47 protein-coding genes (1 of these 47 running past the window's edge) are annotated in these 57,671 nt (G+C 62.7%); 23 read left to right on the top strand and 24 right to left on the bottom strand.

The window, feature by feature from the left end; all coding sequences use genetic code 11:
* The 6 genes from GKC30_RS10010 to GKC30_RS09985 form a co-directional block, all read left to right on the top strand.
* Positions 1-619 carry the 3' portion of a PAS domain S-box protein gene (locus GKC30_RS10010; RefSeq protein WP_155934591.1) on the top strand. Its footprint begins 2,663 nt before the window's first position, so 619 of the gene's 3,282 nt are visible here — the last part of the coding sequence; its start codon lies off the left edge, out of view; the stop codon is at positions 617-619.
* 158 nt (positions 620-777) lie between these two features.
* Positions 778-1,887, top strand: a complete 1,110-nt coding sequence (locus tag GKC30_RS10005; protein ID WP_231117126.1) for an AbrB family transcriptional regulator — start codon at positions 778-780, stop codon at positions 1,885-1,887.
* A gap of 173 nt (positions 1,888-2,060) precedes the next feature.
* Complete coding sequence (locus tag GKC30_RS10000; protein WP_155934590.1) at positions 2,061-2,726, top strand: site-2 protease family protein; 666 nt, start codon at positions 2,061-2,063, stop codon at positions 2,724-2,726.
* 18 nt (positions 2,727-2,744) lie between these two features.
* Positions 2,745-3,728 carry a tryptophan--tRNA ligase gene (gene trpS / locus GKC30_RS09995; RefSeq protein WP_155934589.1) on the top strand — a complete coding sequence of 328 codons (984 nt, stop codon included), beginning with the start codon at positions 2,745-2,747 and terminating at the stop codon, positions 3,726-3,728.
* A gap of 76 nt (positions 3,729-3,804) precedes the next feature.
* Complete coding sequence (locus GKC30_RS09990; protein WP_155934588.1) at positions 3,805-4,233, top strand: FKBP-type peptidyl-prolyl cis-trans isomerase; 429 nt, start codon at positions 3,805-3,807, stop codon at positions 4,231-4,233.
* Positions 4,234-4,353: 120 nt separating this feature from the next.
* On the top strand, positions 4,354-5,538 hold the full coding sequence (locus GKC30_RS09985; RefSeq protein WP_155934587.1) for a pyridoxal phosphate-dependent aminotransferase: 1,185 nt from the start codon (positions 4,354-4,356) through the stop codon (positions 5,536-5,538).
* A 110-nt stretch (positions 5,539-5,648) separates the two neighbouring features.
* Here the strand turns inward: GKC30_RS09985 and GKC30_RS09980 are convergent, their stop codons facing one another.
* The 5 genes from GKC30_RS09980 to GKC30_RS09960 form a co-directional block, all read right to left on the bottom strand.
* Positions 5,649-6,428: an MlaA family lipoprotein gene (locus tag GKC30_RS09980; protein ID WP_196772856.1), complete on the bottom strand. Its 780-nt coding sequence runs from the start codon at positions 6,426-6,428 to the stop codon at positions 5,649-5,651.
* Positions 6,429-6,457: 29 nt separating this feature from the next.
* Complete coding sequence (locus GKC30_RS09975) at positions 6,458-7,789, bottom strand: alpha/beta fold hydrolase family protein (protein ID WP_231117125.1); 1,332 nt, start codon at positions 7,787-7,789, stop codon at positions 6,458-6,460.
* Positions 7,790-7,896: 107 nt separating this feature from the next.
* Positions 7,897-8,262, bottom strand: a complete 366-nt coding sequence (locus GKC30_RS09970) for a NirD/YgiW/YdeI family stress tolerance protein (RefSeq protein WP_155934585.1) — start codon at positions 8,260-8,262, stop codon at positions 7,897-7,899.
* Between the two features lie 205 nt (positions 8,263-8,467).
* Positions 8,468-9,649 (bottom strand): peptide-methionine (R)-S-oxide reductase MsrB, encoded by a 1,182-nt coding sequence (msrB, locus tag GKC30_RS09965; RefSeq protein ID WP_231117124.1) that lies wholly within the window; start codon positions 9,647-9,649, stop codon positions 8,468-8,470.
* Between the two features lie 183 nt (positions 9,650-9,832).
* A complete protein-coding gene (locus GKC30_RS09960) occupies positions 9,833-10,459 on the bottom strand; it encodes a hypothetical protein (protein ID WP_196772855.1) in 627 nt (208 codons plus the stop codon).
* Between the two features lie 152 nt (positions 10,460-10,611).
* Here GKC30_RS09960 and GKC30_RS09955 point away from each other — a divergent pair, with 152 nt between their 5' ends.
* Positions 10,612-10,905 carry a late competence development ComFB family protein gene (locus GKC30_RS09955; RefSeq protein WP_155934583.1) on the top strand — a complete coding sequence of 98 codons (294 nt, stop codon included), beginning with the start codon at positions 10,612-10,614 and terminating at the stop codon, positions 10,903-10,905.
* 168 nt (positions 10,906-11,073) lie between these two features.
* On the top strand, positions 11,074-11,640 hold the full coding sequence (locus GKC30_RS09950; RefSeq protein WP_196772854.1) for a class I SAM-dependent methyltransferase: 567 nt from the start codon (positions 11,074-11,076) through the stop codon (positions 11,638-11,640).
* Positions 11,641-11,889: 249 nt separating this feature from the next.
* Here the strand turns inward: GKC30_RS09950 and GKC30_RS09945 are convergent, their stop codons facing one another.
* The 4 genes from GKC30_RS09945 to GKC30_RS09930 are packed head-to-tail and all read right to left on the bottom strand — an operon-like array spanning position 11,890 to position 17,085.
* Positions 11,890-15,036, bottom strand: a complete 3,147-nt coding sequence (locus GKC30_RS09945) for an efflux RND transporter permease subunit (protein ID WP_367614079.1) — start codon at positions 15,034-15,036, stop codon at positions 11,890-11,892.
* 12 nt (positions 15,037-15,048) lie between these two features.
* Entirely contained in the window at positions 15,049-16,104 is a 1,056-nt protein-coding gene (locus GKC30_RS09940) for an efflux RND transporter periplasmic adaptor subunit (protein ID WP_155934582.1), read from the bottom strand.
* Between the two features lie 7 nt (positions 16,105-16,111).
* Positions 16,112-16,612 (bottom strand): DUF2269 family protein, encoded by a 501-nt coding sequence (locus GKC30_RS09935; RefSeq protein WP_155934581.1) that lies wholly within the window; start codon positions 16,610-16,612, stop codon positions 16,112-16,114.
* A complete protein-coding gene (locus GKC30_RS09930) occupies positions 16,609-17,085 on the bottom strand; it encodes a MarR family winged helix-turn-helix transcriptional regulator (RefSeq protein ID WP_155934580.1) in 477 nt (158 codons plus the stop codon). The genes GKC30_RS09935 and GKC30_RS09930 overlap by 4 nt, the downstream gene beginning before the upstream one ends.
* Positions 17,086-17,179: 94 nt before the next feature.
* Between GKC30_RS09930 and GKC30_RS09925 the strand changes: the two genes are divergently transcribed.
* From GKC30_RS09925 to polA, 5 genes are all read left to right on the top strand, one after another.
* The gene (locus tag GKC30_RS09925; protein ID WP_155934579.1) at positions 17,180-20,350 is read left to right on the top strand and encodes a UvrD-helicase domain-containing protein; all 3,171 of its coding nucleotides are present in this window, start codon (positions 17,180-17,182) and stop codon (positions 20,348-20,350) included.
* A 307-nt stretch (positions 20,351-20,657) separates the two neighbouring features.
* On the top strand, positions 20,658-21,461 hold the full coding sequence (gene cbiR, locus GKC30_RS09920) for a cobamide remodeling phosphodiesterase CbiR (protein WP_155934578.1): 804 nt from the start codon (positions 20,658-20,660) through the stop codon (positions 21,459-21,461).
* Positions 21,458-21,967, top strand: a complete 510-nt coding sequence (locus GKC30_RS09915; RefSeq protein WP_155934577.1) for a bifunctional adenosylcobinamide kinase/adenosylcobinamide-phosphate guanylyltransferase — start codon at positions 21,458-21,460, stop codon at positions 21,965-21,967. The genes cbiR and GKC30_RS09915 overlap by 4 nt, the downstream gene beginning before the upstream one ends.
* Before the next feature lie 3 nt (positions 21,968-21,970).
* Complete coding sequence (locus GKC30_RS09910) at positions 21,971-22,966, top strand: DHH family phosphoesterase (RefSeq protein ID WP_367614078.1); 996 nt, start codon at positions 21,971-21,973, stop codon at positions 22,964-22,966.
* Positions 22,967-23,047: 81 nt separating this feature from the next.
* The gene (polA, locus tag GKC30_RS09905; protein WP_155934576.1) at positions 23,048-25,681 is read left to right on the top strand and encodes a DNA polymerase I; all 2,634 of its coding nucleotides are present in this window, start codon (positions 23,048-23,050) and stop codon (positions 25,679-25,681) included.
* Between the two features lie 82 nt (positions 25,682-25,763).
* Here polA and GKC30_RS09900 read toward each other — a convergent pair whose 3' ends face one another.
* From GKC30_RS09900 to GKC30_RS09885, 4 genes are all read right to left on the bottom strand, one after another.
* Entirely contained in the window at positions 25,764-26,564 is an 801-nt protein-coding gene (locus GKC30_RS09900; RefSeq protein ID WP_155934575.1) for a sulfite exporter TauE/SafE family protein, read from the bottom strand.
* Between the two features lie 50 nt (positions 26,565-26,614).
* Positions 26,615-27,637 (bottom strand): alpha-hydroxy-acid oxidizing protein, encoded by a 1,023-nt coding sequence (locus GKC30_RS09895; RefSeq protein ID WP_155934574.1) that lies wholly within the window; start codon positions 27,635-27,637, stop codon positions 26,615-26,617.
* Between the two features lie 166 nt (positions 27,638-27,803).
* Positions 27,804-28,523 carry a FadR/GntR family transcriptional regulator gene (locus GKC30_RS09890; RefSeq protein WP_231117123.1) on the bottom strand — a complete coding sequence of 240 codons (720 nt, stop codon included), beginning with the start codon at positions 28,521-28,523 and terminating at the stop codon, positions 27,804-27,806.
* A 211-nt stretch (positions 28,524-28,734) separates the two neighbouring features.
* Positions 28,735-29,949 carry a metallophosphoesterase gene (locus GKC30_RS09885; RefSeq protein ID WP_155934573.1) on the bottom strand — a complete coding sequence of 405 codons (1,215 nt, stop codon included), beginning with the start codon at positions 29,947-29,949 and terminating at the stop codon, positions 28,735-28,737.
* A gap of 145 nt (positions 29,950-30,094) precedes the next feature.
* Here GKC30_RS09885 and GKC30_RS09880 point away from each other — a divergent pair, with 145 nt between their 5' ends.
* From GKC30_RS09880 to GKC30_RS09865, 4 genes are all read left to right on the top strand, one after another.
* Complete coding sequence (locus tag GKC30_RS09880) at positions 30,095-31,312, top strand: mechanosensitive ion channel family protein (RefSeq protein WP_155934572.1); 1,218 nt, start codon at positions 30,095-30,097, stop codon at positions 31,310-31,312.
* Between the two features lie 591 nt (positions 31,313-31,903).
* A complete protein-coding gene (locus GKC30_RS09875; protein ID WP_155934571.1) occupies positions 31,904-32,611 on the top strand; it encodes an anaerobic ribonucleoside-triphosphate reductase activating protein in 708 nt (235 codons plus the stop codon).
* A complete protein-coding gene (locus GKC30_RS09870) occupies positions 32,559-34,616 on the top strand; it encodes a ribonucleoside triphosphate reductase (RefSeq protein WP_155934570.1) in 2,058 nt (685 codons plus the stop codon). The genes GKC30_RS09875 and GKC30_RS09870 overlap by 53 nt, the downstream gene beginning before the upstream one ends.
* A gap of 173 nt (positions 34,617-34,789) precedes the next feature.
* Positions 34,790-35,041 carry a hypothetical protein gene (locus GKC30_RS09865; protein WP_155934569.1) on the top strand — a complete coding sequence of 84 codons (252 nt, stop codon included), beginning with the start codon at positions 34,790-34,792 and terminating at the stop codon, positions 35,039-35,041.
* Between the two features lie 42 nt (positions 35,042-35,083).
* Here GKC30_RS09865 and GKC30_RS09860 read toward each other — a convergent pair whose 3' ends face one another.
* The 6 genes from GKC30_RS09860 to GKC30_RS09835 form a co-directional block, all read right to left on the bottom strand.
* The gene (locus GKC30_RS09860; protein ID WP_155934568.1) at positions 35,084-35,281 is read right to left on the bottom strand and encodes a YgaP family membrane protein; all 198 of its coding nucleotides are present in this window, start codon (positions 35,279-35,281) and stop codon (positions 35,084-35,086) included.
* Between the two features lie 221 nt (positions 35,282-35,502).
* Entirely contained in the window at positions 35,503-36,207 is a 705-nt protein-coding gene (locus tag GKC30_RS09855; protein ID WP_155934567.1) for a hypothetical protein, read from the bottom strand.
* Complete coding sequence (locus GKC30_RS09850; protein WP_155934566.1) at positions 36,204-37,460, bottom strand: L,D-transpeptidase family protein; 1,257 nt, start codon at positions 37,458-37,460, stop codon at positions 36,204-36,206. Before GKC30_RS09850 ends, GKC30_RS09855 begins: the two co-directional genes overlap by 4 nt.
* A gap of 66 nt (positions 37,461-37,526) precedes the next feature.
* Positions 37,527-38,087, bottom strand: a complete 561-nt coding sequence (gene pyrE, locus GKC30_RS09845; protein WP_155934565.1) for an orotate phosphoribosyltransferase — start codon at positions 38,085-38,087, stop codon at positions 37,527-37,529.
* Between the two features lie 6 nt (positions 38,088-38,093).
* Positions 38,094-39,389 carry an adenylosuccinate lyase gene (purB, locus tag GKC30_RS09840; protein WP_155934564.1) on the bottom strand — a complete coding sequence of 432 codons (1,296 nt, stop codon included), beginning with the start codon at positions 39,387-39,389 and terminating at the stop codon, positions 38,094-38,096.
* A gap of 79 nt (positions 39,390-39,468) precedes the next feature.
* The gene (locus tag GKC30_RS09835; RefSeq protein ID WP_155934563.1) at positions 39,469-39,807 is read right to left on the bottom strand and encodes an FmdB family zinc ribbon protein; all 339 of its coding nucleotides are present in this window, start codon (positions 39,805-39,807) and stop codon (positions 39,469-39,471) included.
* A 588-nt stretch (positions 39,808-40,395) separates the two neighbouring features.
* Here GKC30_RS09835 and GKC30_RS09830 point away from each other — a divergent pair.
* The 4 genes from GKC30_RS09830 to GKC30_RS09815 all read left to right on the top strand — a co-directional run bounded on the left by GKC30_RS09830 (position 40,396) and on the right by GKC30_RS09815 (position 44,239).
* Complete coding sequence (locus tag GKC30_RS09830; RefSeq protein ID WP_155934562.1) at positions 40,396-40,899, top strand: hypothetical protein; 504 nt, start codon at positions 40,396-40,398, stop codon at positions 40,897-40,899.
* A gap of 250 nt (positions 40,900-41,149) precedes the next feature.
* Positions 41,150-41,422 carry an acylphosphatase gene (locus GKC30_RS09825; RefSeq protein ID WP_155934561.1) on the top strand — a complete coding sequence of 91 codons (273 nt, stop codon included), beginning with the start codon at positions 41,150-41,152 and terminating at the stop codon, positions 41,420-41,422.
* A gap of 253 nt (positions 41,423-41,675) precedes the next feature.
* A complete protein-coding gene (locus GKC30_RS09820) occupies positions 41,676-42,659 on the top strand; it encodes a chemotaxis protein (RefSeq protein WP_155934560.1) in 984 nt (327 codons plus the stop codon).
* Entirely contained in the window at positions 42,656-44,239 is a 1,584-nt protein-coding gene (locus GKC30_RS09815) for a DUF885 family protein (RefSeq protein WP_155934559.1), read from the top strand. Before GKC30_RS09820 ends, GKC30_RS09815 begins: the two co-directional genes overlap by 4 nt.
* 57 nt (positions 44,240-44,296) lie before the next feature.
* Here the strand turns inward: GKC30_RS09815 and GKC30_RS09810 are convergent, their stop codons facing one another.
* The 5 genes from GKC30_RS09810 to GKC30_RS09790 all read right to left on the bottom strand — a co-directional run bounded on the left by GKC30_RS09810 (position 44,297) and on the right by GKC30_RS09790 (position 53,154).
* Positions 44,297-46,036: an HD domain-containing phosphohydrolase gene (locus GKC30_RS09810; RefSeq protein WP_155934558.1), complete on the bottom strand. Its 1,740-nt coding sequence runs from the start codon at positions 46,034-46,036 to the stop codon at positions 44,297-44,299.
* A 15-nt stretch (positions 46,037-46,051) separates the two neighbouring features.
* Positions 46,052-46,432 carry a response regulator transcription factor gene (locus tag GKC30_RS09805; protein ID WP_155934557.1) on the bottom strand — a complete coding sequence of 127 codons (381 nt, stop codon included), beginning with the start codon at positions 46,430-46,432 and terminating at the stop codon, positions 46,052-46,054.
* 105 nt (positions 46,433-46,537) lie between these two features.
* The gene (locus tag GKC30_RS09800; RefSeq protein WP_155934556.1) at positions 46,538-49,060 is read right to left on the bottom strand and encodes an ATP-binding protein; all 2,523 of its coding nucleotides are present in this window, start codon (positions 49,058-49,060) and stop codon (positions 46,538-46,540) included.
* Complete coding sequence (locus tag GKC30_RS09795; RefSeq protein WP_231117122.1) at positions 49,057-50,199, bottom strand: ABC transporter substrate-binding protein; 1,143 nt, start codon at positions 50,197-50,199, stop codon at positions 49,057-49,059. Before GKC30_RS09795 ends, GKC30_RS09800 begins: the two co-directional genes overlap by 4 nt.
* Before the next feature lie 273 nt (positions 50,200-50,472).
* Entirely contained in the window at positions 50,473-53,154 is a 2,682-nt protein-coding gene (locus GKC30_RS09790; protein ID WP_155934554.1) for an ATP-binding protein, read from the bottom strand.
* A gap of 326 nt (positions 53,155-53,480) precedes the next feature.
* Between GKC30_RS09790 and GKC30_RS09785 the strand changes: the two genes are divergently transcribed.
* Both GKC30_RS09785 and GKC30_RS09780 read left to right on the top strand, forming a co-directional pair.
* Positions 53,481-56,306 (top strand): SIS domain-containing protein, encoded by a 2,826-nt coding sequence (locus tag GKC30_RS09785; protein WP_155934553.1) that lies wholly within the window; start codon positions 53,481-53,483, stop codon positions 56,304-56,306.
* A 51-nt stretch (positions 56,307-56,357) separates the two neighbouring features.
* On the top strand, positions 56,358-57,476 hold the full coding sequence (locus tag GKC30_RS09780; protein ID WP_155934552.1) for an AAA family ATPase: 1,119 nt from the start codon (positions 56,358-56,360) through the stop codon (positions 57,474-57,476).
* Positions 57,477-57,671 lie beyond the last annotated feature (195 nt).

Below are 57,671 nucleotides of genomic sequence, written 5' to 3'. Positions count from 1 at the left end.
CCTCTTTCAACCTTTTACCCAAATGGACGGCGGATGGAACCGACCTTATCAGGGGGCGGGCCTCGGACTCTCCATCACCAAACATCTGATCGAACTCATGGGCGGCTCCATGTGCATGGAAAGCCGCGTGGGCGTCGGCACCACTGTCCATATCAGCCTTTCCTTCGACGTGGCCGACCGGCTTGACAAGACGCATTTCACCCCGGACCTGGACGATGCGCCTTCCCTGGCGGGGCTCCGGGTGCTGCTGGCCGAGGACGACCGGGTCAGCGGCATCGCCGCCCGCCGCCACCTCGAAAAGGCGGGCTGCCATGTCACCCTGTGCACCGATGGTCACCAAACCTTGGAGGCTCTGCGCACAGGCCGGTTCGACGCGGTACTCATGGACGTGCACATGCCGGTCATGGACGGCGTGGACGCCACCCGATCCATCCGGCACGGCCAAGCAGGCGAGGCCAACAGACAGATACCCATCATCGCCCTGACCGCCTACGCCATGTCCGGCGACCGCGCCCGGCTCCTGGCCGAGGGCATGGACGGTTACGTGGCCAAGCCCGTGGAAGCCAGGGCACTTCAGGACGAGCTGGCCCGCGTCACCGGCACGGCACGGGAGGGGTAGCCCCGTTGCACAGCCCGGCATCAACCCCGCTTCCCGACGCCGCCCGTCTGGACAACCACCCGCTTCACGGATAGATTGGCCCCGTTTGCAAGTCGGCTCCGACGAGCCGTCTCTCCTTCCGGTCCGCAAAGACCCGCACGGCAGGCCTTGACCGCTCCATGGACCGTCTTTTCGCTGGAGATTCCATGATCAGCTTCCGTCTCCTTGGCAAATGGACTTCGCTGGTTCTGATTTCGGCGGCCCTTGCCGCTCTGCTGCGTCTTGGCGGACTTCCCGCCGCCGAGCTGCTGGGCCCCATGATCGCGGGCATGTTCTTCGCCCTTCGGGGCGTTGTGCTGCATGTTCCCCGTAGCGTCTTCAGCGGAGCCCAGGCTGTTGTGGGCTGCATGGTGGCCTTGACCCTGACCCCCTCCATTCTGACCTCGCTGGGCCGGGACTGGCCGATCATGGTCGTGGTGGTCTGCATGACCATCGCCGCCGGAGGAGTCGTGGGATTCCTGCTGATGCGTCTCGGTTCGCTCCCTGGAAACACCGCGGCCTGGGGAATGTCGCCGGGCGGCGCTGCGGCCATGACGGCCATGGCCGAATCCTTTGGCGCCGATGTCCGCATGGTGGCCTTCATGCAATATCTGCGGATGTTTGTGGTGGTCCTGACCGCCTCGGGGGTCTCGCGGATTCTCCTCGGCCATGCGGCCGATCTGCCTGGGGCATACTCCTGGTCGCCGGATTTCGACGCTCCCCTCGTCCCTCTGCTCCAGACGCTGGCCCTGGTCGCCGGGGGAGTTCTCCTGAGCGGGAGGCTGCGCATCCCCGCCGCGGCAATGCTGCTGCCCATGCTGGCGGGCGCTGCCCTCAATTCCATGGGGATTGTCACCCTTGTCCTGCCCCACTGGCTTCTTTGGACCGCATATGCCAGCCTCGGCTGGTACGTCGGCATGCGCTTTGACCGCGAAACCGTGCTCCATGTCCTGCGCACCATCCCCCAGATGCTTCTGGCCACCTTCCTGCTCATCGGGCTGTGCTGCGTTTCGGCCTGGCTGCTGACCGTCTGGCCGGGCCTGGACCCCCTGAGCGCCTATCTGGCCACCAGCCCCGGCGGTCTCGACTCCGTTGCCATCATCGCCATGGGCAGCGGCTGCGATGTCGGCTTTATCCTTGCCCTGCAAACCCTGCGGCTCTTCGCAGTGGTCGCGGCAGGCCCCTTTGTGGCCCGACTGGTCTGCCGAATCAGCGGCGTGAGCGCCAGGGGTTCAGGAATCGCGCCCTGAGGCGCCCCGGAGAATCCGCCGTCCCGTTCGGGGCCGGGCCGCCGCGGGCCGTGCATTGCCCCCCTCCAGCCTGATACCCGTTGCACCGGGGAGAGTGCGGTCAGTGTCCAGCCCCCGGTTCGACTCCATCAAACACCTTGCCCCGAATGCCCCTTACATGGTAGCCGCTTCCCATGCTTGATCTCTTTTCGCCGGAACGGCTGCAACAATACGCCATCCTCGCGCCCGGGCTGCTCGTGGCGCTGGTCTGCCACGAGGTGGCCCACGGGTATGTGGCCTATCTGCTGGGCGACCCCACGGCCAAATCCCAGGGAAGGCTCTCCCTCAACCCCATGAAGCATCTCGACCCTCTGGGAACGCTGGCCTTCTTCTTCGTCCATTTCGGCTGGGCCAAGCCCGTGCCCGTCAACTCCGGGTATTTCAAGAACCCCCGCCAGGGGATGCTGCTCACGGCCATCGCCGGGCCGATGACCAACTTCATCCTGGCCGCCGCCTTTGCCACGGTCATCCACATCCTGATGACCGTGGAGTTCAGCCCCGGCGGTCTGGCCGAGAAGATCATCCTGCCCACCTATCTCATCGCCCAGGCAGGGGTGTTCGTGAACCTGATCCTGGGCATCTTCAACCTGCTGCCCATCCCGCCCCTGGACGGCAGCAACGTGGTGGCCTACTTCCTGCCTCCGCAAATGGCCGAATCCTACATGGCCCTCGGCCGCTACGGTTTCATCATCCTCATCGGCATCATCCTGCTGGGGAGGTTTTCCGGCTACAGTCTGGTGGGAGGGGTCATCCTGCCCATGGTCTACGCCGGAATCCGGCTTCTTGGCATCCCCATGTAACCCCAACCCCCAGGCACCATGAGCGAAAGACAACGCATTCTCTCCGGCATGCGGCCCACCGGCCCCCTCCACCTCGGCCACTACTTCGGCGTCATCGCCAACTGGCTCAAACTCCAGGAGGAGTACGACTGTTTCTTCTTTGTGGCCGACTGGCATGCCCTGACCAGCGAGTATGCCGACGCCAGAAGGGTCAAGGGATTCATCCCCGGACTGGTCAAGGACTGGATCGCGGCAGGACTCGACCCGGAAAAATGCGTCATCTTCCAGCAGTCGAAGATCAAGGAACACGCCGAGCTGTATCTGTATCTGTCCATGTTCACCCCCCTCGGCTGGCTGGAACGCAATCCGACCTACAAGGAGATCAGGGCCGAGCTGACGCACAAGGATCTGAATACCCACGGATTCCTTGGCTACCCCGTGCTCATGGCCTCGGACATTCTGATGTACAAGCCGTGCGCCGTGCCCGTGGGCAAGGACCAGCTGCCTCACCTGGAGCTGGCCCGCGAGATCGCCCGCCGCTTCAACCACCTGACCGGCACCGAGGCCCTGCCAGAGCCCGCCGACATGCTGACCGAGGAGGCCAAGCTGCCCGGTCTGGACGGCCGCAAGATGTCCAAGAGCTACGGCAACTCCATCATGCTCTCCGAGCCCATTGAGGAGATCGCGCCCAAAGTCCGCGGCATGAAGACCGACGAACGCAGGCTGCGCAAGTCCGACCCCGGCGACCCGGACGTATGCAACCTCTATCCCTACCACAAACTGATGACCGATCCGGCCCGCCTGCCGGAAATCCGCGAAGGCTGCCGCAACGCCACCTGGGGCTGCGTGGACTGCAAGAAGGTGCTCATGGACTCCCTGGAGCGTTTCCTGACGCCGCTGCAGGAGCGCCGCGCCGCCTGTACCGACGAACGGGCGGCAGAGATACTGGCCCTGGGCAACGAGCGGGCCCGCGCCTTTGCCGCCGCGACCATGGACGAGTTGCGCTCCATACTCAACTACTGACCAGCCGCCTTGCAATCCGCACGGATTGCGTTAGGCTCGGGCTTTGTTCCATCCTCAAGCGACAAGGAGATTGCGCATGACCGCCACCAAAGGCAGCACCGTCAAGGTCCACTACACCGGCACCCTCAAGGAGGACGGCAGCCAGTTCGATTCCAGCCAGGGACGCGACCCGCTCCAGTTCACCCTGGGCGAGGGCATGGTCATCGCCGGGTTCGAGAAGGCGGTCATCGGCAAGTCGGTGGGCGACACCGTGACCGTGGAGATTCCGCCCGAGGAGGGATACGGCGAGTCCGACGACCAGCTGGTTTTCCAGGTGCGCCGCGAGCAATTGCCGCCGCATGTGGAGCTTGAGGAAGGCATCATGCTGGAAATCCGTACTGAGGACGGCACCCCGGCCTATGTACGAGTGACCAACTTTGACGACGCCCTGGTCACGCTGGACGGCAACCATCCCCTGGCCGGACAGACCCTGATGTTTGATATTGAAGTCGTGGAAGTTGCCTGATTCATTAACCATCGATTCATTTGACACCTTCCCCGCCCCGCGCCCGGCCGGCATGGGGCGGGGTTGTCCATTGATACGGATGCCGGGGCGCTCCCCGGCTTCCGGCACAGGATGCGCAAGATGAGCATATCAAAGCGATGCTGCGCCATGACCCCGTTTCTGGTCATGGAAATACTGGAGGCCGCCCAGGCCATGGAGCGGGAGGGCCGCTCCATCGTCCACCTGGAGGTGGGAGAGCCGGACTTCGACACGCCCGACTGCGTCAAACGGGCCGCCTGCCGCGCCCTGGATGACGGGCACACCCACTACACCCACTCCCTTGGACTCTTCGAATTGCGCGAGGCCATCAGCGAGGACTACCGCAGCCGCTACGGCGTATGCGTGGACCCGGCCAACATCGCCATCACCCAGGGCACCAGCCCGGCAATGCTGGCGGTCTTCTCGACCATCCTTGAGGCGGGCGACAAGGTCGTGACCTCGGACCCCTGCTATGCCTGCTATGACAACTTCATCACCTTTGCCGGAGCCGAGCCGGTCAAGGTGGCCACCAGCGAGGACGACGCCTTTCAGTACCGCGTCCCGGCCATTCGCCAAGTTCTGGATCCCAAGGTCCGCGCCATCCTCATCAACTCCCCGGCAAATCCGACCGGCACCCTGCTCCCGGCAGAGCACATGCGCGCCATCGCGCAACTGGCCGAAGAGAAGGAGCTGTGGATTCTCTCGGACGAGATATACCACGGACTCGTCTACGAAGGCCGCGAACACTCCATCCTCGAGTTCACGGACCGGGCTTTCGTCTTCAACGGATTCTCCAAGCTCTACGCCATGACCGGCTGGCGGCTGGGTTACGTCATCGCCCCTGCGGCCTTCATCCGCACCTTGCAGACCGTCTGCCAGAATTTCTTCATCTCTGCCAACGCCATGGCCCAGTGGGCCGGGCTTGCGGCCCTCAAGGAGGCCGGGCCCGACGTGGCCCGCATGGTGGCCATCTACGACACGCGCCGCCAGGCCATGCTCAATCGCCTCAAAGGCATGGGGTTCGACATCAGACACGACCCGACCGGCGCCTTTTACGTCCTGGTCAACATGCGCCATCTGGCAGCCCGGTTCGACGGATCGTCCCTCAGACTGGCCTATGACATCCTTGAGAAAGCAGGCGTGGGCGTCACCCCGGGCATTGATTTCGGCGAGAGCACCGAGGGGTTCATCCGCTTCTCCTACGCCAATTCCCTTGAAAACATCATGGAAGGCATGGACCGCCTGGAGCGGTATCTCAAGGAACACCACCCCATTGCAGCGCGGTGAAAGACCAGATTTGCAGGGAAAGGAATGCCCCTCGGCGGGCAGTGCAGGGGATTGGCAAGGATGCTCTTCGACAATGACAGGGCGAGCTTTCCATATACGATGACACCTCGCTAGCGCTGGATGTCCAACTCTCGCTTCTTGGTATAGATATAGCGGACCAGCTCGTACTCAAAGGGAGACCCGGTCTGGTGATAGCGGAAGGGGACATTGGCCCGCCGATTGATCGTACGCACCACCATCTCGGCCACGGCCGTGTCCCAGGTGTTGCGGACTCCGGCCAGCCGGTACACCTGCATCATCTCCAGGTACAAAAGCAGGGAATCGCCGCCAAAACCCACGGTATCGCGCAGATTCGACGGTCCGAAGCCGGGCATGACGAAATACGGCCCGTTGCCCACTCCCCAGAAACCGAGGGTCTGGCCCACATCCTCGTCCTGACGCTGCAGGCGGGGCGCATCGGAGGCCAAGTCCATGACGCCGAGCAGTCCGAAGGTGGAATTGATGAGAAAACGGGAGGTGGTGATGGCCCCCTTGCGTACCTTGCCCTGAAGTACGCAGTTGACCAGCACAGGTAACTCGTTGAGATTGTTGATGACGTTGGAGACGCCTTTTCTGGCCGGGGCGGGAAGCACGGTTCGATACACGCCCACGGCCGGGAGCAGCACATAGGTGTCGAGCCCGGCGTTAAAATCGTAGATATGCCGGTTCATCGGCTCCCAGGGGTCGTAGACCTCCATGAAATCCAAGTCGTTACCCCCTGCTTGGGGCCAGTGGTTGACCTCGGTGCGAAACCCGGTGGGTTCCAGGTTCAGGGCGGGGTCCGCCCGCTTGGTCACAGCCGCGCCGCAGCCGCCCAGGACCAGAACGAGGGCCAGGGGTACGCACGCCAAAACGGCCGAAAGTGGCCACGACCGCGCCCTCACAGCTTCACCATGGCCAGCATGGCCTCCACAAAGGGTCCGTACATCATGTTGCCGCAGTGCCCGCCCGTGGGGTAAAGCCTGGCCCGTTCGCCGAACACGCTTTTGATGAAGGCGAGGTCGTTGTCGTTGAGAATGACATCGTCGGTATTGCCGATGAGCACGACCTTGTCGCTTTCCATGAGATAGGAGCGGATGTCGTACAGGCTGGACTGACGCATCAGGGTATAGCGGTCCATGGACGGGTCCAGGTGCTGCAGATAGGGCAGCAGGAATTCATCCATGTAGTTCTCGAAGCTGATGTCAAAGGCGGCTTCGGCGTAAGGCATCAGCGGCTTGCTCTTGGTCAGGGGGTAATCGGCCGGCGGCACCAGATACCCGGCCCGCAGGCAGACATCGGTGGCAAAGATCATGGACGAGGCCGAAAGGCGGAAGTCCACCCCGATGAGAGTGCGCAGGTCCACGTCGTCCATGTTCACTCGCGTGACCATCTCATAGAGGAAGTTGTCGTCCAGGTCGGTGATGTCCGCATCGCGATAGTAGTCGGAAAACCGGGCGATGAGGCTTGCGATCTGCTCGCGCACCGTGACCTCGCCGAGGTTCTCGGCCGTCAGCCAGGAATCGAGCCGCTTGACAGAGTGGTACAGGCTTACCGGCGGATTGATCATCAGCGCCCTGCGGAAGCCGAAGTCCCCTTTTTCCGAGTCGCGGTGGGCCAGAAAGGCCGCGTGCATCGCGCCCAGGCTGTAGCCGGTGATGTAATACTCAGAAACCGGCTGTTCCGCCTCGACCACTTCCTTGATCCAGAGCATGACCCGATACAGGTCGTCCACATCGTGGGGCACATAGCCCGGTGCGCCGTGGCGCGAGGCGCTGATGACGAAATTCATGTGCGTGGGCGAGGACAGGGCCACGACGTGAAAACCGGCGCCATAAAAGACCTGGGTGAGAAACTCCATCTTGATGGCGTTGTGTTCGGCTCCGGTTCCCGCGATGATGAAAATGAGCGGGGCCTCCCCTTTTTGCAGGGCCGTGCTGTAAAACATGTCGGCGCTGTAGGAAAAAATGTCCGGGACTTTGCGGCCCTCGATGCGAATGGCCCGCAGCTTCGGGCTGACAGCAGGCCCGGGCCGGTGGATCTGATCCGGCGGCGTACCGTAAACCGTAGCCTGATAGGGGTCGGTGTAGGGATAACGGTAATCGGCCGCCCCCTCGGCGGCGACGCAGAGCACGGCGGCGAGAAGAGCGCCGACAAACAGAACAGTGGCCGAAGAAGTCATGAACCGAGCCGGGTTGATTGTTACCTCAAAGTGCCTGGATGCAATCGCCATACCTACGCATATTGCCCTGCCAAGGCAAGAACGGCGAAACATTCGTGTCGAAAGGAAAAGGGGAACCACGCCCGTGGCTCCCCCGCAAAACCGCCGACAGCCCCAGGCTACGGAATGATCCTGACCGACTCGGCCTGAATCTCTGTGTACATGAAGTTCTGATCAATGCGGCCGATGACCTCCACGACGGAACCAGCCGCGTCAAGCCCCTCAAGGGCGCCCTTTGGGGTGAAGACAAGCAGTTCGCCCGTGTCGTCGGCCATCAGAAACTCATCGGCCTTGATCACCTTGACCACCCTGCCGGTGAGGACAACACGGGTGTCCACCCCGGCGGCCTTGGCCTGGGCAACGGTTCTGGCCACAAAGGGCCCTGCCGTCGCAGGTTCGGAACCCACGGACTGGGACAGCTCGGCCGAAATGGCCACAGTGGCCACCAGCAGCGACAGAGCAAGAACCATACTTACGCGCAACATGACGATACCCTCGGTTAGAACGGATTTTCTGCATACGGGCCGCGCCCCTTTGCTCCACTCTTATCACATGCAATTGGAAAATCCACACTTTTGAATGTAGGCAACTCGCTGAGAATCAAGACTTTTTAAAATTATAACGGGCCTTGATTGATCGCTCAGTCAAAACTTATCCGATTCAGGCCGCTCCCATGATCGCGGAAAAGCGCTACCGGAACAGTCCGGCGAACTCGCCGTATCCTTCCTCTTCCAGTGATTCCCTGGGCACAAAACGCAGGGCCGCCGAGTTGATGCAGTAGCGCAAGCCTGTGGGCGGCGGACCATCATCGAACACATGGCCCAGGTGAGAATCGGCCATCCGGCTGCGCACCTCGGTACGAGGTGCAAGAAGCCTTCCGTCCCGCCGTCGGGTGACGGCGTCTTCAAACAGGGGGCGAGTGAAGCTCGGCCAGCCGGTACCCGAGTCGAACTTGTCCGTGGACGAAAACAGCGGCTCACCGGAAACCACATCCACATAGATGCCTGGGCGGCGGTTATCCCAGAATTCGTTGGCAAAGGGAGGTTCGGTTCCGTCGCGCCGCACCACCTCGAATTGAAGCGGGGTCAGCGAGCCCTGCAAGCTGGCATCATCCGGCCTGGTGTACTTTGGCCCGGCGGCTTCCCTCCCCTCGGCCACCTGGCCGACGGCAGAAGAGTCCCGGTCCCAGACATCGCGAAGGAACCTGTCGCGCCCTGAAAAGGTCCGGTAGGTCTTGTAGCGCACGGCATTGTTGACGGCGAAATCCTGGTGGTATGCCTCGGCTTCAAAGAAGGTCGTCAACGGCAGTACCGACGTGACCACCGGCCTGTCGAAACGACCCGAAGCCTCCAGCGCGGCCCGCGATGCCTCGGCAATTTCCCGTTGCGCGTCGTCGTGATAATAAATGGCGGAAGTATAGTGCTCCCCCCTGTCGCCAAAGGAGCCTCCTGCGTCCGTGGGATCGAAATGCCGCCAAAAATGGGCGAGGATTTCCGAATAACTCACCCGCTCGGGGTCAAAATACACCTGCACCGCCTCGCGATGCCCGGTCCGACCCCCGGCAACGTCCTCGTAGGAAGGCTCAACCTCCTGGCCGCCTGCATAGCCCGAGACCACCCGGACCACGCCGGGAAGCCGGGCCATGTCCGCCTCGACGCACCAAAAGCATCCGCCCGCGAGTGTCGCCACCTCGGTCCTTGCGTTCATGCCCATTTCCGCCTCCTTATCCCCGTCTGTTTCGGCTACCCCAACGCGCACATTCCCTGTGGGCATGATGTCGGGCAGGGTCCAGGCAGCAATGGCCGCGGTGAGCAGAACCGCAACCACCGCCAGACTGGCCGCTCCATATCCCCCGGCTATGCGTGGACTCATACCCGCCTCGTTGTTGTGAGAATAGAAACTATTCGCGCCTTATTCAGGTAGGCATGCACAGACCCGTTGTCAACGGCATCATCCGCCATGCCCTCGAAAAAACGGCAGGGCCGGACCGCCACCGCGATCCGGCCCTGACAATGGCGAACACCGTCATCTGACCCGTTGTTCTGTCAACGCAGATCAGACAGTCAAGTTCAGCCCGGTGTAAGCCGAGACGCCTTCCTGCCCCAGAACCATCCCCCCGCCAGAGAACAGGGAAGAAGCCGACGTGTTGCTCTCAAACCAGATGGACATGCTCGTCAGGCTCAACTGCTGGCGGAGCTCGGAGCTGGTGAGCTTGCGTTCGGTCAATCCGGTCAGCTTGCTCAGTTGCACCCCTTCCTCGAATTTCTCGGCCATTTCCGGGTTGTCGACAAAATACTTGTCGATGACCGCCTTATCGGGATGCCCATTTTGGGCCGTCACCGTCCCTTTGGCCCCATTCAGGCTCAACTTGATTTCAATGGAGGTGTCCACGCCCAGCTTCTGCATGTCTTCCTCGAAGCGCTCGGACCATTCCTTCTTGTGGCTGTCGCGGTAGTCGTACACGTCCTGAAAGGTGAGTTTGTTCCCATTGGATTTGGGGATGTTGGCCAGGAGAGACTCGACATACTCTCTCACCTGGGACATGGACGTGCCGGAAGAATAGCTCGTGCTCCCGGAGAGCTGCGCCTGCGCCTTTTCGGCTGCTTCGGCCTCCTGCCGCGCCTTGAGCAATTGCTGGTAACTGTATCCATACCCGTTGGAATCAATGGATTGCGTGGACATCATGCCTCCTTGGTTTTCGGATTGGCCCACGGGAAAAATCTGCATGTTCCCGGACTGCAAGCATGAATCATACCAGTGAAACGATTGCGCAAGATCGGGCAGCCGTGCTATCACTCGCCAAACCACCGCCAAGCCGCACCAGGGGGGAGGACATGCCAGACCAGGAATTGAACGTCAGCGGTTTCGACCTGAGCCGGATACGCAATCGCAACGAAAAACGAGTCGCCAAGCTTATGCCGGAAATCCTTGACCAATATTACGAGGACTATGCTTTCGAGCAGCTCGACATTGAGGATATTTACGCCCTGGCCCTCAATCTGCTGCCCGCCCGGTATGTGCAGCGGGGTTCCATCATTATCTCGGACCGCATCTCGGACTTTGTCATCAAAAGCAAAATCCGCGAAGCCACGGAAAGGGTGCTGAAACACCCCACCCGCTCCGACTAGCCTTCTGCCCGCAGCGGTCAGAGAGGGTGCGCTTGCCCTCCCGGACTTGAGCGAGATACGGGCGCAGCCCCACGCTCCTTTGGGAGTTTACGGTTCGAGGAATTCTGTTTATGACGACCCAATGCCAGGGCACCCCGCATCACATCCTGTAAAACCGGACGCATTGCAGTGAAATACCTTCTTCATGTCGGCTCCGGGCCCAAGAACCCCGACAAGATTCCCGGACCGTACAAGGGGGATGGGTGGCGGGAGATACGACTGGATCTCAACCCTGACACCCGGCCGGACATTGTCGGCGATATACGGAACATGCCGGAAGTGGAATCCGCACGCTTCGATGCGGTCTATTCCTCCCACAACCTGGAGCATCTGTATCCTCACGAAGTGCCCCTCGCCCTGGCAGAGTTCCACAGGGTTCTTATGCCCGGCGGCCATGCCCTTGTGACCTGCCCGGACATTCAGACCATCGCCGCCTTCATTGCCAAAGGCAATCTGCTTGACCCGATATACTCCTCGCCAGCCGGTCCGATAGCGCCGCTGGACATCCTCTATGGACACCGGCCCTCCCTTGAACGCGGCAATCTATTCATGGCCCACCACACCGCATTCACCTCCCAAACCCTGGCCCAGGCCATGAGCGCAGTCGGCTTTGTCGATATCCGCGTCCAAAGGCGGGGCGCACCATATTTCGACCTTTGGGCGCAAGGCTTCCGAACTCCCGCCACAGAAGCGTAAATCCTGCGACACTTCACGGCCCGGCCCTCGGCAAGGCAACATCAAGCCGGGGGCGCTTCTTTTCGCAACGAAGCACTCATGCCGGGGAAGAACACCCCCTGACGGGTCAGGGACTCCACGTTCCGCGCACCGCTTCGGCCGGGAAGCGAGAAAGGTTCGAGGGCAAGGCGCAAGAAGAAGCCCAAGCCCGACGCGTAGATGACCTACGCGAGGGTTTGGGCTTCTTTTTGCAACGAGGCACTCGTGCCTTTATCGCTTCCCGGCCTTTTCCATGGGGATGGCGAACATGAGCAACGAGGGAATGACGAAGATGGTGAAGACCGTGGACAGGGCCAGTCCACCGAGGACCACCGAGCCGAGGCCGCGATAGAGTTCCGAGCCGGGGCCGGGGGCCACGGCCAGGGGCAGCATGCCAAAGAGCGAAGTGGTGGCCGACATGTAGATGGGCCGAAGCCGGGTGCGCGTGGCGTCCAGCACCGCCTCCTTGTAATCCATGCCGCGCTCGCGGACGTTGCCCAGGGACTGATGGACGATGAGGATGGCGTTGTTGACCACGATGCCTATGAGGATGACGAACCCGAGCATGGTCAGAATGTCCAGCGGCTGGGCGGCGATAAACCAGTTTTGGAGCTTGAGGCCCAGGAACCCGCCCGCACCGGCCAGGGGGACGGTGAACAGGATGATCAGCGGATAGACAAAGTTGCCGAACAGGGCGGACATGAGCAGGTAGGTGATGACCACGGCCAGCAGGAAGTTCCATTGCAGAGCTTGGCGCGTCACTGTCAGCTTGTCGGCCGCGCCCGAAAGGCGGACATGGAGATCTTCGAGCAGCCCCATTTCCTGCAACTGCGGAATGAGTGTGTTCTCAATAAGTTCCATGGCCTGTTGCAAAGGCACGTTGGCCGGCGGCGTAACCTGGAGGGTGACGGTGCGCTCGCGCTCCAGGTGCCGGATCTGGTTCATGGAGTAGGTGCGCTCAATGCTGGCAAGGGAGTCCACGGGCACGGCCCAGCCGTTGGGAGTGGCCACCAGGGCGTTGGTGAGATCCTCTGGCGTGGTGATGTCCGTTACCGAGCCCTTGAGCACGAGGTCCACCTTCTTCTTGCCTTCCTCCTTGAAGTCTCCGATCTTGCGGCCGTCGAGGATGACATCCACGGCCACACCGAGATCTTCGGTGGTCATGCCCGCCGCCCGCACGCGATCGCGCTCGGGGATGAGCCGCACCTCGGGATAGAGCAGTTCCAGCGACGGCACGGGGCGTATCTGTGAGCCGGGTATCGCCTGCATGGTCATGCCGAACATGGTTCCGGCGGCGGCCACCAGCCGTTCCAGGTTGGGGCCGGAAAAGTCCACATTGACGACGCGCCCCTCGCCCAACCCCTGTTCAAAGATGGACGCCTGCAGAGACACGCCGAACATGCCCGGAATGGTTCTTATCATGCGCGAGAACAACGGCGTCAGTTCGCCGCCGCGCTCCTCGTCCGTGGACACCGCGCCAAAGAGGTTGATGGTGGGTGCGGAGACGAAGAACATTTGTTCGATGCCCGGCAGACCGTCCCGCTCCTGCATGAAGTGCGGCTCGCTCTGCTCCCAGATGTATTCGCCGATGCCCAGACGCTCTTCATAAGAAAGACCGGGCGGCGGAATGAGGATCGAGAGGACGAAGTTGCGGTTGCCCTGGGGCAGGTATTCCATCTTGGGGAAGAACGCCCAGGCGATGAATACCGAGGCAGAGGTCAGGGCGACCACGGTGATGATGCGGTTTCGCGGGCGGTCGATGGCCTTGTCGAGAATGCCGATGATAATGTCGGCCATGCGGCCGCCGAAGTTGGTCAGCGGGACCAGCATCTGCTTGAGCTTCGAGACCTTGATTGCGGCCCCTTCGCCAGCGGCACCTTTGCGCCTCTCGGCCGCGCCGTAAAGCTGGCGCGAGAGCATGGGGATGACCAGCACCGAGACGCACAGCGAAAGGATGATGGCGCAAGTGACGGCGATGGCGATGTCCTTGAAGAGCTGTCCGGCCTCCTGCTCCATGAAGACCACGGGCAGGAACACGGCCACGGTGGTCAGCGTCGAGGCGACAACCGCGCCCCAGACCTCCTTGGCCCCGTCGTAGGCGGCGGCCACCGGCCCCTTGCCCATCCTGCGGTGACGGTCGATGTTTTCAAGGATGACGATGGCGTTGTCCACCAGCATGCCCACCGCGAAGCTGATGCCCGCCATGGAAACGACGTTGAGGCTCCGCCCCGCGGCCGCAAAGATGATGAAGGAGCCGATGATGGAGATGGGGATGGCCACGGCCACGATAAGGGTGGACGAAAAGGATTGCAGGAAAACGAACAGGACCATGACGGCCAACGCCGAGCCGATGAGAATATTGCGCTGGACCAGTTCGATGGCGCCGTTGATGTAGGGACGCTGGTCGTAGACCCAGTCCAGGAACACTTCGTTGTTCTTGAGCATGGTGCCGTTGAGTTCGTCCACAACGACATTGACCGCGTCGGTCATGGAGATGACGTTGGTACCCGGCTCGGGCTTGACGCCCACGGCCAGCCCCGGCACCCCGTTGTGGAGCATGGCCACGGAGTGCTTCTCGTTGCCCGCCCGGACCTCGGCCACATCGCCGAGCATCACCCGGAACTGTCCTGAAGAGGAGAGAACCACGCCCTTGATGTCTTCGGGAGTATTGAATTCGGCCGGGGTGCGGATGCGGTAGTCACGCCGCCCCACGCCGAGGTTGCCCGCGGCGATGGACACGTTCTCTTTCTGAAGCGTGGAAATGAGCTGGGGGATGGTCAGATTGTAGGCGGCCAGCTTGACCGGGTCCACGATGATCTGCATCTCGTTTTCCCTGCCGCCGCCAATAAAAAGGTCGGCCACGCCGGGTACGCGCTCGATGTATTGGCGCACCTCGTCCTCGAAGAAGGTACGGTAGGTCTGCACATCACGCTCGTTGCCCGGAAGGGTGCGCAGCACCATCCAGATGACCGGCGAGGTGGACGCACCCGTGGCCGAGATGATGGGCCGGTCGGCGTTGTCCGGGTACTTGGGCACCTCGTCGAGCTTGTTGGAGACGCGCAACAATGCGGTATCCACATCGGTGCCGATCTCGAAGGTGAGGGTCAGTTCGGCCAGCCCGTTGTAGCACGAGCTCTCCATTTCCGTCAGGCCCGTGATGCCCTTGAGCACCTTTTCCTGTTCCTCGACGATGTCCCGCTCTATCTCGTAGGGAGTGGCCCCGGTCCAGGTGGTGGTCACGGTGATGACCGGCTCGGTCACGTCCGGCGAAAGCTGGTAGGGCAGCGTCCGCAAAGCGATGGTGCCGAACATGACGATGATGATGACGCCGACCATGACGGCGACCGGCCTCTCGATGGCCGCTTTAACTATATCCACGGATGCCTCCGGCTAATTCTGCGAGGTGGCGGCCACCGGCTGGCCGGGGTTGAGCCGCTCGTTGCCTTTGACCACCACGTCCATGCCTTTCTTGAGAGCCTCGGCCTTCACGCCTGCGTTCAGCCCCTTGTAGCCGACGACATGGACAGGCACGGCCACGGCCTTGCCGTCCTGAACGGTCCAGACCACCTGCTCGCCCCGGGCCACGATGATGGCATCGCGGGGGACCACCAGGGTTTCGCCGCCCGCGCCGCGGGGCAGGCTCACACGCGCCTCCATGCCCTCGGCCAGGAACCCGTTGTTGTCCACCCGGATCTTGACCGGAAAGGTGCGGGTCGCCACGTCGCCCTTGGGGATCACGGCAAAAATCTCGCCTGTCAGCTCTGCCCCGCTGGTACGCACGGCGACCTTCATCCCGGGCCTGACCACGCCATGGGCCTCGCTCGGGGCGTTGACCACCACATCGAAGTGGTCGTCGCGGGCCACCTCGGCCACGGTGGAGCCAACAGCCATCCATTCACCGCGGGCCACGGGCACATCAATGACCACACCGTCAAACGGAGCGCGGATGGTCTTCTTGTCCAGCTCCTCCAGCAAGACACCCAGATCGGCCTGGGCGGCTTCAAGGCTGCTCTGCAAACCGTCGGCCGTCAGCCGTTTGGAGTCAAACTCCCCCTCGGCCACGGATCGGCTTTGAAACAGCGTCTGGACCCGCTGGTGCTCCAGACGGGCAAACTCGTACTCGGCCTTGGCCTGCTTGACCAGCGCCCTGGATCGGCTGATCTGCCGTTCTAGCAGGGTCGCGGAAAGCACCACCATGACATCGCCCCGGCGGACACGCTGGCCGTCCTCGACCTTGAGGTCCACGACCTTTCCCGCCACCTCGGAGGCCACGTTGGCGATCTCGGTGAAGAACACTGTGCCGATGAACTCTGACTGGGGCGCCATGTCGCCGGACACGACCTTGGCCGTGACCACCGGAGACGGGGGCAGCCCCTGGGCTCCGGCGGGCGCGGCCACCATGGCCGCAATCAGAAGAATCGCAATGAAAATTGAACTGATGCGCATACTGCCGTCACTTTTCCCTTACATTTTTCCATGGCTTGAATATCGAAATCCAGATCAGTGCAACCAGCGCCGCAACCTGGACTGTCCCCCAGGCAAAGTTGAGGCGTTGGTTGGCGAGGTAGGCCGGGTCGTCCAGGGCCGCAATGCCCATCTCGCCGGAAATGTCCATCATCGCCGTCTCCCAGGGGCCGAGGAAGAAGGTACCGAAAAGGATGGCCACCAGTGTGGCCACCCACTTGAGAATCAACCAGCCATGCCGGAAAAAGCCCCATCCGGTCAGCAGGGAGTAGGCCAGCCCGGTGAGCAGGCAGCCAAAGGCACCCGGAATCACGACCACGGCCATGTCCACATGATGAATGGCGCGGTTCATGCCGTAAAGAACACCGCCGTCGTCCACGCCGTGCTTGAGGAAATACAGCATGAGCAACGATACGCCGCCTCCCACCCAGCAGGCCACGGCCAGAAGATGCAGCCCCTTGAGCCACTTCTGTGCCGTTCTCCCGATCATGGCCGGCCCGCCTCAAGCGTCAGACAGTCCTCGCCCAACCATGGTTCGAGAACTCTCCAGAGCACCCGCTTGCATTGGTCGAGATCTTCATCCGGAATGTGGGCGCAGCACACCCGGGAACTCTCCAGGGCCAGGGGAATGGTCCTGTCCACCAGAGTGCGACCGGCGTCCGTAATAAAGATGTGCTTGACCCTGCGGTCGCCATCGCCGGTCTGACGACGCAACAATCCGCTCCGCTCCAGCGCGGCCAGCAAGCGGCTCACCCCGGTCTTTTCCTGAGAGAGGACAACACACAGCTGCCCCTGGCTCAGGCCGTCGAACTTGTACAGAGGCAAAAGCGCCCGCCACTGCTCCACCGTGATCTTGATACCCTCGGCCGCAAACCTTGCCGCCAGACAATTGGTCAGCAGACGCGAAACCTTCCAGGAGAGAAAGCCCAGCGAATCCCTCGGATTCAGTCGATCGGTTGACATGGTGACGGTTGTATATGCAACAAAGGTTGCGGTCAATCGGTTTTTCCAAGGTCGGCGGGTTGCAATAACGGGCGTATGGCTTTACTGTCCGCCCATGGAACGATTCACCGCTGACCTGCATGTCCACTCCCGTTTTTCCCGGGCCACCAGCCGTAACCTGACCGTCAGGAATCTGGCCGCCTGGGGCCGCCTCAAGGGCATCTCGGTGCTTGGCACGGGCGACTTCACCCACCCCGAATGGCTGGCCGAGATCGAGGAACAGCTCCAGGACAGCGGCCAGGGACTCTTCACCCTCAAAACCCCCCAGGGGCTGGAAACGGAAATACCGGAGTTCGAGGGGGCCATCCCCGGCCGGGTCCGGTTCATGCTCCAGGCGGAGATCAGCTCCATCTACAAGCGCGGCGGCAAGGTGCGCAAGGTCCACAACCTTGTCTACATGCCTGATCTCGCCGCGGCCAAGCGCTTCAACCAGCGTCTGGCGCAGGTGGGCAACCTCGCTTCGGACGGCCGCCCCATCCTCGGTCTGGACTGCCGCAATCTCATTGACATGGTCCTTGAGTGCCACCCCCAGGCGTTTCTGGTTCCAGCCCACATCTGGACCCCGTGGTTCTCCCTCTTCGGCTCCAAATCAGGGTTCGATTCCATCCGCGAGTGCTTCGGCGAATACGCGCCCGAAGTCTTTGCCATGGAAACCGGCCTCTCCTCTGACCCGGAGATGAACTGGACCTGGAGCGAACTGGACCGCATCAAGCTCATCTCCAACTCCGACGCCCACTCGGGCGAGAAGCTGGGGCGGGAGCTGAACCTCTTTCGCGGCGAAATGTCCTACGAGGGCATCTACCGCGCCCTGCGCGGCGAAGGGCTGGGACACAAATTTCTGGGAACCGTGGAGTTCTTCCCCGAGGAAGGCAAGTACCACATGGACGGCCACCGCAAATGCGGGGTTGTCATGGACCCCCACGAGACCATGGCGCGAGGCGGCATCTGCCCGGTTTGCGGCAAGCCTGTCACCATCGGCGTATACAACCGGGTGCTTGAGCTGGCCGACCGCGAGGAAGCGGTCAAGCCCCAGGGAGCGCCCGACTTCGTCTCCCTCATCCCCCTGCGCGAGGTGCTCTCCGAGGTGGTGGGAACCGGCCCGGGCTCGAAGAAGGTCACTGCCCTCTACATGCGCCTCATCCGCGATTTCGGCAACGAGCTGGACATCCTCCAGCGCGTCCCGCCCGAGGACCTGTCGCGCCATTCCTGCCACCTGGGCGAAGCCTTGAAACGCATGCGCGAGGGCAACGTCATCCGCAAGGCGGGCTTTGACGGCGAGTTCGGCGTCATCCGCGTGTTCACGGACAAGGAACGCGCCCAGATCAAGCACGGCGGCACCCTCGTCGCCGTGGACACGTCCAGGGCCAAGGGCGCGGCCACACCACAGGAACCGGCCTGCAAACCCCTGGCGGCCCCAAGCGATCCAAGGCCCGCCGCACCCAACGCGGCCCAGCGGGCGGCCATCGACGCCGGCCCAGGCCCCGTGCTGGTGCTGGCCGGACCGGGAACGGGAAAGACCCACACGCTCATGGGCCGGGTTGCCCGGCTCCTGGACGAGGGGGTCCCTGCCAGGCGTATCCTGGCCCTGACGTTCACCCGCCGCGCCGCCCAGGAACTGCGCGACCGGCTCAAGGCGCTGCGTCCCGAGAGCACCGAGCCGCCCCAGGCAGGCACCCTGCACGGGCTGTGCTTCGACTACTGGAAACACGCCTACAGCGAAACCCCCATCATCCTGCCCGAAACCGCAGCCAAGAAACTCTTCGCCGAAGTCAACCCCGCCTTTGCGGGCAAAAACCTCGACCATTACTGGACCAAATACAACCTCGGACGCGAGCGGCTGGCCGATCTTCCCGCCGACATGTCCCAAGCGCACATCAACTACGGCAACCAGAAAAACTACTGGGATCTTGTGGACTACACCGACCTGCTGGAATTCATGCTCGAGCAGGTGGGCGCACCCACCTTCCGCCTGCCCTACACGCATGTGCTGGTGGACGAGGTGCAGGACCTCACCCCCCTGCAACTGGCCGTGATCCGGGGCATTGCCGGGCCCACGGGCCAGGGGGTCTTTCTCATCGGCGACCCCAACCAGTCCATCTACGGCTTCCGGGGTGCCACGGGTGACGTGGAGCAGCGACTGACCGAGCTGTGGCCCGACATCAAAACCATCACCCTGGCCGAAAACTACCGCTCGGGACAAAAGATTCTCGACTGCGCCGGAGCGCTCTTCCCGGACTCGCCCCGGCTAAACGCCAAGGCAGACATAAGCGCCTCCATCCACCTCTTCGAGGCACCGGACGACATCCGCGAAGCCACCTGGATCAGCGACCGCATCAGGGCGCTCATCGGTGCCACCAGCCACTCCATGGCCGACGCCGGGGAGCAGGGCGGACTGGCGCCAGGCGACATCGCGGTGCTGGTCCGCTTCAAGGCGCTCATCCCGGTCATCCAGAAGAACCTCAAGCGGGCGGGCATCCCCTGCTCCACCCCTGAATTGGAAGGATTCTGGCAGGAACCTCGGGTGGCCGCCATTCTGCGCGCCGCCGAACGCTTCCTGGGCATGAGCCTGGGCACCGGGGAAGGCTCCCCGTCGGTCACAGCCGACCTTGCGGCGCACGTTGGCGCGGATGATTCCGAAGACGAAACGCCGGATGTCTCCGTGGAAGTGCCGGACCACATCCTGGCCAAGGGGCCGGTGGGGCTGGCCGCCTACCTGAACGACACCCCGCCCTTTGATCAGTTTTTCTGGGAAAGCCGCCAGTTCAAGGAACTGAAGCAGGAATTCGAGTCACGCGGCGGCTGGCAGGCGCTGGTCAACTGGGTCAGCCTCCAGAGCGAGCTGGAACAGGTCCGCCGCTCGGCCGAAAAAGTCCAGATCATGACCCTGCATGCAGCCAAGGGGCTGGAGTTCGAGGCCGTGTTCCTGCCTGCCTGCGAAGAGGGCATCCTGCCCTTTGCGGGCATGGACCTGCTCACGGCCAAGATCACCCTCACCCCTGGCCGTGGCCAGCGCTTTCCCGAGGAACGCCGCCTGATGTACGTTGGCATGACCCGGGCCAGACGCCAGCTCTTCATCAGCCGGGCGGCCAGACGCCAGCTCTATGGCCGGACGCTCTCGCTCCCGCCCTCGCGCTATCTGCGGGAGCTTCCCGAGGACAGGATGTTCCGCACCGTGCTGGCCGCCAAAAAAGTGACCAAGGAAAAACAACTCGGTCTGCTCGACTAGCCGGCCGACCCGGGCGCATGGAGCCCGCCCTTTTGGCGCGGCGGTCCTCAGCCCGCCTCAGGCGCCGGACCGGACCGTCGCAATCCCCCGAAAAATGAGGCGATACACTCCTCGCTCGTAGACGCGGCAGATTCCCCGGGCCACCACGGGCGACACCCCGGCCTGACGCAGACGGCAAAAGACATGAAGCGGATTGAAGACATGTTGGCAAAACAGGCGAAACGGTTTCATGGGCACATCCCCCGGCTTGGCGGTTCCATCCGCTGCCAATATTGCAAACCCCATGCCCGCAGGGGATAATCCAGCCATGACCGGAGACTTCGACAACCCAGCCAATCCCGTGGCGGAAAAAACCGCCCCCTGGCGACGGTCCCATGGCGCACCCGCGCTCCCCTTTTCCCTGGCCGCGCCCTCCTTCGTCATCCCGGCCGGGGCGGCCGAAAACGCCCGGTTCCTGGCTGACCACTATGCCGAGATCAGCCTGCTCCTCTTCGAGTCCGAGGCATGCCTCGCCTACACCGAGGCCGATCTGCCGCCCGATCTGGCCCGGCTGTCCGTGGACTGGCATGTCCACCTGCCCCTGGACCTGCCTTGGGAGCATGGCATTGACGCCGTCTGCTCGGTCGTCTCCCGACTCATGGACAAGACGGCCTTCCTGCGCCCCTGGGCTTGGGTGCTGCACCCGCCCGCCGCGCCCGGTCTGCTGCCCCCTCTGGCCGGTCATCTGCGCCGACACGGCATTGATCCGGCCGACGTGCTGCTCGAAAACGTGGCCGAATCCGACCTGTGCGCCCTATGGGCCGAGGCCCGGGCCGAGGGCTTCTCGGCCTGTCTCGACCTTGGACATATCCTGGCCTATGGCCAGCACGCGATTCTTGATCTGCCCGGTGTCTGGGAGGCCACGCGCATGCTCCATGTCTGCGCCCCGGGACCGGACGGCCGCCACCTCCCCCTTACCCGGCTCGACGAAACCGGCCGAACGCTCCTCACCCGCCTGTGCGACCGATTCAAGGGCCGCACCGTGACACTGGAAGTGTTTGACAAGACCGGCCTCTTCGAGTCCACTGCCCTGCTTGAAACTTGGCTGGCACCCAGGGAGGCGGAAAAATGATAACCCTGGTCCTTGGCGGCAACAAATCAGGAAAATCCGATTTTGCGCTCGGTCTGGCTGCCAACGAGCCGCAACCGACCCTGTTTGTGGCTACCGGCAAGGCCCGCGATCTCGAATTTCGCGAGCAGATCCGGCTCCACCGCCAAAGCCGCGGTCCCGCACTGGAGGTGGCCGAGGTGGACACAGGGTTGCCTCGGCGGCTCGGACAGGCTAAATTGATCTTTCCGACCGTGGTGGTGGACAGCCTGGACTACTGGCTCTTCGCCTGCCGTGAGGCAGGAAGAGAAAGAGAAAAAATCCAGGAATTCATGGAAGTTCTCAAGAACTGGAACAATAGTAAACTGGTGCTGGTCTCTTGCGAGGCCGGGCTCGGCCCTCTGCCCGCAGGCAGCGAAGTCCGGGCGTTCATACGGAGCCTTGGCGCACTCAACCAGAGCGTGGCCAGTGTTGCCGACCGGGTCTTCCTGGTGGCGGCCGGGTTGCCGTTAACCCTGAAACAGGGATAGGTCGTGGCACTCTTCAGACAGATGGACGAACAGGTGGAGCAGATGCTCCGTCTCTTCAACAAGGACGAGAACTGGCTGATCATCATTAATGCCGACCCGGACGCCTTGGGCTCCGCGCTGGCGCTGCGGCGCATCATGGCCCGCAAGGTCAAGACCGTCGGCATCGCCCAGATCAACGAGATCAAACGGCCAGACAACCTCTCCATGATCCGCTACCTGCGCATCCCCACCAGAAAACTCATCCCCAACCTTGCCGCCCAGTACGACAGGTTCGCCCTGGTGGATTCCCAGCCCCACCACAGCCCGGAGTTCGCCCCCTACGACTTCTCCATGGTCATCGACCATCATCCTGTGATGAAGGAAAACCCGGTCGAGGCCCCTTTCGTGGACATCCGGCCCAAGTACGGCGCCGTCTGCACCATGATGACCGAGTATCTTTACAGCATGAAGATCAGGCCCGGAAAGCTGCTGGCCACCGCCCTGATGTACGGCATCCGCTGCGACACGCGCACCTTTGAGCGCGAGTTCATCGACGCGGACATGTCCGCCTTCAAGTATCTCAACAAATTCTCGGACTCCAAGCTGCTCAACCGCATCAGCCGCAGCGAGTTCCACCTGGACTGGATGCGCTACTTTTCACGGGCCTTCTACAATCTGCGCCGCATCGGGCACGGCCTCTTCGCCCACTGCGGCACCGTGGACAATCCCGACATCCTGGTCATCGTCACCGACTTCTTCACCCGGGTCCACAACGTGCCCTGGGTGGTGGTTTCGGGCGTGGCAGACGACAAGCTGGTGTGCATCCTGCGCGGCGACGGCCTGCGCCGCGACATGGGCAAGATGGCCCAATCCATCATGAACGGGCTGGGCAGCGCCGGGGGCCACGCCCAGGCCGCCCGCGCCGAGGTGGACATCGCCGCCCTGGACGGCGAGGACCCGGAAATATTCATGCTCAAGCGGCTGGGCCAGGGCAAGAAATCGGCCATTCATCGGCTGTGACCGAGCGCGGCGACCTCCGGGGTACGCCGCGCCTCTTCATCCAAAACGGCCGCCCGGCCGCCAACACGCCGAGACACTGCCATGTCCCTCAAGGAACGCCTGCCCTTTAACGCCGATCCCGTCTATCTCATCGACGGCACGGCCCTCTTCTACCGCGCCTTCTACGCCCGCGCCGATCTCAAGCGGGCCGACGGGTTCCCCACCAACGCCATCAACACCACCCTGCGCGTGCTCATGAACCTGCTGCGCGACGAGAACCCCGGCCATGTGGGCTTCATCATGGACGGCAAGGGGCCGACCTTCCGCCACCAGCTCTACGAGCGCTACAAGGCCCAGCGCCCGGCCATGCCCGAACCCCTGGCCCAGCAGATCGAGCCGGTGCGCCGGGGCGTGGAACTGCTTGGCGTCCGGCTCATCGTCTCCGACGGCGTGGAGGCGGACGACTGCATCTGCTCACTGGCCCACAAGTACAAGCAGGAACGGCCCGTGGTCATCGTGGCCTCGGACAAGGACCTCAAGCAATGCCTGGACCGCAATGTGGTCCTACTCAACCAGGCGGGCAAGGCGGATAAAATCATCACCCTTGAGAGCTTTCGCGAGGAGGAGGGGCTCGAGCCAGCCCAGTGGCCCGATTTCCAGGCCATCATCGGCGACTCGGCGGACAACATTCCGGGCATCCCCAAGGTCGGCCCGGTCACGGCCCGCAAGATCATGGCGATCTGCCCCACCCTGGAGGCCCTGCGCGACAACTGCGCCGCCCTGCCCGAGAAGCTGCGCGAAAAGGTCGAACCCGAACTTGAGAACGTCTTTCTCTACCGCCAACTGACGCGCATGAAGCCCGATTGCTGCGACTTCCCTCTGGGCCACTTCGCCCTGGAGCCCATGGATCTGGACGGGCTGCACGACTTCCTCGACGAGTACGAGTTGCGGGGCCTCAAGCGCGACCTGCCCCGGAGGCCCGGCAAGACGGGCACACCGCCTCAGGTGGCCGCGCCCGCACCAAGGGACCAGTTCTCACTCTTCGGCTCGCCAGCCGCCGCCCCCAAGCAGGACGACGAACCGCCCGTGACCGAGGTGGCCAGAACGGACGACCTGCCCACCCTGGCCGGTGAGGAAGTGGGGCTTGTCTTTGAAAATGACGCCTTCTTTGTGGGGGTCGAAGGGCATGAGTATCGTTACACAGGCCCGGCCGACGCCCTGGCCCTCGCCCTGGAACATGCGTCCGTGCTCGCCACGCCGAGCGTGCAGGAACTGCTGCGGGCCGATCCGGCCTGGGGGTATCTGCTCTCATCCCAGTGGTTCGACCTCAGCCTGGCCGCCTACCTGCTCGACCCGGAGGCCCGCAACTACACCTGGCCGCGCCTGCGCCAGTCCATGTTTCAGGACGGCCGCCCCGAATTCGCCCAGGCTGCCGAGGGGCTGCATCCTCGATCCCAAGGGCTGGCAGCTCTGGCCTACATGAACGGCATCCGGGGACAGGTGGCCTCGGCCGACCTCGCCCCGCTGATGCGCGACCTGGAAATCCCGCTCATCCCGGTGCTGGTGTCCATGGAGCAGGCGGGCATCGGGATCGACCTCGCCGCCTTTGCCGGATTCCTCAACGATGTCAGCGGCCAGCTCGACGCCCTGACCCGCTCCATCCTCGACCACGCGGGCGAGTCCTTCAACATCCGCTCAAGCCAGCAACTGGCCGCGGTCCTCTTTGACCGCCTCGAGATCAAGGCGGGCGGCAAGACCGCCACGGGCCAGCGCTCCACGGCCAACGAGGTGCTGGAGTCCATTCGCGGCCAGCACCCCATCGTGGAGGACATCCTCGAATACCGCATGCTGGAAAAGCTGCGCTCCACCTACCTTGAACCCCTGCCCAAGCTGGTGGGCGACGACGGGCGGCTGCACACCCATTTCAACCAACTGGCCACGGCCACCGGGCGCCTCTCCAGCTCCCGGCCCAATCTCCAGAACATCCCCATCCGGGGCAAGTACGGTCCGCGCATGCGCGCCTGCTTCACGGCCGGACCAGGGGCCATGCTGGCCGCGGCCGATTACTCGCAGATCGAGCTTCGGGTCCTGGCCCACTTCTCGGGCGATCCGGCACTCATCGACGCCTTCCGCAACGACGAGGACATCCACACCCGCACCGCGGCCCTGCTCACGGACAAGGAGCCGCAGGACGTGCTGCCCGACGAGCGTCGCAACGCCAAGACCATCAACTTCGGCCTCATCTACGGCATGGGGCCGCAGAAGCTGGCCCGGGAACTGGCCATCACGGTCAACGAGGCCAAGGGCTTCATCGAGCGCTATTTCGACAAGCTCGCCACCCTCAAGGCGTTCTACGACACGGTCATTCACGAGGCCGAGGCCCGTGGCTTCGTCACCACTCTGGCCGGTCGGCGTCGGCTGCTGCCCGAGCTGCACTCGCGCAACAACCAGCTCGCCTCCCAGGCCAGGCGCCAGGCCGTGAACACGGTCATCCAGGGCTCGGCGGCGGACATCATCAAGATGGCCATGGTCGCGGCCCACAAGGACAAGGAGCTGGCCGCCCTGAACGGGCGCGTCATCCTCCAGGTCCACGACGAACTCATCGTCGAGGCCCCGGAACCCAACATCCGCCCGGCCGGAGAACGCCTCAAGGCCATCATGCAGTCCGTGGCCGCCCTCGCCGTCCCCCTCAAGGTGGACCTCGGCCTTGGCCGCAATTGGGCTGACGCGCACTGAGCGAGCCAGGACTCTTCCTGTGATCAAAAAGACCGCCCCCATCCGGGAGCGGCCTTTGCATTTCACACGACGCGGCAACCCGCTACATGAACACGCTCCAGAGCATCCGCGTGCCCACCAAAATGAGCAGCACGGCAAAGACACGCTTGAGCTTATCCACAGGCAGGCTGTGGGCCAGCCTGGCGCCCAGGGGGGCGGTGAGCATGCTCATGGCGATGATGCCCAGGAAGGCCGGGATGTAGACATAGCCGATGTGCGGGCCGGGGATGCCCGGCACGCTCCAGCCGCCGACCACATAGCCCGCCGTGCCGGACAGGGCGATGGGCAGCCCCACGGCTGCGGCCGTGGCGATGGACACGTGCATGGTCTGGTTGCACCAGGAGAGAAAGGGCACGGTCAGGGTGCCTCCGCCGATGCCCACCAGGGCCGAGAACACGCCTATGCCCGTGCCCGCTACCGAGGTACCTGCCACGCCGGGCAGCTCGCGGTTGGGCTTGGGCTTGATGTTCAGAAGCATCTGCCCGGCCACATAGTAGAGGAAGAAGCCGAAGAACGCCTTGAGAAACCCGGTGGGCAGGGCCGAGGCGAGCATGGCCCCCAGGTAGGTGCCCAGCACGATGCCCGGAGCCAGCCGCCAGAAGGCCGGATAGTTGATGGCTCCACGCCGATGGTGGGCGTACATGCTGGAGATGGAGGTGAAGACGATGGTGGCCATGGAGGTGCCCAGGGCCACGTGCTGGATGTGCTCCTGCGGGAAGCTCTGCCACTCGAAGGCAATGTTGAGCATGGGCACAATGACCAGCCCGCCGCCAATGCCGAGCAGTCCGGCCAAGACGCCGGCCACGGCCCCGAGCACGATATAGAGAAGGTATGTCGTCAGCATGAAAGCTCCGGTCCGCCTTGCGACGGATTACTCTTTTTACTATGGCGGACCTAGTCCTGAAACAGAATGCAGGAACTCACGGACGCCATGTCCGGCGATCCGGTCAGGATCATGGCCTGGACCAGCTGCGCCCTGACCGCAGCCAGATACTGCTCCACACCCTCCTGCAATCCGCCCACCGCCGCCACCGAGATCGGACGGCCGATCATGACCGCGTCCGCACCCAGGGCGACCATCTTGAGCACGTCCGCACCATCGCGCACACCGCCGTCCACCAGCACGGTCAGCCGCCCGCGCACCGCTGCCGCCACCCCGGCCAGCACCTCGGCAGTGCCCGGAGTGTGGTCCAGCACGCGCCCGCCGTGGTTGGAGACCACAATGGCATCGGCCCCCACCCGGGCGGCCAGCAGGGCCTCGTCCGGGGTCATGACGCCCTTGAGGATGAATTTGCCGCCCCAGCCGTGGACCCTGGCGATGATCGCCTCAAGCTCTTCCGGGGTCTTGGGCGACACCGGGCGGCCCATCTGACGCAGGGTGATCAGCCCAGCGGCGTCCACGTCCATGCCGAAAAGGGTGCAGCCCGTGGCCCGTGCCTTGTCGAGCTTCTCGTCCAGTTCGGCTCCTTCCCAGGGTTTGATGAAGGGAATGCCGTGCCCCTCGCTCCCGGCGATGGCCGCAAAGCCTGACTCATGGATGACCGGAGGCACGCCATCGCCCGTGCAGCCGACGACTCCCGCATTGCGACACCCCGCCACCACGGCCTCTATGTAGTCCTCCTCGCTGACGCCGCCGCCCATGTTGAAGGACACGCCGCCAATGGGCGCGGCCAGGACGGGCATGGAAAGATCAAACCCCAGAAGAGATACGGCCGTGTCCGGCGCGGTGACTCCGTGCAACAGGCGCATGTTGAGCCGCACCCTGGCCAGGGCCGTGACGTTGTTCTTGAACGAGGCCGCAGTGCCCAGCCCGCCCATGCCGGGTACCTCGCCCGCACACGCCTTGCCGTCGCACACCCGGCACACCCGGCAGTATCCCTTCATCAGCTCCCTTGCCTTGTCGCGTGTTTCCTTCATGATTCCTCCGTGATTTACCAGACTGTCGAAAAATGGCGCTCTGCGCCGTTGCTCCCGAAAGTTCAAATCCTCGTGTGCAAAAAACACCTTTCGATCTTGAACTGTTATCGTAGTGAGCATCTCACCATTTTTGAGCAGCCTGCGGGTTCTGATTGTTGCTATGGTCTTACGCCCCGGACCGATGATCCCGGGCAAAGACGATGGCTTCGATTTCCTCCAGGTGGTCGCGCATGGCCTTCTCCGCCTGCATGACGTGCCCGTTTCTGACGGCCTCGACTATGGTTCTATGCGCGGCCAGGGATGCCTCCCGCCGCTCCTGCGACTGAAGCGCCTGGACCCGGCTGCGTATGAAATCCTCGTGCAGGGCCTTGACCACCTCGCAGAACACCGTGTTTCCCGATGCCTCGGCCAGCAGTCCATGCAGCAGCTGGTCATGATCGGCCCCGGTCTCGCCGCGTCGCACGGCCCGCTCCTGCTCGTCCAAAGCGGCCTCGATGCGGGCGATGATGCCGGGCGAAGCGTGCCTGGCAGCCAGGGCGGCAATTTCAGGCTCGATGAGCTTTCTGGCCTCAAAGACATCACGCAGAGAGGGTCTGGCCCGCAGGATAACCCCGGCCAGGGTGGCGGCAAACCGGGCCTCGTCCGCGCTGCGGACAAAGGTTCCCGCGCCCTGGCGGCTCTCCACCAGCTCCTGCTCGGCCAGGGCCTTGATCGCCTCGCGCACGGTGTTGCGCGAGACCGCGAACATCCCGGCCAGCCTTCGCTCGGGCGGCAGCCGATCCCCGGGCCGCAACTCCCCGCGGTCGATCATGGCCTTGATCTGGAGCACGATCTCTCCGTACATGCCCTTGCGGCTCACCGGCTTCACGTCCATCGCCTGCTCCATGGCACCTCATCCCGCTTTCTGTCACCGTGTTTCCTGGCAATCAGCCTGCGCAGCCCCGCAGGGGCATGGCATCCAAGCCACATGCCATTACGCCTCCAGGCCCTCCAACATTGGTTGGACCACTGACCCTGTTAGACCAATCGCGACCAAGAGTCAACCGCGTAGGAAAGAGAAAACAAGTATACGGGATCAGACAGAGAAAGGGAGGAGGCTAGGACTCCACATCCGGGCCGGGGCCGGCCTTGAGGGTGTGCAGGGTTATCTCCGGGGCAGTGCCCAGCCGCATGGGCGGTCCCCAGTAGCCGGTGCCGGTGTTGACGTAGAGCAGGGTGGCGTCGTGCCGGTGCAGACCGCGCACATAGGGCTGAAAGAGATGGATGGCCACGGTCCAGGGAAAAAACTGGCCGCCGTGGGTGTGGCCCGAAAGCTGAATGTCGAACCCGGCCCGGCTGGCCTCGTAGACCGACACGGGCTGGTGGGCCAGCAGGATGGACACGTCGTGGCCCGGCGCCCCCTGCATGGCCGCAAGGGGCGAGGAGAGGTGGGCGGGATGGAGGCGGTGCGCGGTGTAGTCGGCCACCCCGGCCAGCAGCACGCGGCCCCGGCCGGTATCGACAAGCACATGCTCGTCCACCAGGGGGCGCATACCCAGACGCCCGACCTCTGCCATCCACGCCTCGACCCCGGCGTAGTACTCATGGTTGCCAAGGCACATCCAAACCCCGTGAGGAGCCACGAGATCGGCCAGCGGAGCCACATGCCTGCGCAGCGAGTCCACAGACCCGTCCACCATGTCGCCGGTATGGACCACCATGTCCGCGCCCAGGGCGTTGATCTCGTCCACCACCATTCGCATCCAGCCACCCCGCAGTGTCGGGCCGATGTGAGTGTCGGTCATCTGGGCAATAGTGAAGCCATCGAGGCCGGAGGGCAATCCAGGAACGAACAAATCGTTTCGGACCACCTCGGGAGTCCGCCGGGCCTCGAAAATGGAATAGCCAGTGAGCGGCATGGCCACGGCCATGATGGCCGCGTTGGAGGCATTGAGCATGAAGCGCCGCCGACCAGGGTCAGCCGCGGATGCGTTTCGCCCCGAAGAGATGCGCCCTGCCGCCATGCGCCGGAACAGGGAGAGCGTACGCCCGGCCAGTATCGGCAGGTCGCGCAGGAACATGAACATCACCACCATGGAGACCAGACCGAGGAAAACGAAGACCACCCAACTGAGACCGTCATAGAGCATGGTGTCCGCGCCGTCCTCGCGCAGGGCGCGCACCCAGCGCTGACCGTACAGCAACCCGCCCACGGCCAGCCAGGCCGCGATTTTCCGCCCCCGTCCGACGGGCAGGGGCATGATCAGACGCCAGCCCAGGTACAGGGTCAACAACGTGGCAACGGTCAGGACGATATAGGACCACATGGCCATGGCACTCTCTCATGCTGAAGGGAGGGATGTTCATAACAAATGGGTCGCCGCAATCCCTTTGTCAATGCGCTGCACAAGTCTGCACTCGTTCGCGGTTCTCAGCCGGGGAGCTTTGTGCTAGCCTGTTTTCCAGCAAGGAGCGACAATGATTGCAGAACCCATCACGGCACTGGCCGACGCCGCACCGGCCTTGGAAACAGCCATCCGTGCTGCCGCCCTGCTGGCAGCGGCGCTGATCGTCTATCTGGCCGCCCGACTCGTGGCCGTGCGCCTGGCCCGGGTGCTGGTTCCGCGCTCCCAAGGCGTGTTCGCTGCCCAGCTCATGGAAGAAGGCGTGTTTGCCAGGGCCGCGCTACTCGCTCCGGCTCCGGTCCTGTCCATGGGCGCGGAGCTGTTCCCGGGCTCGGCCACCCTGCTGCGCGAGGCCGTGGGCGTCTATCTGTCCGTGACCGTGGTTCTCATTCTCCTGCCCACGGTCAACGCCCTGGTCCGGCTCTACGAGACCTACGAGATATCCCGGCGCAGGCCCATCAAGGGATACGCCCAGCTCTTCAAGCTCTTCATCTCCATCCTCGGCGCGGTGTCGGTCATCGCCCTGCTGCTGGGTCAGTCGCCCTGGGGGCTGCTCTCTGGCATCGGAGCCATGACCGCGGTCCTCATGCTCATCTTCCGCGACACCATTCTCTCGCTGGTGGCCGGGGTGCAAATAGGGGCCAACGATCTGCTGCGCAAGGGCGACTGGATCGAGATGCCCTCAATGGCCGCCGATGGAGATGTCATTGATGTGGCACTGCACACGGTCAAGGTGCAGAACTGGGACAAGACCATCACCGCCATCCCGACTCACAAGTTCCTGGACACGCCCTTCAAGAACTGGCGCGGCATGACCCAGGCGGGAGGACGGCGCATCAAACGCTCCCTGCTCATCGACCTCTCGTCCATCCGGTTCGCCGACGAAACGCTGCTCGACAAGCTTTCGGCAGTCCAGTCACTGGCCCCGCACATCGCCCGGCGCAAGGCGGAGATCGATGAATACAACGCACGCGTCGGAGCCGATCCGCGCTCGGCCCTCAACGGGCGACGCATGACCAACATCGGACTCTTCCGGCTCTACGCCCTTGACTACGTGACCAACCACCCGGGGACACGGGCGGACATGACCCTGCTCGTGCGCCAGCTCCAGCCTGCCGCCGAAGGCGGGCTGCCCCTTGAGATATACTGCTTCACCAACGACACGGCCTGGAGCGCCTACGAAGGCATCCAGTCGGACCTCTTCGACCACCTGCTGGCCGCCCTGCCCCACTTCGGCCTTCGCGCCTACCAGCGCGACGCCCTGGTGGACGCACGAACCGCAGAAGGATGAAACGCGAAACTGCAAGGCCCATGCCGCCCCGAGGACGCATTCGACTTCGACGGAACCTGTGTGCCGGCCAAACCCGCGCAGCCCGTGCCCTTGCCCGGAACACGGGAAAATGTCACGATTTCATTGTTCCTTTTCCTGTGGAATCCTGTCACAAACCTGTTCCCAACCCCGACCCCTTGTGATAAGACGATTTCACACGTTCCCCACAATCTTTCCCCACTCAGCCGCCTTCCCCTTCTGTCGAAAACCGATCACCTCGGAATGGTCGATATTTTTTTCTAAACTTGTTCTAGAAAAAAGTTAAGAATATGGCGAGAAAACTGTTCCCCACATTTGTGGAAAAAATTTATCAATCATCAACAATCCCTCAAAATCACCAATAATCGCTAACAATGAAGCGAGTGTCCGTTTTTTTACCAAAATCCCCCTGTACAAAAACTGTCGGCTGGGATAAATAGGCAGACACGTTCCGACAGCCTCTTCATCCACATGACGCAGGCGGAACCGAGAACCGCGGTACGGGGGTCCGCTGTTCGTCAGACAACATCCCGGCGTATCCACCCGGGTGATTTTTTTGAACCGAGGAGAGCAATGAGGACGAGCGAGCCCGCAGGGGCCTGGAAATACGTGCGCGGTTTCGAGAACCTGAGCCTGTGCGACTGGCCCGGCCGCCACTGCTGCATCCTCTTTCTGGGCGGCTGCAACTTGCGCTGCCCCACCTGCCACAACGCCGTCCTCGCCTGGGACATGCACGCCCTGCCTGCCGTTGATCCGGCGCGGATCAAGACGTATCTGCGCGACAGGGCGGGGTGGCTGGACGGCGTGACCATCACTGGCGGCGAACCCACCGCGACACCCTATTTGGCCGAGCTGCTCCTTGAAGTTCGCAAATGCGGGCTGCCTGTCAAGCTCGACACCAACGGAATGCGGCCCGATGTGGTCCAGGAGCTGCTGGAGCTTGGGCTTGTGGATGTCTTTGCCGTGGATGTCAAAGGCCCCTACGCCGCCTACCCGGCCCTGACCGGCCACGCGGTTTCCGAAATCGCCGCCCGGGCCAACCTTGAACGAATCTTTGCCATGGCCGAGGCCAGGCCAGGGGCCTTCTACTTCCGCATCACCCGGGTGCCCGCCCTCACCGATGGCGACATCGCCACGGCCCGAGGCTACCTGCCCCAGAACTTCACGCTGACTCTACAGGATTATGTACCCCCAAAGACCCATTTGCCTTCAAGGAGGAAGTCGGAGCATGCCCAGCCAGATCATGAAGAGAGACGGCCGGTTGGAAACGTGGTCAACTGACCGCATCGCCCAGGCCATTTTCAAGGCGCTCGCCGCCAGCGGGATCAAGGACCCCCTCCTCGCCAAAAGACTCGCCAGAAAAGTCGAGACCAAGCTCGACGGCATGGAGATTCCCGAGCAAGAGCACGTTCAGAACACCGTCGAACAGGTGCTCATGGAGTCCCGCCAGTACGAGATTGCCAAGAAGTACATTCTCTATCGCGAGAAACGCCGCCAGCTGCGCTCCCAGAAGGAAGCGTATCTCGACATCAAGGATGTCATCGACACCTACCTTGACCAGGCCGACTGGCGCGTCAACGAAAACGCCAACATGACCCATTCCTTTCAGGGCCTCATGCTCCACCTGTCCGGAACGGTCCAGGCGCGTTACGCTCTTGAGAAGTACCCCGAGGAGATCCGCCAGGCTCACGAGCACGGCTATTTTCACATTCACGACCTCTCCTTCGGCCTTGCCGGCTACTGCGCGGGCTGGTCGCTGCGCGATTTGTTGCTTGAGGGCTTCAACCTTGAGGGCCGCGCCTCGGCCGGTCCGGCCAAGCACTTCGACACCGCCCTTGGGCAGATGAACAATTTTCTCGGCACCCTGCAAAACGAATGGGCCGGAGCACAGGCGTTCAACAACGTGGACACCTACCTGGCGCCGTTCGTGCGCCACGACGGGCTCGCCTACGAGCAGGTGCGCCAGTGCATGCAGAAGTTCGTGTTCAACCTGAACACCACCTCGCGCTGGGGCGGTCAATCGCCGTTCACCAACCTCTCCTTCGACCTTGTGGCCCCCAAGCACATCGCCAGCGAGCCCGTGATCATCGGCGGCAAGCTCCATGACACGCTGACCTACGGCGACTTCGAAGAAGAGATGGCAATGATCAACAAGGCCTATATCGAGGTCATGCTCGAAGGCGACCATCACGCCCGCATTTTCTCCTTCCCCATCCCCACATACAACGTGACCGAGGATTTCCCCTGGGATTCGGAGATCGGCGAACTGCTCATGCAGCTGACCTCCAAGTACGGTGTTCCCTACTTCCAGAACTTCATCAGCTCGGACCTGAAGCCCGAGGATGTGCGCTCCATGTGCTGCCGCCTGCAGATGGACCTGCGCGAGCTGCGCAACAAGACCGGCGGGCTTTTCGGCGCGGGCGACCTGACCGGCTCCATCGGCGTGGTCACGCTGAACCTGCCCAAACTGGCCTATCTCTCCCAGAGCGAGGACGACTTCCTCGAACTGATCAGCGAATACGCCGAACTGGCCAAGGAGTCGCTGGAATACAAGCGCAAGGTCATCAACAACAACCTCGACGCCGGTATGTTCCCCTGGTCGCGCCGTTACCTGAAAAACGGCTACAAGGGCCACTTTTCCACCATCGGTCTGCTGGGCGGACACGAAGCCTGCCTCAACCTCATCGGCAAGGGCATCGAGACCGAGGGCGGAGTGCGCCTCATGCGCCGGGTGCTCAACCACCTGCGCCGCCTGACCGCCAACTTCCAGGAGGAAACCGGCAACCTCTACAACCTTGAAGCCACGCCCGCCGAAGGCACCAGCTACCGGCTGGCCAAGATCGACAAGGCGCTTTATGCCGACATCCGCACCCAGGGCAACGGCACTCCCTACTACACCAATTCCACGGCTCTGCCTGTGGGCATCTCCAACGATGTCCTCTACGCCCTGGAGCACCAGAACCAGCTCCAGCCTCTCTATACCGGCGGCACGGTCTTCCACACCTTCCTGGGCGAGGCTGTCCCTGACCCCAAGTCCCTCAAGAACTTCATCCTCAAGGCGTTCACAAAGACCAAGATCCCCTATGTCTCCATCACGCCGACCTTCTCCATATGCAAGGAGCACGGCTACATCCTGGGCGAGCACTTCGACTGCCCCACCTGCGGCCAGGAGGCCGAGGTCTACACCCGCATCGTGGGCTATTACCGCCCGGTGAGCCGCTGGAACAAGGGCAAGCAGGCCGAGTATACCGACCGCGTGGTCTTCAGCGACTGCCTGTGCAATTGATTGGATGAGATTTCCCCGAGCCCCATTGAGGAGTGGGGCTTGAGGATAGTGGAATGTGAGGCCTTCGACGCGGTCGCGTCGGAGGCCTCGCGCATTGCGACAACAGACGAAACCTACGATTTCATCTCGCCAAAAGACTGTTCCGCCAGAACCTTTTCTGATAGAGCAACGGCATGAAGTGTCCACGTTGCGGCAGGATTATCACGGCGGCCGCCGCTGCCTGCAGACACTGCGGGGTACGCATCGCCAAACCGTGCGAGCGGATAACGCGCAGGATGACGGCGAACAGCCGCATATCCATGGCCTGCGGCGGCCTGCTCGCGCTGCTGGGCCTCGCCGCTCTTCTGTCCGGCGCCTATCCGGCGGGCATGTTCCTGTCCATCGTGGGCATCACCTTCTGCGCCATCGGCAAGATGATGTCCTGAATCCCGCAGGTGCTCTGCCCCACAAACACTTCGGCACAGCTCCTACTGACGGCAATCGCGAAAACCCAGCTTGCGCAGCAATGTCATGGCCGGGCACCAATCGGTAAACCCGGACTGGAACAGATTGACGCCCACCACCGCCGTCATCAGCAGCCACAAGCGCGAATAGCCAAAGGCCAGGGCAAGACTCAAAAGCACAAGAAACCCTGCCAGGGATCGAAGGATTCTTTCCACGGTCATCAGAAGACCTCCTTGAGCTTGACGCCGACACGGCGTCGCCCCCGCGAGGGATGCGGGTCTGACCCGACCATAGCATCGCGGCGGTGCCGGGGGAAGATTGCGTACGAACAAGGCCATGACGCCATCCCCTCTGATCCGGGAGGGCGTTGACGAGGCCAAGACAGGGGAAGAAAGAGGGAATCAGCCGCTGCTCCTCCAATGGCAGGAGAGCGGAGGCGAGGTCAGGCCAGGATGTGATACAAGGGGTAGGTCTCGGCGAAGACGACCTCGCCGTCGCTGCCCTTGATCTCGAGCCTGAGACCGAAGACATCCTTCTGTTCCACCCCGTCGGGCAGGGAAAAGGTGGTCTGGATGCGCTTGAAACGCTGAATCTGGAAACCAAGGTCGCTGGCATTGGTCTTGGCCATCAGTGTGCCGCCGTCCTTCTTGACCAGGGCCAGAGTCGCCTGTCCCGCCGCTGCGCGGGCCGACTGAAGGTTGTTCAAATCAAAGCTGACAGTCATCTTGCGGCTGGCCACCCGGGCCTGGAGGTTTTCCACGCTGACCATTTGAGTGTCGACCCGGGTGAAAATGCGGTTGAGATCAACGGCCTCGCCTTCCTTCTCCCGCTCCAGTTCGGAGGTGGCGGCGGCAAGCAGAGACTGCAACTCGGCCGGATCATAGGATTGGAGAATTTTCTCCATGTTGCCGAGCCGCTCGAGCCGGACCTCGGCGTCAACCAACCGCTGTTCCAGGCTCTTGTTCTCCGTACGCAGGTCAACATTGCGCTTGACGCCGCGAACTCCCATGAATATCCCGCCTGTCGCGCACAGCAGCAGAAATATCTGAACAAAGATGAACATCTTGAGCCAGAAAGGGCTGACGCGATACCGGGTCACGTCCCGATCATCGCGCATGAAGAGAACACTGTATTTTGAATTGCTCATCGTCCCTGTCTCCACTCCTCGCTTTCGATCTTCAATGCGCCGCCGTCCGGGACGAGGACAAGGGTCTTGCGACCAACATCGGAATAGCCAGAGGCATCCTGAAACGTCTGCAAGAAGGCGACCTGAATCCCACGGGGATGCTGGCTCACGGTCAGTTCTCCAATTTCAAGCTTAACAGGCGCAGTTCTCTCCCACAACGTCTTTTTGTATTCCGTAATGGCGGCCGCGCCTCTGCGTTTGCCCTGAACCGCGCCCGAGGTATAGAAATCGCGGTAGTTTTCTGCATCCATGGTCAGCCAAGCGGTGCGCCACGCTTGGACCAGCTCTCGCGACTGCTCTGTCTTTGCGGCCATGTACTTGGGCGTCAAATCCTCGCCGGGACGGGTGTACTCGCGGCCGACGATACGCCAACGGCCCTCGCCGTCGCGCTGCCAGTAAAAGCGCTTGCCTGTGTTGGTGGCAAGTCCTGCGGTGCGGTAATACTGGTCAAACCATGTTACCCAATAATCAGGGCCGGATACGGCCTGGATGTTGTCCACCATGACCTCAATCCACGGCTTGGAAGCGAAAACCGACTTCTTGTGCGCCTTGAAGGCATTGAAACCGTTGCGCTCGGAAAGGGACATTCCCACCGGATCATAGTGCTCGAAAAAGGCGTCACTCATGTTTTCCCAATCCCTGGCCCATTGCCTGAGCTGCGCGGCCAGGGCCTCTGCCACCGCGTCTTCTCCGCCGGGCTCCCGGGTCCAGGAAAGATCGTGGGCGATGACCACCGGGGTGCCCAGGGCGAACTCGCGGGCCACGTCGTGCATATCGGGCACCTTGAGAGCCACGCACCCCTGAGTGTCGCGGGGAAGAAATTCCTTACCCCTTCCATGAATCCAGATGCCGCTGCCCGTCTTGCCCTTGATGCGGTCCACGGGGTTTGGATAGTTGAGTGCGTAGGCGAGGTCGCCGTACAAATCCCAGTCGAGTTTCCAGTTGATGCGCTGGCCGATGAAGTACACACCCTCCGGGGTGCGCAGATCGCCCTCCACCAGCTTGTCACCGTCGGCCTGCCCTGTGGTGCAGGGGAACCGGAGCAGCTCGCGAAGGGGGCTGAAGCGCTCCAGCATGACCAGGGTCTGGGAGGACTTGTCCACGGCCAGGAGGCGCGGCGGACCGTAGGAGTGGGATGTCAGCGTGGAGACCCACCCCTGGGCCAGGGCCGACGTTGCACACAAAAGGTATGTGAAAATGACAAGTAAACGCATGCGGTAGCCAGATAACCCCTCGCCCTCAGGCTCCAGAAACCCCGAACAGGACCTTTTCGGAACGAATCATCGCCCCCCGGCCGCCAACAACGCCTTGCGGGTGAATATGGCCTCGAGCCGGAGCCCCGCCTCGTCAAGCCGCTGGCGTCCGCCCTCCTCGCGGTCGAGAACGGCAAGAACCCCCGCAATCTCAAGCCCGGCCTCACGCACACGCTCGGCCGCAGTGAGCAGCGTGCCTCCGGTGGTGCACACGTCCTCCAGCAACACGACCCTGTCGCCCTGCGCAAAGTTGGCCAGCCCCTCCAGGTACTGGCCGGTGCCATGCCCCTTGGCCTGCTTGCGGATGATAAAACCGGGCATGGGGCGCCCCTCCATATGGGACACAACGGTCACGCTCGACACCAGCGGATCGGCCCCGAGGGTCATTCCGCCAACGCCCTTCACCTCATAGTTCTTAAGCATGTCCACGAACAGCCGCCCGATGAGATAGCTCCCTTCCGGGTGCAGGGCGGTCTGTTTGCAATCGAAATAATAGTCGCTTTTTTTGCCCGAGGTCAATGTGAAGTCCCCCTCCTTGTAGGAAAGGTCCAACAGCAGGCGGGCCAACCGTGTCTTCAATTCGTTCATATATCCCTATCCCTTGAACACCCTGGCAAAAATGTCGTTCTCGTAACGCTTGTAATACGAGGGGTCAAAGGCTTCGTCAAGGACGTTTGCCGCCAGACGGGAAGTCACGGCCGCGTCCCTGCGGATATCCTCCTCAAACTGGATGCGCTCGGCCCAACAGCGCATGGCCACCTTCTGGACCATCTCGTAGGCCTCCTGGCGCTTGAAAAAAAAAACGATGAGGGCGTTGAGCACCCGCTGCGAATAGAAAAGCCCGAAGGACCCTTCCAGGTTGCGCCGGATGTTGTCCTCCTTGACCACCAGCCGCCCGAGCACACCGCACATGCGATGCAGCATGTAATCAATGAGGGCCGTGGTGTCGGGCATGATCACGCGCTCCACCGAGGAATGGCTGATGTCGCGTTCATGCCACAGGGCCTGGTTCTCCATGGCCGCCAGGGAGTTGGAGCGGATGAGCCGGGCCAGCCCGCAGAGGTTTTCGGCCGAGATGGGATTCTTCTTGTGGGGCATGGCCGAGGAGCCCTTCTGCCCGGCGCTGAATCCCTCCTCCACCTCCAGCACCTCGGTGCGTTGCAGGTGGCGCAGCTCAAGCCCCAGCCGTTCGATGCCGCCCGCCAGCATGGCCAGGGCGGTGAAGAACTGGGCATAACGGTCGCGCTGGACGATCTGGGTGGAGTGCGGGTCCGCCTTGAGGCCGAGCAGGGCGCAGGTGCGCTCCTCCAATTCGGGGCTCAGGTGGGCGAAGGTGCCCACAGCACCCGAAAGCTTGCCCACGCGCACCGCCTCGCGAGCCGCCTGAAACCTTTCCCTGTGGCGGGCAAACTCGGCGTAAAACCCCGCGAACTTGAGTCCGTAGGTGGTGGGTTCTGCGTGGATGCCATGGGTGCGGCCCATGCACAACAGCCCCTTGTGCCTGTGGGCCATATCCTTGAGTACGTCAAGAATGGCGTCAATGCCTTCGGCGATGATGGCTCCGGCCCGGGTCAACAGTACGCCGTTGGCCGTGTCAACGATGTCCGACGAGGTGCAGCCCAGGTGAATATAGCGGGAATTGGGGCCGACCTTTTCCTCCACCGCGGTCAGAAAGGCGATGACATCGTGCTTGGTGGTTTCCTCGATCTCAAGGATGCGATCCAGATTGAAGTCGGCCTTGGCGTGAATCTCATCGCAGGCGTCCATGGGCACCTTGCCCATCTCGGCCCAGGCGCGGGTCACGGCCAGCTCCACCTCAAGCCACACCCTGAACTTGTTCTCCAGGGTCCACAATTCTCTCATAGCCGGGCGGGAATATCTTTCGAGCATGCTCTTGTCCTTGTGGAGATTCGCTGCGGCATACGCCGTCAAGAAAAAAGGCAGCCGGGGCTGCCTTTTCCGCTGTTCGTCAGGAGGCGGACCCTGCGGACGGCGTGTCCGCGGCCGCCTTCTTGCCGGCCGGTACCGCGTCGCTGCATCCGGCATCGCAGCCTGATGCCGCGCAGTCGGGCTTGTCCGTCCCGGCCTTGCAGCCGGACTCGGTGCAGGAGGTGGCCCCCTCGGACTTTTTGGCCGCATAATCGGTTACATACCAGCCAGATCCCTTCAGGTGGAAGGACGTGTGCGAGATGAGCCGACTGGCGGGGCGGCCGCACTCGGGGCACACCATCTGGCGCTCCTCAAAACCGGACTGCCATTCCTCGAACACGGCGTCGCAGCCGGTGCATTGATATTCGTAGATGGGCATGGTCAAGCCCCCTAGGACTTCAATGGGTTTTCAGACTGTTGAAAAACGAAGAGCCTCTGCGACACGCATGTGTAATCGTCTCTTCGATCCGCACAGAGAGCTTCTGCGAAAGGATCAAGTCCCCGCGCAAGGGGCCCCCTTGGCCTTGATCTTTGCGCCGATCTTTGCAGTCCCGGTCCGCAGGATGCGCCGAAAAAGGCTCATCAACGGCTCAAGGCTGCCTCTCATCGTTTTTGAACAGCCTGCGATTTCATTATGATCAAAGATATGATCAACTGCCTGTGACGATTGAACGGCCAGACTAGGCCTTGGCCGCTGCCTTGGCCTCGCGGATGCGGGCCTTGATCGCCTTCATCCGGCGCTGCCGCTTGCGATCCAGTTCCTTTTTGCGCTCATGCTTCTTGTGACGTGCCATTTCGGCCTCCTTGGAATAGTTCCGCCCTATTGGGCTTTCTCTCTTGCGAGCCGCATCTGATATAACACTTGCCATCCCTTTGTCCAGCCCCGCGCTCAAGGATTTTCCCTTGACGCGCCGGGGCAGGATGACCATATTCCCTGTTCCAACGCCACTTCAGACGAGGATGAACCATGATCAGAAGCGTGAGTGTGAAAAGCGCCATCAAGGATGCCGTCGAAATATTTCAATTCGACCTGTGGCTCAGATTCCATTTTGTCACCGAAGAGGACGGCCAACTCTGGATCAGGGTACCCGATCAGGTGATGGAGCAAATCGACAAGGACCACCCCTCCCTGCACCGGCTGGCAGACATGGTCAACAACGCGCCCATTGACTACAAGCGGGCGCAGGAGAATGTCTGCGCCTATGTCGGTGCGCGCCTGGACGGGCAGAAATACGAGCACACTGTCCTGCCCCAGGTCTTTGACAGCGCGGCCTTCAAAATCGAGATGTACATTTTCAACCTGTGGATGAAGATGCACGAACAGCATCTGGACGAGGAATACACGGACTTCAAGGGCTGGCTGGAGTTGTACGCGGGCTGGAACTCCCTTGACGAGGTCAAGGAATACCGCGCCAAGCTGGTGGACAGCGGCACCGATCCCGGCACCCCTTCCTGTCCCACGGCCCAATAGCCCGCAACCAGCCCTCGCCACGCAAAGGCCCCGCCCCGATCCCCGGTGGCGGGGCCTTTGCGTGGGCGCAGGGTCTATTGCCCCGGGGCCATCGGCAGTCAGCGCCGTACCGCCATGGCTCCCTGTCAAAACGGCAAAGACAAGCCTCTGCCCCGCCGACTCAATACGCCATACCCCCTTTTCAGAATCTTTTTTTTTCCGTATAGGTAAGACACGATGGAATCACATACAGTTACGGGAGACAATCATCATGAAGAGCTACACCTGCATCGTTGAAGGAAAAGTCACGGGCGGAAAATTCCAATCCTGGGTTATTGACGCGGCCTTGCGCCTCGGCCTGAAGGGATGGGTCCGCAACATTGACGACCGCAAGGCGGAAATCCTGGTCCAAGGCGAACCCGAGGCATACGAGGCTCTCAAACAGGGCTTGGAGAGCGAGGCCCCGGTTCCGGACCTCAAGAAAGTCACCTGTACCACCATAGAGTACGACAAAGTCCACGATCGGTTCGAGGCGCGAGGCTGATCGCGCCAGATACAGCCGGACAACATGGCCGCCGAACCGCCACCCGCCAGGGCGTTGCGGTCGGCGGCCACTTTCGCACCCTGCCGGGACGTACCAGGAGCAACGGCTTCAGGCTTGCCAAAGCCGACAGAATCCCACGCGGATATGCCTGCTGACCAGCCCCGCGCACTTGCAAGGGGGGAGTGGCATGGTATAAGGGTGGTGGCTCGACTTTTCGAGCAACACCACGCGACAGATCCCGGAGACCGCATTCATGCCCCAAACCAAGATCCTGCTCGAATCCGGCACCAACGAGGTCGAGATCGTCGAATTCCACCTCGACGAGGCTCGGCCGACGGGCCGGTACAGGGGCTACTACGGCATCAATGTGGCCAAGGTGCTGGAAATCCTCCAACTGCCGAAACTCTCCGACATGCCCGAGGTCTCGCATCCGGCCGTGCTCGGCGCCTTCAACCTGCGCCGGGAGATCATTCCGCTGGTGGACCTGGCCGCGTGGCTGGGCAAGAAACGCGACGAGAGCGGACCGCCCAAGGTCATCGTGACCGAATTCAACCGCACCAAAAGCGCTTTCCTCGTCTCGGGCGTTACGCGCATCCACCGCATCAACTGGGGCCAGGTCGAAGCGCCCACCGGCTATGTCTCATCCCTGTCGGTCAACTCCATCACAGGCGTGGTCAAGCTCGCAGGCCGCATCGTCTTCATTCTGGATATGGAGAAAATCTGCTCGGAACTCGATCCCGACGCCAAACCCGTTCCCGAACCGGACGAGGACATTCGCCGTGAGTTGAACAGCCGCAAGGTCAAGGCGCTGGTGGCAGACGACTCGGCCATGGCCCGCCGGATGATCGCGGGCATCCTGGAGAAGGCCGGATTTACCGTCCATCAGGCCGAAAACGGCGACCAGGCCTGGCGCTACCTGCTCAACGCCCGCAGCAAGGCGGCCCAACCCGGCCGTACCCTCTCGGACCTTGTCGACATCGTGGTTTCGGACATAGAGATGCCGGTCATGGACGGCCACAGCCTGACCAGACTGATCAAGGAAGACCCCCTGCTCAAAGACCTGCCAGTGGTCCTGTGTTCGTCCATCATCACCGAAACCCTCCACCACAAGGGAGTAGCCGTGGGGGCAGACGACCAGATATCCAAGGCCGAACTCGGCGAGCTGGTCGCAAGGACCCACCGTCTGCTTGTCCGGTCCGACCGGAACCGTCCGCCCCAAGCCCGGCCCACGTCATGAAGATCAAATCCGCCGACGCATTTTTCTCCTATCTTGGCAAGCACTTTCCGGTCATGTGTGCATCCGGGGCGTTTCCCCTCATGCCGCCCGTTGCCGCCGCGGCCGACTGGCTGGACCGGCTCGACGATCTCTCCCGCAGGGGCATTGCCAAACATGTGCTCAAACTTAAGGAATTCCGCAGGGACTTCGAGACCGGCGCAGCCAAGGCCGGGACAGCCGAGCGGGGAGTGCTGCTCGCCCTGGCCCGCTCCGCGGCCTGTGCCGTGACCGAGCTGGACCGCGTGCGCAGCTGGGCAAAAACGCCGGAAATTTTTCTCCAGGTGGCCTTCACCGGCCTGGAACAGGCGGTGGACCTGCCAAGCAAATCCCCGGCCGTGCGCCAAAAACGGTTTCTCAAGCGGCTCAAGGCGATCCCCGGCCTGCTCGCCCTGGCCCCGGACGCCATAGAGACCGTGGCCCATGCCGACCGCGCCCGCAGCCAGACCATGATCCGCGACTGTGCCAGGTATGTGACCGGACTGAACGAAAACGACCTGGGTCGGGTCGGCAAGGCCGCACGTCTGCTTGAGGACTGCCTCCACGCCCTCAGAGACTTTGACCGCTTCGTGGCCTCCAGGCCCGAACCGATCGATGCCGACGGCCCGTCCTTCGCCCTCATGGCCGAGGGACTTCTCGATACCGACCTGCCTCCAGAGGCGCTCTACACCCTTGCAGAAGCGGAATTCTCCCGGCGCATGGAAGCGCTTTGCACACTGGCTGCGGGGCTCGGCACGGACTGGCGCAAGGCCCTGGCCGACCACAACGGCCCGGTCGACGCGGCCCAGGAGCCCATGGATACCGTGATTCGCGAGATTCACCGCCTGCGCACCTTCTTTCTCGACACGGCCCTGCCCGGCGTGTTTCGCGACAGCGGACTTCGCGTCGATCCCCAGCCCACGCACCTGGCCTCCACCCTGGGCCCCATCCACTACGATCCGGCCCTGGGCGCATGGCCCGACGAGCCGTCGCGCTGCTATGTGAGCCCCGCGATGTTCGCAGGCAGAGGCTTTCGCGACAATCCGGCCAAACTGGCCCGGATGCGACGCGAGTTCATGTTCATGGCCGCCCGCCAGACCTACCCCGGCCGCCATCTGCTCAACTCCGGGCGGCGCACCCTGAACGGCTCGCCCTTGTCCCAGATCACCAACCCGCTGTTCATGGCCGGCTGGTTCGCCTTTGCCGAAGATATGCTGGAAGAACTCGGCTACATTTCGTCCCCGCTGGACAGGCTGGTCCTCCACCACCGGGGACTGCGCCGGGCCGGACTGGCCATGATCGACGCCGGGTTGGCCACGGGCTCACTGGACCAGGACCGCTGCATGACCATCCTGGCCGACTCGGGCCTCTCGCGCGAGGAGGCCCTGGAGCATGTGCTGGCCATCCGCATGGCCCCCACCAGCCGGATCATGCCCGTGCTCGGCCTGCACGAGCTGACGGCCCTGCGCAAGCGGTGCGGCCTGGATCTGGGTGCGTTTTGCAAGGCGATCTTCGCCCAGGGCCAACTGCCCTTTCCCGCCCTGGCCGAACGCCTGAAACCCTGACCCGGCGCAGACCAGCCCGTCAGCCCCGGTTCCTGGAGCACCGACCAGGGAGCCGCCTCAAAGGGTGGCGAATCTGCCGATTTCCGAGAGGTGGGTGACGCGGGCGAACCTGACCCGGACAGAGAGGGCCTCGATGCGTGTCACCTGGGCGCGAAAGAAGGTCACAAGGTCACGGTCGAGCTTGCCCTGCTCCGCCTCGCCGGCAAGAACCCTGATGGCCTCGCTACGGGTTGAGGCGGGCTTGTAGTGCCGTTCCTGGGTCACGGCGTCGTAAATATCCACAATGGCCATGATCCGACTCTGGACGAGAATTTCGTCGCCCCTGAGCCCATCCGGGTAGCCGCTGCCGTCCATGCGCTCGTGGTGCTGGCGAATGATGGCCAGCATGTTGGCGTAGCCCTCGTGCAGGGGGATGTGCTGCAAGATGCGTTCGCTCTCGGCCGGATGACGCTGAATCTCCAGGCGTTCGTCGTGCGTCAGGTTGCCGTATTCGAGCAGCAGGGCGTCCAGCTCGTCGTCATAAAGCAAGGGAAATTGCTCGCCCCCCGCTCCCCAGCGCATGGCGCCCAACCGCCGGATATGGTCCAGCTCCTCAGGAGCCGGGGTCATGGCCGTGTTGAGGGCCCGCACCCGCTCATAGGCATCGGCCCAGTCGAAGTCCGATGTCAGGCCGTGCTGTCGAAAACGGGCGCGAATCACCTGCATCCGCCGTTTGGGCAGCCGCGAATCCTTGGTCAGCACGTCCTCCCTGATGCCTATCTTGCCCACGTCGTGCAGGATGCCGGCGTAATAGATCTCGCGCAGCTCCTGGTCATTGAATCGAACCCCGCAGGCGCCGCCCTCGCCCAGCAGGAAGGCAAAGGCCACAGCAAGATGGGCCACACGCTCGGAATGCCCGGCGGTGAATGGATCGCGGGAGTCGATGGCCTCCGCGAGGGCCTTGAGGATGGCGTTCATGAGGGTCTGCACGCCCTCGAAGTTGAAGGCGTTGCTCACCGAGATGCCCGTGACCGAGGCCAGGGTGGACAGGCTCTTGCCATGGGCGGCCTCGAACGCGCCCGGCGCGGCCGAAGCCAGCACCAGCAACCCCTCGCACCGATTGGGCGACATGAGCGGTATCAGGAGCATGGACTCGACACCCGCCATTTCTCCATGCCAGCGACAGTCGCCGACCAGATCATTGACAATCTCGCCGCGCCCCGCCCGGATCACCTCGGAGAAGAGATCGCAACCGGCAAGTCCATCGAGATCGGCTGCCGAGGAAAAACCGAACTGGGCAGCCGGCCGTAACCTGCCGCTACCCGGCTCGCACAAAAAAACCATGCCCATTTCGCCTGGATAGTTCTCGCGGCGGCACTCGTCCATGAGTGCGCCCACCACGTCGCGCAGACGCAGGGAACTGTTGATGACCGGAACCAGCCGATGCAGCAGGGCCAGCTCGCGGTATTTGGCCAGCGCCTCGTCTGCGATGGAACGCCGGGCCTGCCCCATGTCGATGAATTCCTGGATGGTGAACGCCGCAAAGTCGAGAAGCCGCCGGGCCTCGTCGCGACCAGCCGTTTCGGCATGCAGACGCAGCCTGAGTTCCGCTTCGCCCTCGCCATCAAGCCGCAAGGGTGCGCGGACCACCCCCGGATCGGACGGGTCGAACTCCGACAGCCCCGAGGCGCCCTCGGCCAGCACCACCTCGCCTCCGAGAACTATGGCCAGGGGACAGCGCTCCCCGGTCAACTCAAAAGCCTTGCGCAACAGTGTCCGCAACGTGCCGGGACGGATGAATCTCTTGAACGAACTCATGGGGCCGAAGCCGATCTACAGTCCAAGCATGTCCTTGGAAACTTTGAGAATCTCATCTGGGTCAAAGGGTTTGGTCATGTACATTCTGGCTCCCAGCTCAAGCCCCTGCTTACGATCCACCTCCTGCCCCTTGGCCGTGAGCAGGATGATCTTGACGCCCTGCAGGCTCTGATCCTCCATGACGACGCGACAGACCTCATAGCCGTTCAACTTGGGCATCATGATGTCGAGAAAGACGAGGTCCGGGTGCTCGCTGCGGATAAAGGCAAGCCCTTCCTCGCCGTCCGAGGCCGTGAACAGCTCCACGTCATACTCGTCCTCCAGCTCTTCGAGCGTCTGCTCAAGAAGCATCTTGATGTGCACCTCGTCATCGACAATGAGAATCTTCTTGGCCATATCGCGACTCCTTGACCGGGATGGAGTGTTCTTTTCGCCAGTCCCCGCCGGGACTGCAGGATTCCACGCATACCCTAAGCCGTCCTGACGACGGCGGCAACCCCGTTATATCGTTTTTTCCCACCCGGACCGTGCGGGCATGATGATCACCGTCACTCCCGGTGCCCGCGCAAGCAGATCGATGTCGATCTTCTCGGCCAGTTCCGCGGGAATGAGAACAAGCCCCCGGAACCCGCGCTCCACATGACTCCATATCTGTTGCGGCGGGCAGAAAGTCGTGTCGTCCGGGCAAACGACGGTCAACCCCTCCACCGTGACATCCTCCAGGCCGCCGAGCACAAGGCAGGAATGGCGCACATCCTTTCTGAGCAGCAGGGCGCGCACCACCTCCACCAGCCGCCCGTCGTCCACGGGCTTGGTCAGGGCCACGTCGCAGCCCGGCGTGGCGCTCTCGCTTAAGGCCGAGAGAACCAGAACCGGAATATGCCGCGTGAACGGGTTGTGGCGAAGGCACCGGATGGCCGTTCGCCCGTCCATGCCCGGCATCATCAGGTCCATGGTTATCAGGCCGGGCAGATGATCGCGGGCCATGACCACGGCCTGCTCGCCGTCAGCAGCGACCATGACCCGGAACCCGTTGCCTTCAAAAAGTTCGGTGAAATAGGCCCCGAGGATGGGATCGTCATCCACCACCAGGATGAGCGGAGGCAGATTTCGATCTTCGGAAAGGCGCACCAGCATGGCCGAGTCGGGCTCGGGCAGCACGGCCCGACAGGCAGCGTCCATGTCCTGGGTGTCAGTCCGGGGCACCAGGGCCGGGATGGAAAAGAAAAAGACGCTGCCCTCCCCCATTTCGCTCTCGACCCAGATGCGGCCGCCGTGGCGCTCCACGATCTGGCGGCATATGGGCAGCCCCAGGCCCGTGCCCGCAGGCTTCTCGGTCAGGGTGTCGCCCACCTGCTTGAACTTGTCGAATATTTCGCCCATGGACGACTCCGGGATGCCAGGGCCGTGGTCGGCCACGGACACGAGCACCTGGGCGCGGTCCAGATGCGCCCGACAGGTCACAGGCCCTCGCGAGGCGAACTTGACCGCGTTGGAAATGAGGTTGACCAGCACCTGGACCAGCCGGGCATGATCGCCGCGTACCGGAGGCAGGTCTGCCTCGGCATGGATGACCACCTCGATGCCCTTGGCACTCCACAACCCCCTGGTGGCGTCTGCGGCCTGGTGCATGACCTCGCCCATGAACACCGCCCTGTCGTGCCAGACGATCTCCCCGGCCTCCATCTTGGCGATGTCGAGCACGTCGTTGATCAGATCCGTCAGACGCCTGGCCTCGGTGACGATGATTTCCACATTGTCCGCCACCTGGGCAGCCATCCGGGATGCCTCCGGATTTTCGTCCAGGGCGGGAAGCACCGCCGTATCGAGCTTCTTGCCGATGAGCCGGGCAAAGCCGAGGATGGAGGTCATGGGGGTGCGCAGTTCGTGGGACACGGTGGAGATGAAATCAGTCTTGAGCTGGTCAAGGGCCTTTTCGCGGGTGATGTCGCGCACGAGGACAACGCCGCCCAGGCAACGGGCCACGGGATCGGCCACCAGGATGGACGAGCCCACGGCCATGCCGGTACGGCCCTGAGGCAATGGAATCTCCGCCGACTGGATGACCCCCTCGCAGCTGCGGATGGCCCGGGCCAGATCCGCAACCTCCACGGGAAACACGTCGGCCGCAGCAAATCCCGAATAGTCCTTGTCGCCCAGGCCGAAGAACTCGCGCATGGCCGGATTGACCACAGACACCGCCCCGGCAGGGCTGATCACCAGCAGACCGTCGGCCAGGTTGTCGATGATGGCCGACAGATAGACCATGTGCTCGCGCAGTTCACCCGTGGCCTTTTCCACCTCGGACTCCATGTCCGAGAAGAGCCGGGCCAGCTCGCGGGCCATGGAGCGCATGGTCCTTCCCAGATGCCCCACCTCGTCGCGAGAGGTCAGCTCGATGTCGGCCGAGAAATCCCGCGAGGCCAGCCGGTCCGCATACTCGGTCAATTGTTGCAACGGCCGCGATATGCGCCTGGTGACCACGAACAATATCCCCACACAGGCCAGCAGGGTGGCGAAGAGCAGCGCCTGCATCCTGACCACCGTGGCCCAGAAGTAGCGCTTTATCAGTTCCTTGCTCATGCCCACATGCACATGTCCGGCCACCCCGGCCAGGACCGGCACACCCACGTCGATGACCCGGCCAAGGGACTCCACCGTCACCTGGGTCACGCGCACACCGTCTTCCGGCTCGGCCAGAGTGGCCAGCCTGGGCGGCATCTCGGGCACAAAAGTGTGCGAAACAACCGTCCGGTCACCGTCGCGCACAAAGACGTAGGCCACCCCCTCGATCTCCAGATACTGATCGATCATGGCCTGCACCGTGGCCGAATCGCGATTAAGCAGGATCTCCTGGCTGGCTCCCGCGATGGACTGCGCGATGGCCGTGCCCTTGCTCACGTACTCGGCCACCATCCGGTCATGGAGCATATAGGCGGCCAGGGCGGAGGTGAGCAGGGCGACGACGCCGAAAAGCGCCACGGCCAGGATGCCTGTCTTCTTGAAGATGGAGAGACTCCTCATGGGCGCCACGCTTCCCAATGGGCCTCGCTCACAGGCACGAAGGCGTCCCCCTCCACTGTGGTGAAATACACCCGGTCAAGCCCTTGGTGCCTCTCGGGACCGAAGCTGACAGGCACATCGATGCCAAGGTCCATGTCCCTGACCGACTCTGCCGCGCCAACCAGGCCAAGGGCCGGATTCTCCTCGAGATTCCGCAGAACCCGAGTCATGACCACGGCATTGAGATACCCCTCGAACCCGGCGAAGCTGTAGCGGAAAGTCCTAAAGTGCGGGTCAGATCCCTCCGGAGGGGCCGGGTCCACCGCGTCCATGAGCTGTCGATACTCGCATACCGCGGGGAGGCTCATATCCTCGTAGCTCGGCACCACCTGGGAATTGACCAGATGGCGGGTGTAATCGAGGCCGCGCTCCCGGCTCAGGGAGACGAGCAATTCCAGCATGTTTTCGCTGCCCACGAAGGAAAGGTTGGCTATGGGCACGTCCAGCCCGGCGTCGCGGGCGTCGCGGATGAAGGCCGCGCCGGGGGCGTAGGTTCCCACCACGATGATGGCGTCGGGCCGCGAGCGGCCCAGGATGCGCACCTGCTCGGCCATGGAGGCGTCAAACCCGGTGCCGCGCCGGTAGGTGGCCTCCCCCGCCAACGTCAAGCCGTGAACCGCCAAGGCCCGGCGCACACCGTCCCAGCCGCTGCGCCCGTAGGCGTCGGCTTGGTAGAGAACGGCGATGCGCTTGCGGCCAAGGGAGACGAAACGGTTGACCAGCCCCGCCACCTCCTGCCGATAGGACGCCCGCAGATTGAAGACATGCCGATGGTGGGGCGGCTCGCGCTGAGGCTGGGCCCCGGTGAAGGGAAAGAAAAGCGGCTTGACCGCACCCGCCCCGCCGCCCAGAAGCGGCAGGATGCGCGTCACGGTAGGCGTTCCCACATAACCGAACAGACAGAGGATGTCGCCACGGCGGATCAGGTCGATGGTGTTGCGGATGGCCGGTTCAGGCTGATAGCCGTCGTCGAGGGCCACAAGGACCACGGGCTTGCCGTTGATGCCCCCGCTCCTGTTGAGCTGGGTGAAGTAGGCCACGGCCCCGCGATACAACTCCACCCCCAGCCCCCGGCTCTGCCCGCTGAAGTCGGCGGACATGCCGAGAACGTAGCCGCCAGAGCCCCTGGGTGCCGGTTCGGCACCCGCCGGCCCTGCGCTCCACACGGCCAAGAACGCAACCAGCACAAACGCGGTGCTCCGCCCCAACAAGGGGATAATGCCCAAACAGCGTCGCATGTTCCTCCGGCCCTGGCCGCGGGGGGAATGCCTCGCGGCATACGGATGGCCCATTTCGCTACCATGTTGTGACGGATATGAGAAGCTGTTTGTTTTCGATCACTCACCGCAACGGCAGGGGCGAGCCGCGACAGCTTACCCGGCCAAAGGCGCATCGGCCAGGGCTGCGGCCGGGGCATCGGGAAGCAGCAGCACCTGGACAGAGGCTCTTGAACACAAGCGGGGCAGATCAAGGGAGCAGGCCATGGCTTCAGGCACCACCACCGTGCCTTCGAAGCCGTCGCCCAGAATGGTCCACATCTCTTCCTCCGAGCAGCGGGTGACGCTCTGGCCGCACAGGCCGGGCAGCCGGCACCTCCCCGGCTCGGTCACGCCGCCAAGGGCCAGGACGGGACGCGGCGGGGCGCTGTCGCCGATGAGAGCGTGGACAGCGCCGATGAAGGCATCCGCGTTAACCGGCTTGATCAACGCGGCGTCGCCCCCGGCACTGTGGCAGGCCTCCGCCACCGAAACCACGAGGATCGGGATGTCGGCAAGGCGGCCATCGCCGCGCAGGGCGCGGATGGCCTCCCGGCCGCCCATGCCGGGCATAAGGATGTCGATGGTGATCAGGGCGGGCTTGCGCCGGGCGGCCTGCGCCAACGCCTGTTCGCCGTCACAGGCGGCATGAACGCCGTAGCCCTCCCGCTTGAGCAGCATGGAAAGGTAGTCCCGGGTGGCCGGATCGTCGTCCACCACCAGCACCAGCGGTCGGTCCCCGGAAGCGGCCGGAGGCAGGGACACATTCATGACCGTACCGCGGCCCAGCTGGGATTCCGCCCAGATCCTGCCCTGGTAGTGCTCGACGATCTGGCGGGAGATGGCCAGCCCGAGCCCGGTGCCGGAGGGTTTCTCGATCAGCGTGTCGCCCTTGTGGGCTTGATGGAACTTGTCGAATATCTGCTCAAGCTCCCTGCCCCTGATGCCCCGACCCGTATCCTCCACCCGCAGCCTGACCATGCCCTGCCCGTCAAGATAAAGATCCACGGCCACCTCGCCGAAATCGGTGAACTTGATGGCGTTGCTCAACAGATTCATGAGCACCTGATGGACGCGGTCCGCGTCGGCGTGGACAGACGGCACCGGCTCCATGCGGCGGAGGACCAGACGCACCTGGGACTTGGGCGTGAGCAATCCGCTGGCCGCGCCAACCGCCCGGTTGACCGCCCCTGTCATATCGACTTCGGTGAAGCGCCAGTCTTCCCGGCCGGACTCAATGCGGCTTAGGTCGAGCACGTCGTTGATCAGGCGTGTCAGCCGCTCGCCCTCGCTGCCCATGATTTCAAGGTTGCTCTGAATGCGCTCGCCAAGCCGCCTGGCCTCCTCGCTCTCGGCCAAGGGCATGAAAATTCTGGTGAAGTCGCGGCGGATGATCTTGGAAAATCCCAGCAGCGAGGTCAGCGGGGTGCGCAATTCATGGGAGACGGAGGAAAGGAAGGCGGATTTCAGCTCGTCAAGTTCCATGAGCCGTGTATTGGCCTCGCGCAGCTCCATGGCCTTTTCCACCAGCACCTTGGTCCGCTCGCGCACCAGGCCCTCCAAATCGGAGTTCCGGGTGGTCAACACGTCCGCCGCACGCTTGCGCTCGGTGATGTCGGTGATCACGACCACGGTTTCGCCGCGGCCGCTGCGGTAGGTGGTCACAACCGCCCAGCGGCCGTTGCTCAATGGCTCGCTCACCGGGGGCCCGAGGGTGCGATGCCGCTCAAGGCGCTCCAGAACCCACTCCTCCTCGCGTCCCACGGCATTGGGGAAGAGCCCGCTCCCGGCCACATGGCGACAGACCTGTTCCACGGTGATGCCGGGAAGCAGCAGTCGGTCCCCTTCGGGGAACAGCTTTCTGGCCATGGCGTTGGCGATGATCAGCCGCTCGCGATGGTCGTAGAGCATAAAGCCCTCGGAGATGGCGTCGATGGCCTCCACCAGCCGTTCGCTGGCCATGGTCGCCCGTCCCTCCAGGTCGTTGACCAGGGCGGTGATGCGCTGGGCCATGGCGTTGATGGAGAGAGCCAGCCTGCCGAACTCGTCATCGCTGGAGATCTTGGCCCTGGCTTCGAGATTTCCCAGGCTCAGCTCCGTGGCCGTGTTGCTCAAAAGCACGATGCTGCGGGCCACCGTGCGATGGATGACGCCGATGATGCTGGCCGCCAGAAGAAGCGCCAGAAGCACCGAAGCGATAAGCATGGCGCGGATCAGCCAACTTGACCGGGCTATCTCCTGATGGGCGTCGCGGGCCCTGTCCGTGGCAGCGGCGGCCATCTGCCGGACAAGAGAGGTCAAACGCAGATATTCGCCCTCCATCTCGCCATGGGCGCGGACAAAGGACTGATCCTCCACCCCCACGGTCCCGGCCAGATCCACAACCCTGCCAAAGAGCGCTCCATAACGCTCGATGGATGCGCTCAGTTCCTTCAACCTCGCAGCCGTGTCCGCGGCCATGCCCCCGGCCTCGCCCCCGAAACGGCCCATGTCGCGCAACCACGCGGCATTTCGCCCGGCCTCGGCCAAACGCTGGGCAAACTCGGGAACATAGACACGTCGCGCCCCGGCCATGCCGAGGTCGTTGATGCGCTGGCGAAAATCCCGCTCGGCCTGTCGCGCCAACTGGAGCCGGGAGTCCATCTCCAGGGCCATCCGTTGCATACGCATGGAGTCGGCCACGATGTCCCCGGCCTTCTTCTCCAGCACGAAAAGGGCGGCGATCCCTACCGCCGCCACCAGCAAAATAAGGACAAGCATGGACCCGAGAGCCGCCGCGAATTTGCGAACGACCCCCATGGAACGCCATCTTGAATTGAAAAACCGAAGAATACTCATGCCACTGCGCCCACATTTTGGCCAGCATCCCCACCACGGAACAGCGAGCCCACCGACGCAACCTCCCCAAGGCAGCATCGCCCGGCGACACTTCAGTCACCGATGCGTCATCACCCGTATTCCATATAATAATGGATGTCCAGCAGCCACCGGACCGCCGGACTTGCCAAGGCAGGACAGGTGCAGTAATTCCTAGGACGCGTCCCGGGCGCCCCAGCCCGCACCCCGCGGGCGGAGCAAGGCGCAGCCGTCGTCGCCCAATATCTCACCAGGAGTTCATACCGCACATGTGTGGAATCGCCAGTTTTCTGAGCAACAGACAGTGGACCAAAGCCCCAGACGCCACGTGGCTCGCCCCTGTGGCCGAGGCATTCGAGCGGGTCGTTTCCGGCTCCGACCTCATGGAGGCCGCCGCCCCGCTTGCCGAACTGACCGAGCGCTTTTACGAGCTGATGGCCTTTGGCCTGCACCTGCAACTGGCGACTGCCCCGGCCACCCGGCAACGCCTTGAAGCCGTGCGCGACGCGATCCGAAAGCTGCGGGGCGCTGCCTCGGTCAAGCTGGAGCAAGGACCGCGCACCGACGCCCTTGAAGCCCTGCGCGAGCAGCTCGACGACTATCTCTGGCAGATCGATCAGGAAGTGCTGGCCAACGTGGACCGCACCCTGGCCCTTATGCCGCCCGCACTGGCCGCCGACACAGCGGCCCGCGACCGCCACTTTCTGGCCTGGGGCATGGAACAGGTCCTTGAATCCATCGACAAGCTTGAGGTGCGCGGCCGCGACTCGGCCGGGGTGGCCGTGGCCTTCATCCTGCCTGCGGGCATGGACCCCGAGCTGCGCCTCTCCCCGGACCAGAAGGCGGAATTTCAAGACCGTTGCTCCATCGCCCACGCCGACACAAGGCAGGTGCTGGTGCGCAAGCTCGACGATGGCCGCACAGCCTGCCGCTTCCTCTACAAGGTGGCGCAGTTGGTGGGCCAGTTGGGCGACAACGGAGCGGCCCTGCGCCGATTCATCGTCGAGGACCATCTGCTCTGGACCATGGCCGAGGGCCTGGAGACCCTGAACATCATTGCCCACACCCGCTGGGCCTCCAATGGCATCATTTCCGTGCCCAACTGCCACCCGGTGGACGGGCTGGTGGAAGGCGGCGTGTCCACCGGGCTTGAAAAGACCATGTTCGTCCTCAACGGCGATGTGGACAACTACCGCACCCTGGTTGAAGAGACCGTGGTCTCCAAGGGGGCGTACATCCCGCCCGTCATCTCCACCGACGCCAAGATCCTGCCCGTGCTCTTCCACATGGATGCGCCCGAAGACGGCGATGCCGAAGACCGCTTCCGCAGTGTGCTCAAACGGTGCGAAGGCTCCCTTGCCGTGGTCATGCAGAACTTAAGCGACTTTGACAGCCAGTTCCTGGCCCAGAAGGGCAGCGGGCAGAGCTTCTATGTGGGCCGCACCATCGACGGCTGGCTGGTGGCCAGCGAGGCATACGGCATGGCCGCCAGAGCCCGCGCCTCCTACCCCATCGCCGTCCACCGCCAGGGCGGCGTCTCGGTCATCCTGCGCGACGACGATCCAACCGACGCCGTGCCTGTGGCCCGATTCCTCGACTCGGGCGAATCCGTGCCGCTAAAACCCGAGAAAATTGAAATTTTCTCCCGCGACATCTTCCGCGGCGAATACAGCCACTACATCGAAAAAGAGGTCCACGAAGCGGCCGACTCGGTGCGCAACACCCTCCACGGCAAATACCTCAAGGAGCAGGGATGCGCGACCTTCCTGCCCGAGGGATTCGGCAACGGGCCGGGGCTGGTGGCCCGGTTCTCCGCCGCAAGCGAACCCGTGCGGCGGATCATCTGCGTGGGCCAGGGCACGGCCGCCGTGGCCGCCATGGCCGTGGCGCGCCTCCTGCGCCGCTCCCTGGCGGGCAGCGGCATCGCCATCGAATCCTACACAGGCAGCGAACTGGTGGGATTCATGGGCGACGAAGGCATGGACGACGTGGTCCTGGTCCCGGTCTCCCAGTCCGGCACCACCACGGATACCAACCGCGTGGTGGACCTGTGCCGCGACCGGGGCGCCTGGGTCAACTGCATCGTCAACCGGCGCAATTCACCCCTGGTCCAGAAATCCGACTCCTACATCTACACCAGCAACGGACGCGACGTGGAGATGGCCGTTGCCTCCACCAAGGCGTTCTATTCACAGGTGGCGGCCGGCAAGCTGCTCTCCCTGTGGCTGGCCAGCGAGCTCGGCACCATGGATCAGGCTTCGGTCCTGGCCGAGGTTGAAGCCCTTGAGGGGCTGCCCGCCCTCATCGAGAAGGTGCTCGAAGGCAAGGAGGCCATCGCCGAAGTGGCCAGAAAATACGCGCCCGTCCACCGCTACTGGGCGCTGGTGGGCAACGGGGCCAACTGCGTGGCCGCGCAGGAGGTGCGGATCAAGCTCTCGGAGCTGTGCTACAAGTCCATCCCCTGCGATGTGACAGAAGACAAGAAACACATCGACCTTTCCACCGAGCCCCTGACCCTGGTCATGGCCAGCGACCTGCCCGAGCTGGTGGTCACGGACACGGTCAAGGAAGTGACCATCTTCAAGGCCCACAACGGCTCGCCCATCGTTTTCTGCGCCGACGACGAGACCCGGTTCGACGGGGTGGCCGAGGCGGTCATCAAGGTGCCCCGCGTGGGCGGCGGCCTGGACTTCGTGACCGAGACCGTGGCCGGACACTGGTGGGGCATCGCCGCGGCCCAGGCCATCGACGCCCATGCCGAGCCATTCCGTGCCGCACGCATCACCCTGGGCGGGATGATCGCCGACCCGGCAGCCTGGAACCGCACCCAGCTCCTCAACCAGCTCAACAAATGCGTGGATCGCATCGCCTCAGGAGCCACCGACTCGGCCCTGCCCGCCCGCGTGGCCGCCGCCCTGGCGAACTACATGCTCTGGCTGGTCAACCAGTCGCCCTCCATCTGCGCCGCCGAGGCCCGCCTGGCTGACATCCTGACCATCCTCAACAAGGCTATCGAGGAAATGACCCGGCCCATCGACACCATCCGCCACCAAGCCAAAACCGTCACCGTGGGCATCAGCAGACCCCAGGGGTAGGATGATTGTGGGAGAACACATCCTCGTTTTGAAAAGAAATAGGATTTAGTCATGAAGTTGCGAACAATCCATGTGAAGGGTTTTAAATCCATCAATGCTCAGGACGGACAGAACATCCCTTTTGGGGATATAACTGTGCTATTAGGTGCCAACGGTTCTGGAAAAAGCAATATAGTATCGTTATTTGAAATGCTTAACTTCATGACGACCGGCGCCCTTCAGCAGTATGTTGGCAAACATGGGGCAAGTCGCCTTTTGTTTTACGGAACGAAAGAGACCAAATCTGTTTCACTCACGTTCAATTTTGAATCGGATTTAGCTCATAGTAAATATGAGGTAAGTTTGTCACATGGGTTGCCGGATCGATTGTTCGTCAGCGGCGAGAAAATTACCTACCACAGAATCAACCCTCCATCGTCAAGACCACAAGAATACTATCTTGATGCTGGAGGCTCAGAATCGCAGCTAGGTAACGACAGTAACAAAACCAGCAAGACTATTTACAAACTGTTATCCGGCATTCGCACCTATCAATTTCATGACACGTCAGACACCGCCAAAATCAAAGATCGTGGCTATGTAGACGATGCCAGGTATCTTCGCCACAATGCAGGCAATCTAGCAGCATTTTTAAAAATGCTGAAAGATAATACCAATTACAAGAAATACTATGACCGAATTGTTCGCCACATCCGTCGAGTGATGCCTCAATTCCACGATTTCGAACTTACGCCTATTACTGGTAACAAGGATTACGTTAGATTGAACTGGATCGATAGTCTCAACAGCGATTATCTTTTTGATCCTAACCAAATATCAGATGGTTCGCTACGCTTTATGGCTCTAGCAACGCTCTTGTTACAACCACCTGCATTGCTGCCCCAATTTATAGTCTTGGACGAACCTGAACTTGGGTTGCATCCGGCGGCAATTGCTGAGTTGGCCAGCATTGTTCGTTCTGCCTCCAAAAAAACCCAGATACTTATGGCAACCCAGTCTACCCGACTGGTGGATGAATTCTCTCTTGACAATCTGGTGGTTGTCGAAAGAGATGACGAACAGCAGTGTTCAACATTCCAAAAATTTGATTCCGAACGACTGAATGAGTGGCTTGACCGCTATAGTCTCTCGGAGTTGTGGGAAAAAAATGTGTTGGGTGGGCAGCCATGACCCGTTTGCACATTACAGCTGAGGGGCAAACAGAACATGCTTTCGCCCAAAAGGTACTCGCACCACACTTAGAACTTATCCGTAAATAAATAGACTTTTTCTAGAGAATTTGGCATGCTCTCTCCATGAGGAGGAGCCATGTCTACCAAAGTCAAATCCTGGGAAGTTTCTGATGAATTCTGGGCAATTGTTGAA

The sequence above is a fragment of the Pseudodesulfovibrio alkaliphilus genome (genome assembly GCF_009729555.1).
Taxonomy (GTDB): domain Bacteria; phylum Desulfobacterota; class Desulfovibrionia; order Desulfovibrionales; family Desulfovibrionaceae; genus Pseudodesulfovibrio; species Pseudodesulfovibrio alkaliphilus.
This window is presented reverse-complemented; position numbering and strand designations above follow the sequence as displayed.

Coding starts and splice junctions, on each gene's coding strand:
- GKC30_RS10005 (WP_231117126.1), top strand. CDS start 778: ATGGACCGTCTTTTCGCTGGAGATTCCATGATCAGCTTCCGTCTCCTT.
- GKC30_RS10000 (WP_155934590.1), top strand. CDS start 2,061: ATGCTTGATCTCTTTTCGCCGGAACGGCTGCAACAATACGCCATCCTC.
- trpS (WP_155934589.1), top strand. CDS start 2,745: ATGAGCGAAAGACAACGCATTCTCTCCGGCATGCGGCCCACCGGCCCC.
- GKC30_RS09990 (WP_155934588.1), top strand. CDS start 3,805: ATGACCGCCACCAAAGGCAGCACCGTCAAGGTCCACTACACCGGCACC.
- GKC30_RS09985 (WP_155934587.1), top strand. CDS start 4,354: ATGAGCATATCAAAGCGATGCTGCGCCATGACCCCGTTTCTGGTCATG.
- GKC30_RS09975 (WP_231117125.1), bottom strand. CDS start 7,789: ATGGCGATTGCATCCAGGCACTTTGAGGTAACAATCAACCCGGCTCGG.
- GKC30_RS09970 (WP_155934585.1), bottom strand. CDS start 8,262: ATGTTGCGCGTAAGTATGGTTCTTGCTCTGTCGCTGCTGGTGGCCACT.
- msrB (WP_231117124.1), bottom strand. CDS start 9,649: ATGAGTCCACGCATAGCCGGGGGATATGGAGCGGCCAGTCTGGCGGTG.
- GKC30_RS09960 (WP_196772855.1), bottom strand. CDS start 10,459: ATGTCCACGCAATCCATTGATTCCAACGGGTATGGATACAGTTACCAG.
- GKC30_RS09955 (WP_155934583.1), top strand. CDS start 10,612: ATGCCAGACCAGGAATTGAACGTCAGCGGTTTCGACCTGAGCCGGATA.
- GKC30_RS09940 (WP_155934582.1), bottom strand. CDS start 16,104: ATGCGCATCAGTTCAATTTTCATTGCGATTCTTCTGATTGCGGCCATG.
- GKC30_RS09935 (WP_155934581.1), bottom strand. CDS start 16,612: ATGATCGGGAGAACGGCACAGAAGTGGCTCAAGGGGCTGCATCTTCTG.
- GKC30_RS09930 (WP_155934580.1), bottom strand. CDS start 17,085: ATGTCAACCGATCGACTGAATCCGAGGGATTCGCTGGGCTTTCTCTCC.
- GKC30_RS09925 (WP_155934579.1), top strand. CDS start 17,180: ATGGAACGATTCACCGCTGACCTGCATGTCCACTCCCGTTTTTCCCGG.
- cbiR (WP_155934578.1), top strand. CDS start 20,658: ATGACCGGAGACTTCGACAACCCAGCCAATCCCGTGGCGGAAAAAACC.
- GKC30_RS09915 (WP_155934577.1), top strand. CDS start 21,458: ATGATAACCCTGGTCCTTGGCGGCAACAAATCAGGAAAATCCGATTTT.
- polA (WP_155934576.1), top strand. CDS start 23,048: ATGTCCCTCAAGGAACGCCTGCCCTTTAACGCCGATCCCGTCTATCTC.
- GKC30_RS09900 (WP_155934575.1), bottom strand. CDS start 26,564: ATGCTGACGACATACCTTCTCTATATCGTGCTCGGGGCCGTGGCCGGC.
- GKC30_RS09895 (WP_155934574.1), bottom strand. CDS start 27,637: ATGAAGGAAACACGCGACAAGGCAAGGGAGCTGATGAAGGGATACTGC.
- GKC30_RS09890 (WP_231117123.1), bottom strand. CDS start 28,523: ATGGAGCAGGCGATGGACGTGAAGCCGGTGAGCCGCAAGGGCATGTAC.
- GKC30_RS09885 (WP_155934573.1), bottom strand. CDS start 29,949: ATGGCCATGTGGTCCTATATCGTCCTGACCGTTGCCACGTTGTTGACC.
- GKC30_RS09880 (WP_155934572.1), top strand. CDS start 30,095: ATGATTGCAGAACCCATCACGGCACTGGCCGACGCCGCACCGGCCTTG.
- GKC30_RS09875 (WP_155934571.1), top strand. CDS start 31,904: ATGAGGACGAGCGAGCCCGCAGGGGCCTGGAAATACGTGCGCGGTTTC.
- GKC30_RS09870 (WP_155934570.1), top strand. CDS start 32,559: ATGCCCAGCCAGATCATGAAGAGAGACGGCCGGTTGGAAACGTGGTCA.
- GKC30_RS09865 (WP_155934569.1), top strand. CDS start 34,790: ATGAAGTGTCCACGTTGCGGCAGGATTATCACGGCGGCCGCCGCTGCC.
- GKC30_RS09860 (WP_155934568.1), bottom strand. CDS start 35,281: ATGACCGTGGAAAGAATCCTTCGATCCCTGGCAGGGTTTCTTGTGCTT.
- GKC30_RS09855 (WP_155934567.1), bottom strand. CDS start 36,207: ATGAGCAATTCAAAATACAGTGTTCTCTTCATGCGCGATGATCGGGAC.
- GKC30_RS09850 (WP_155934566.1), bottom strand. CDS start 37,460: ATGCGTTTACTTGTCATTTTCACATACCTTTTGTGTGCAACGTCGGCC.
- pyrE (WP_155934565.1), bottom strand. CDS start 38,087: ATGAACGAATTGAAGACACGGTTGGCCCGCCTGCTGTTGGACCTTTCC.
- purB (WP_155934564.1), bottom strand. CDS start 39,389: ATGCTCGAAAGATATTCCCGCCCGGCTATGAGAGAATTGTGGACCCTG.
- GKC30_RS09835 (WP_155934563.1), bottom strand. CDS start 39,807: ATGCCCATCTACGAATATCAATGCACCGGCTGCGACGCCGTGTTCGAG.
- GKC30_RS09830 (WP_155934562.1), top strand. CDS start 40,396: ATGATCAGAAGCGTGAGTGTGAAAAGCGCCATCAAGGATGCCGTCGAA.
- GKC30_RS09825 (WP_155934561.1), top strand. CDS start 41,150: ATGAAGAGCTACACCTGCATCGTTGAAGGAAAAGTCACGGGCGGAAAA.
- GKC30_RS09820 (WP_155934560.1), top strand. CDS start 41,676: ATGCCCCAAACCAAGATCCTGCTCGAATCCGGCACCAACGAGGTCGAG.
- GKC30_RS09815 (WP_155934559.1), top strand. CDS start 42,656: ATGAAGATCAAATCCGCCGACGCATTTTTCTCCTATCTTGGCAAGCAC.
- GKC30_RS09810 (WP_155934558.1), bottom strand. CDS start 46,036: ATGAGTTCGTTCAAGAGATTCATCCGTCCCGGCACGTTGCGGACACTG.
- GKC30_RS09805 (WP_155934557.1), bottom strand. CDS start 46,432: ATGGCCAAGAAGATTCTCATTGTCGATGACGAGGTGCACATCAAGATG.
- GKC30_RS09800 (WP_155934556.1), bottom strand. CDS start 49,060: ATGAGGAGTCTCTCCATCTTCAAGAAGACAGGCATCCTGGCCGTGGCG.
- GKC30_RS09795 (WP_231117122.1), bottom strand. CDS start 50,199: ATGTCCGCCGACTTCAGCGGGCAGAGCCGGGGGCTGGGGGTGGAGTTG.
- GKC30_RS09790 (WP_155934554.1), bottom strand. CDS start 53,154: ATGGGGGTCGTTCGCAAATTCGCGGCGGCTCTCGGGTCCATGCTTGTC.
- GKC30_RS09785 (WP_155934553.1), top strand. CDS start 53,481: ATGTGTGGAATCGCCAGTTTTCTGAGCAACAGACAGTGGACCAAAGCC.
- GKC30_RS09780 (WP_155934552.1), top strand. CDS start 56,358: ATGAAGTTGCGAACAATCCATGTGAAGGGTTTTAAATCCATCAATGCT.